This is a genomic window from Hydrogenophaga sp. (assembly GCF_011390835.1).
Lineage (GTDB): Bacteria > Pseudomonadota > Gammaproteobacteria > Burkholderiales > Burkholderiaceae_C > Hydrogenophaga.
Window position 1 is genome coordinate 56,131 of sequence record NZ_JAABRQ010000014.1, and the last position, 48,169, is coordinate 104,299.

At 63.9% G+C, this 48,169-nt stretch carries 48 protein-coding genes and 4 tRNA genes (1 of these 52 cut by a window edge); 20 read left to right on the forward strand and 32 right to left on the reverse strand.

Features of this window, described 5'->3' with window-relative positions:
* The 5 genes from neuC to GPT34_RS10080 all read right to left on the reverse strand — a co-directional run.
* A protein-coding gene (neuC, locus tag GPT34_RS10060) for a UDP-N-acetylglucosamine 2-epimerase (protein ID WP_291011759.1) crosses the window boundary here: on the reverse strand, positions 1 to 146 show its 5' portion. 1,012 nt of this gene lie to the left of the window's left edge; 146 of the gene's 1,158 nt are visible here — the first part of the coding sequence; its start codon is at positions 144 to 146; its stop codon lies beyond the left edge, outside the window.
* Positions 139 to 1,191: an N-acetylneuraminate synthase family protein gene (locus GPT34_RS10065; protein WP_291011762.1), complete on the reverse strand. Its 1,053-nt coding sequence runs from the start codon at positions 1,189 to 1,191 to the stop codon at positions 139 to 141. The genes neuC and GPT34_RS10065 overlap by 8 nt, the downstream gene beginning before the upstream one ends.
* A gap of 162 nt (positions 1,192 to 1,353) precedes the next feature.
* Positions 1,354 to 2,157, reverse strand: coding sequence for an SDR family oxidoreductase (locus GPT34_RS10070; RefSeq protein WP_291011764.1), 804 nt, complete (start codon positions 2,155 to 2,157; stop codon positions 1,354 to 1,356).
* A 20-nt stretch (positions 2,158 to 2,177) separates the two neighbouring features.
* Positions 2,178 to 2,888 (reverse strand): acylneuraminate cytidylyltransferase family protein, encoded by a 711-nt coding sequence (locus tag GPT34_RS10075; RefSeq protein ID WP_291011767.1) that lies wholly within the window; start codon positions 2,886 to 2,888, stop codon positions 2,178 to 2,180.
* Between the two features lie 13 nt (positions 2,889 to 2,901).
* Positions 2,902 to 3,918, reverse strand: a complete 1,017-nt coding sequence (locus GPT34_RS10080; protein ID WP_291011770.1) for a Gfo/Idh/MocA family oxidoreductase — start codon at positions 3,916 to 3,918, stop codon at positions 2,902 to 2,904.
* A gap of 91 nt (positions 3,919 to 4,009) precedes the next feature.
* Between GPT34_RS10080 and GPT34_RS10085 the strand changes: the two genes are divergently transcribed.
* Both GPT34_RS10085 and GPT34_RS10090 read left to right on the forward strand, forming a co-directional pair.
* Positions 4,010 to 5,416 carry a glycosyltransferase N-terminal domain-containing protein gene (locus tag GPT34_RS10085; protein ID WP_291011772.1) on the forward strand — a complete coding sequence of 469 codons (1,407 nt, stop codon included), beginning with the start codon at positions 4,010 to 4,012 and terminating at the stop codon, positions 5,414 to 5,416.
* On the forward strand, positions 5,413 to 6,663 hold the full coding sequence (locus tag GPT34_RS10090; protein ID WP_291011774.1) for a glycosyltransferase N-terminal domain-containing protein: 1,251 nt from the start codon (positions 5,413 to 5,415) through the stop codon (positions 6,661 to 6,663). Before GPT34_RS10085 ends, GPT34_RS10090 begins: the two co-directional genes overlap by 4 nt.
* Before the next feature lie 138 nt (positions 6,664 to 6,801).
* On the opposite strand, the gene GPT34_RS10095 is transcribed toward GPT34_RS10090, so the two are convergent.
* Positions 6,802 to 8,196, reverse strand: coding sequence for a phosphomannomutase/phosphoglucomutase (locus GPT34_RS10095; RefSeq protein WP_291011776.1), 1,395 nt, complete (start codon positions 8,194 to 8,196; stop codon positions 6,802 to 6,804).
* Positions 8,197 to 8,318: 122 nt separating this feature from the next.
* Here GPT34_RS10095 and GPT34_RS10100 point away from each other — a divergent pair, with 122 nt between their 5' ends.
* Genes GPT34_RS10100 through GPT34_RS10110 form a run of 3 tightly spaced genes read left to right on the forward strand, consistent with a single transcriptional unit; the run spans position 8,319 to position 11,341 of the window.
* The gene (locus GPT34_RS10100; RefSeq protein WP_291011779.1) at positions 8,319 to 9,863 is read left to right on the forward strand and encodes an AlkA N-terminal domain-containing protein; all 1,545 of its coding nucleotides are present in this window, start codon (positions 8,319 to 8,321) and stop codon (positions 9,861 to 9,863) included.
* Positions 9,860 to 10,381, forward strand: coding sequence for a methylated-DNA--[protein]-cysteine S-methyltransferase (locus GPT34_RS10105; protein ID WP_291011782.1), 522 nt, complete (start codon positions 9,860 to 9,862; stop codon positions 10,379 to 10,381). The genes GPT34_RS10100 and GPT34_RS10105 overlap by 4 nt, the downstream gene beginning before the upstream one ends.
* 48 nt (positions 10,382 to 10,429) lie before the next feature.
* On the forward strand, positions 10,430 to 11,341 hold the full coding sequence (locus tag GPT34_RS10110) for a DMT family transporter (protein WP_291011785.1): 912 nt from the start codon (positions 10,430 to 10,432) through the stop codon (positions 11,339 to 11,341).
* Positions 11,342 to 11,437: 96 nt separating this feature from the next.
* Here GPT34_RS10110 and GPT34_RS10115 read toward each other — a convergent pair.
* From GPT34_RS10115 to folC, 9 genes are all read right to left on the reverse strand, one after another.
* Positions 11,438 to 11,514: transfer RNA gene (locus tag GPT34_RS10115), tRNA-Asp, on the reverse strand.
* A gap of 56 nt (positions 11,515 to 11,570) precedes the next feature.
* Positions 11,571 to 11,646: transfer RNA gene (locus tag GPT34_RS10120), tRNA-Glu, on the reverse strand.
* Between the two features lie 75 nt (positions 11,647 to 11,721).
* Positions 11,722 to 11,797: transfer RNA gene (locus GPT34_RS10125), tRNA-Ala, on the reverse strand.
* Positions 11,798 to 11,873: 76 nt separating this feature from the next.
* On the reverse strand, positions 11,874 to 13,283 hold the full coding sequence (gene gltX / locus GPT34_RS10130) for a glutamate--tRNA ligase (RefSeq protein ID WP_291011787.1): 1,410 nt from the start codon (positions 13,281 to 13,283) through the stop codon (positions 11,874 to 11,876).
* A 2-nt stretch (positions 13,284 to 13,285) separates the two neighbouring features.
* Complete coding sequence (locus tag GPT34_RS10135) at positions 13,286 to 14,509, reverse strand: O-succinylhomoserine sulfhydrylase (protein ID WP_291011788.1); 1,224 nt, start codon at positions 14,507 to 14,509, stop codon at positions 13,286 to 13,288.
* A gap of 18 nt (positions 14,510 to 14,527) precedes the next feature.
* A complete protein-coding gene (gene purF, locus GPT34_RS10140; RefSeq protein WP_291011790.1) occupies positions 14,528 to 16,030 on the reverse strand; it encodes an amidophosphoribosyltransferase in 1,503 nt (500 codons plus the stop codon).
* Between the two features lie 10 nt (positions 16,031 to 16,040).
* The gene (locus tag GPT34_RS10145; RefSeq protein ID WP_363356715.1) at positions 16,041 to 16,547 is read right to left on the reverse strand and encodes a CvpA family protein; all 507 of its coding nucleotides are present in this window, start codon (positions 16,545 to 16,547) and stop codon (positions 16,041 to 16,043) included.
* A 31-nt stretch (positions 16,548 to 16,578) separates the two neighbouring features.
* A complete protein-coding gene (locus GPT34_RS10150) occupies positions 16,579 to 17,310 on the reverse strand; it encodes an SPOR domain-containing protein (RefSeq protein ID WP_291011792.1) in 732 nt (243 codons plus the stop codon).
* A gap of 61 nt (positions 17,311 to 17,371) precedes the next feature.
* The gene (folC, locus tag GPT34_RS10155) at positions 17,372 to 18,730 is read right to left on the reverse strand and encodes a bifunctional tetrahydrofolate synthase/dihydrofolate synthase (protein WP_291011794.1); all 1,359 of its coding nucleotides are present in this window, start codon (positions 18,728 to 18,730) and stop codon (positions 17,372 to 17,374) included.
* Positions 18,731 to 18,786: 56 nt separating this feature from the next.
* Between folC and GPT34_RS10160 the strand changes: the two genes are divergently transcribed.
* From GPT34_RS10160 to argG, 3 genes are all read left to right on the forward strand, one after another.
* A complete protein-coding gene (locus GPT34_RS10160; protein ID WP_291011796.1) occupies positions 18,787 to 19,131 on the forward strand; it encodes an ArsC family reductase in 345 nt (114 codons plus the stop codon).
* Positions 19,132 to 19,214: 83 nt separating this feature from the next.
* Positions 19,215 to 19,535 carry a pyrimidine/purine nucleoside phosphorylase gene (locus tag GPT34_RS10165; RefSeq protein ID WP_291011798.1) on the forward strand — a complete coding sequence of 107 codons (321 nt, stop codon included), beginning with the start codon at positions 19,215 to 19,217 and terminating at the stop codon, positions 19,533 to 19,535.
* Between the two features lie 37 nt (positions 19,536 to 19,572).
* The gene (gene argG, locus GPT34_RS10170; protein WP_291011801.1) at positions 19,573 to 20,910 is read left to right on the forward strand and encodes an argininosuccinate synthase; all 1,338 of its coding nucleotides are present in this window, start codon (positions 19,573 to 19,575) and stop codon (positions 20,908 to 20,910) included.
* A gap of 57 nt (positions 20,911 to 20,967) precedes the next feature.
* Here argG and murB read toward each other — a convergent pair whose 3' ends face one another.
* Entirely contained in the window at positions 20,968 to 22,032 is a 1,065-nt protein-coding gene (gene murB, locus GPT34_RS10175) for a UDP-N-acetylmuramate dehydrogenase (protein ID WP_291011803.1), read from the reverse strand.
* A gap of 39 nt (positions 22,033 to 22,071) precedes the next feature.
* Between murB and GPT34_RS10180 the strand changes: the two genes are divergently transcribed.
* Together GPT34_RS10180 and GPT34_RS10185 are read left to right on the forward strand one after the other, a co-directional pair.
* The gene (locus tag GPT34_RS10180; RefSeq protein WP_291011806.1) at positions 22,072 to 22,557 is read left to right on the forward strand and encodes a YajQ family cyclic di-GMP-binding protein; all 486 of its coding nucleotides are present in this window, start codon (positions 22,072 to 22,074) and stop codon (positions 22,555 to 22,557) included.
* A 100-nt stretch (positions 22,558 to 22,657) separates the two neighbouring features.
* Positions 22,658 to 23,299, forward strand: a complete 642-nt coding sequence (locus GPT34_RS10185) for a retropepsin-like aspartic protease (protein WP_291011809.1) — start codon at positions 22,658 to 22,660, stop codon at positions 23,297 to 23,299.
* A gap of 112 nt (positions 23,300 to 23,411) precedes the next feature.
* On the opposite strand, the gene GPT34_RS10190 is transcribed toward GPT34_RS10185, so the two are convergent.
* The 4 genes from GPT34_RS10190 to GPT34_RS10205 form a co-directional block, all read right to left on the reverse strand.
* Positions 23,412 to 23,765, reverse strand: a complete 354-nt coding sequence (locus tag GPT34_RS10190; RefSeq protein WP_291011811.1) for a RidA family protein — start codon at positions 23,763 to 23,765, stop codon at positions 23,412 to 23,414.
* On the reverse strand, positions 23,762 to 24,391 hold the full coding sequence (gene plsY / locus GPT34_RS10195) for a glycerol-3-phosphate 1-O-acyltransferase PlsY (protein WP_291011813.1): 630 nt from the start codon (positions 24,389 to 24,391) through the stop codon (positions 23,762 to 23,764). The genes GPT34_RS10190 and plsY overlap by 4 nt, the downstream gene beginning before the upstream one ends.
* A 55-nt stretch (positions 24,392 to 24,446) precedes the next feature.
* On the reverse strand, positions 24,447 to 24,938 hold the full coding sequence (locus GPT34_RS10200) for an aminoacyl-tRNA deacylase (RefSeq protein ID WP_291011815.1): 492 nt from the start codon (positions 24,936 to 24,938) through the stop codon (positions 24,447 to 24,449).
* Positions 24,939 to 25,055: 117 nt separating this feature from the next.
* Positions 25,056 to 26,108, reverse strand: a complete 1,053-nt coding sequence (locus GPT34_RS10205) for an aldo/keto reductase (protein ID WP_291011817.1) — start codon at positions 26,106 to 26,108, stop codon at positions 25,056 to 25,058.
* Positions 26,109 to 26,271: 163 nt separating this feature from the next.
* Here GPT34_RS10205 and GPT34_RS10210 point away from each other — a divergent pair, with 163 nt between their 5' ends.
* A complete protein-coding gene (locus GPT34_RS10210; protein WP_291011818.1) occupies positions 26,272 to 26,946 on the forward strand; it encodes an OmpA family protein in 675 nt (224 codons plus the stop codon).
* A 53-nt stretch (positions 26,947 to 26,999) separates the two neighbouring features.
* Here the strand turns inward: GPT34_RS10210 and GPT34_RS10215 are convergent, their stop codons facing one another.
* Positions 27,000 to 28,814: an AMP-binding protein gene (locus tag GPT34_RS10215; RefSeq protein ID WP_291011821.1), complete on the reverse strand. Its 1,815-nt coding sequence runs from the start codon at positions 28,812 to 28,814 to the stop codon at positions 27,000 to 27,002.
* A gap of 35 nt (positions 28,815 to 28,849) precedes the next feature.
* On the opposite strand from GPT34_RS10215, the gene GPT34_RS10220 reads away from it, so the two are divergent.
* Positions 28,850 to 29,767 carry an alpha/beta hydrolase gene (locus GPT34_RS10220; protein WP_291011823.1) on the forward strand — a complete coding sequence of 306 codons (918 nt, stop codon included), beginning with the start codon at positions 28,850 to 28,852 and terminating at the stop codon, positions 29,765 to 29,767.
* Between the two features lie 25 nt (positions 29,768 to 29,792).
* Here GPT34_RS10220 and GPT34_RS10225 read toward each other — a convergent pair whose 3' ends face one another.
* Positions 29,793 to 30,614, reverse strand: coding sequence for an alpha/beta fold hydrolase (locus tag GPT34_RS10225; RefSeq protein WP_291011826.1), 822 nt, complete (start codon positions 30,612 to 30,614; stop codon positions 29,793 to 29,795).
* Between the two features lie 132 nt (positions 30,615 to 30,746).
* On the opposite strand from GPT34_RS10225, the gene GPT34_RS10230 reads away from it, so the two are divergent.
* From GPT34_RS10230 to GPT34_RS10250, 5 genes are all read left to right on the forward strand, one after another.
* On the forward strand, positions 30,747 to 31,301 hold the full coding sequence (locus GPT34_RS10230) for a hypothetical protein (protein ID WP_291011828.1): 555 nt from the start codon (positions 30,747 to 30,749) through the stop codon (positions 31,299 to 31,301).
* A gap of 150 nt (positions 31,302 to 31,451) precedes the next feature.
* Positions 31,452 to 32,556 (forward strand): peptide chain release factor 2 gene (prfB, locus tag GPT34_RS10235; RefSeq protein ID WP_291011831.1). Its coding sequence is split into 2 segments (ribosomal slippage): positions 31,452 to 31,532 and positions 31,534 to 32,556, totalling 1,104 coding nucleotides; the frame shifts between segments, so codons are not numbered across the junction.
* A 105-nt stretch (positions 32,557 to 32,661) separates the two neighbouring features.
* On the forward strand, positions 32,662 to 35,358 hold the full coding sequence (gene pepN, locus GPT34_RS10240) for an aminopeptidase N (RefSeq protein WP_291011833.1): 2,697 nt from the start codon (positions 32,662 to 32,664) through the stop codon (positions 35,356 to 35,358).
* A gap of 118 nt (positions 35,359 to 35,476) precedes the next feature.
* Positions 35,477 to 36,484: a class 1 fructose-bisphosphatase gene (locus GPT34_RS10245; RefSeq protein ID WP_291011835.1), complete on the forward strand. Its 1,008-nt coding sequence runs from the start codon at positions 35,477 to 35,479 to the stop codon at positions 36,482 to 36,484.
* A gap of 11 nt (positions 36,485 to 36,495) precedes the next feature.
* A tRNA-Thr gene (locus tag GPT34_RS10250) sits at positions 36,496 to 36,571 on the forward strand.
* 64 nt (positions 36,572 to 36,635) lie between these two features.
* Here the strand turns inward: GPT34_RS10250 and soxB are convergent.
* The 9 genes from soxB to GPT34_RS10295 form a co-directional block, all read right to left on the reverse strand.
* Complete coding sequence (gene soxB / locus GPT34_RS10255; protein WP_291011838.1) at positions 36,636 to 38,360, reverse strand: thiosulfohydrolase SoxB; 1,725 nt, start codon at positions 38,358 to 38,360, stop codon at positions 36,636 to 36,638.
* Between the two features lie 92 nt (positions 38,361 to 38,452).
* Entirely contained in the window at positions 38,453 to 39,103 is a 651-nt protein-coding gene (soxX, locus tag GPT34_RS10260; RefSeq protein ID WP_291011840.1) for a sulfur oxidation c-type cytochrome SoxX, read from the reverse strand.
* 15 nt (positions 39,104 to 39,118) lie between these two features.
* Positions 39,119 to 39,937 (reverse strand): sulfur oxidation c-type cytochrome SoxA, encoded by an 819-nt coding sequence (soxA, locus tag GPT34_RS10265; RefSeq protein WP_291011843.1) that lies wholly within the window; start codon positions 39,935 to 39,937, stop codon positions 39,119 to 39,121.
* 80 nt (positions 39,938 to 40,017) lie between these two features.
* Complete coding sequence (gene soxZ, locus GPT34_RS10270) at positions 40,018 to 40,329, reverse strand: thiosulfate oxidation carrier complex protein SoxZ (RefSeq protein WP_291011845.1); 312 nt, start codon at positions 40,327 to 40,329, stop codon at positions 40,018 to 40,020.
* A gap of 61 nt (positions 40,330 to 40,390) precedes the next feature.
* A complete protein-coding gene (gene soxY, locus GPT34_RS10275; RefSeq protein WP_291011848.1) occupies positions 40,391 to 40,846 on the reverse strand; it encodes a thiosulfate oxidation carrier protein SoxY in 456 nt (151 codons plus the stop codon).
* 31 nt (positions 40,847 to 40,877) lie between these two features.
* The gene (locus tag GPT34_RS10280; RefSeq protein WP_291011869.1) at positions 40,878 to 41,204 is read right to left on the reverse strand and encodes a c-type cytochrome; all 327 of its coding nucleotides are present in this window, start codon (positions 41,202 to 41,204) and stop codon (positions 40,878 to 40,880) included.
* 99 nt (positions 41,205 to 41,303) lie between these two features.
* The gene (locus tag GPT34_RS10285; RefSeq protein ID WP_291011850.1) at positions 41,304 to 42,401 is read right to left on the reverse strand and encodes a c-type cytochrome; all 1,098 of its coding nucleotides are present in this window, start codon (positions 42,399 to 42,401) and stop codon (positions 41,304 to 41,306) included.
* Between the two features lies 1 nt (position 42,402).
* Positions 42,403 to 43,746, reverse strand: coding sequence for a sulfite dehydrogenase (gene soxC, locus GPT34_RS10290; protein WP_291011852.1), 1,344 nt, complete (start codon positions 43,744 to 43,746; stop codon positions 42,403 to 42,405).
* Complete coding sequence (locus GPT34_RS10295) at positions 43,739 to 44,149, reverse strand: metalloregulator ArsR/SmtB family transcription factor (RefSeq protein ID WP_291011872.1); 411 nt, start codon at positions 44,147 to 44,149, stop codon at positions 43,739 to 43,741. Before GPT34_RS10295 ends, soxC begins: the two co-directional genes overlap by 8 nt.
* Positions 44,150 to 44,510: 361 nt before the next feature.
* On the opposite strand from GPT34_RS10295, the gene GPT34_RS10300 reads away from it, so the two are divergent.
* The 3 genes from GPT34_RS10300 to GPT34_RS10310 all read left to right on the forward strand — a co-directional run bounded on the left by GPT34_RS10300 (position 44,511) and on the right by GPT34_RS10310 (position 46,792).
* Positions 44,511 to 44,813 carry a c-type cytochrome gene (locus GPT34_RS10300; protein WP_291011855.1) on the forward strand — a complete coding sequence of 101 codons (303 nt, stop codon included), beginning with the start codon at positions 44,511 to 44,513 and terminating at the stop codon, positions 44,811 to 44,813.
* A gap of 11 nt (positions 44,814 to 44,824) precedes the next feature.
* A complete protein-coding gene (locus GPT34_RS10305) occupies positions 44,825 to 46,108 on the forward strand; it encodes an NAD(P)/FAD-dependent oxidoreductase (RefSeq protein ID WP_291011858.1) in 1,284 nt (427 codons plus the stop codon).
* Between the two features lie 93 nt (positions 46,109 to 46,201).
* Positions 46,202 to 46,792, forward strand: coding sequence for a c-type cytochrome (locus tag GPT34_RS10310; protein ID WP_291011860.1), 591 nt, complete (start codon positions 46,202 to 46,204; stop codon positions 46,790 to 46,792).
* Positions 46,793 to 46,949: 157 nt separating this feature from the next.
* Here GPT34_RS10310 and fba read toward each other — a convergent pair whose 3' ends face one another.
* Positions 46,950 to 48,017 carry a class II fructose-bisphosphate aldolase gene (gene fba, locus GPT34_RS10315; protein ID WP_291011861.1) on the reverse strand — a complete coding sequence of 356 codons (1,068 nt, stop codon included), beginning with the start codon at positions 48,015 to 48,017 and terminating at the stop codon, positions 46,950 to 46,952.
* Between the last annotated feature and the right edge of the window lie 152 nt (positions 48,018 to 48,169).

Consider the following 48,169-nt stretch of genomic DNA (forward strand, 5'->3'; position numbering starts at 1 on the left):
ATGAAGAAGCTGATGGCGAAACCCGCCGATGCTGCAGCGGTGGCCAGAGGTTCGAGCTTGCCGAAGTCGGCTCGCGTGCCGGTGACGAACAGCAGCCGCTTGCCGGTGACGCGCTCCTTGTTGCTCTCGCCTTGCACTTCAGGCATTCGCCAGCGGCGTCACGCCGTCCAGATCGCTCCACAGCAACTGCTGGTTGCGCTTGACCGCGCGGGTCAGGCGCGCGCCCACCAGCCGGTCGAAATGTTGCACCGAAATCTCGCCCGAGCCGGGACGGCGCGCCCAGATATCGGTGGCGCCAACCACATGACCGGCGGGCAGATCCTTGTCGGCGACCATGGAGCCACGTGCGAAGCGGTAAACGTCTTCTTCGGGCCCGGTGCGCTGCTTGGGGTTGTGCAGCGCGGTGTGGATTTCGCGCGACCGGTCGATCAGGAACTTGAGTTCGGCGGGGTCCATGGAGCAGGAGATGTCCGGCCCCTTGCGGTAGCGCGTGTCGGTGAAATGGCGCTCCAGAATGCAGGCGCCCAGCGCCACCGAGGCCAGCGCCATCGACGGGCCAATGCTGTGGTCGGAGAAACCGATCACAGCGAGCGGGAAGGCTGCCCGCAGCTCGTTAATGCCTTGCAGGCTCACGATCTCGGGCGGCGAAGGGTAGAGATTGGTGCACTCCAGCAGCGCGTATTCGACACCCGCTTCGTCCAGCGCCTGCACCGAAGGCCGCATAGTCTCCACCGTCTGCATGCCGGTACTCATGATGATGGGCTTGCCAAATCCGGCGATGTGGCGGATCAGCGGCAGGTGGTTGCATTCGCCCGAACCGATCTTGTAGCCGGCCACGCCAATGTCATTCAGAAAATCGGCGGCAGCGCGTGAAAAAGGTGTGGAGATATAGATCATGCCGAGCGACTCGGCGTGCTTCTTGAGCGCGATCTCGTCGTCCTTGGACAGGGCGCAGCGCTCCATCACCTCCCAAATGGACACGTCCGCATTGGGCGGAAAGATCTGCTTGGCCTCGTCGGTCATTTCGTCGTCGACGAAATGCGTCTGGTGCTTGACCATTTCGCAGCCAGCGCTGTGCGCCGCACTGACCATGCCCTTGGCCACGTCCAGGCTACCGCCGTGGTTGATGCCGATCTCGGCGATCACCAGCGGCGGGTGCTGAGGACCAATTTCTCGGTGAGCGATTTTCATGGAAGCGTCCTAGGGAAAGAAATTTTCAGATCGACGTGTCTTCGTCCAGCGCACGCCGCAGAACCGGCTCCGCCGGGCTGCTGGCGTGGCCCCCCCATCGAGGGGAAGGCGCGAAGCGACGCAGAGGGGCATCTCAGGTACACGGCGTAGGGGTAGTCATCGCTACACAGCGGTCCAGCCGCCCTCGACAAAAAACTGCTGCCCCGTCGAGTACGCCGAAGCATCGGACACCAAGTAGATCATCATGCCCACCATGTCCTCTGGCTTGGCCATGCGGCCCAGCGGGGTGCGCGCGACGTAGCGGCGAACAAACTCTGGGTCGTGGTTGTTTTGCACTCCACCAGGCACCAGCGTGTTGACCCGGATGCCTTTCTCTCCCCAGTAGGTGGCGAGCCAGCGCGTGAGGCCGTGCACGCCGGCCTTGGCCGCCGCGTAGCTGGGCAGGGAATTGAATTTCATGCCTTCGTATATACGGTGGTCGGGTCCGACCACGCCATAGGTGCTCGACACGTTGACCAGGCTACCGCCTCCACCCTGGAGCATGGCCTTGCCGCCTTCGCGGGCCACCAGATAGACACCGGTGAGGTTGACGCGGATCGCCTGCTCCCACACCGCCAGGGTGGAGTCTTCAAACGACGTGAACACAGCGCCCTGGCGCATCAGGTGTTCGCCAGTGGCCGCCGCGTTGTTGAGCACCGCATCAACACGTCCGAATTTCTTCAGCACGGTCTGGAACAGCTCCACCACATCGGCCTCCACGCCCACGTCGCAGACGATGCCCCACGCGCCTGGGCCTTGAGGCGACTTGACCGCCCGGGCCTTGGCCACCGGATCGGCGGCGGCCAGATCGGCCATCACCACCTGGGCGCCATGTTCGGCCAGCCCCTGGCAATAGGCCGAGCCCAGCAGACCAGTACCACCGGTCACCACCACCACCTTGCCGGTCAGATCAAATCGTTGTGTCATGTCGTGTCCTGAGTTGGGTTTCAGGTGGGCAGGCCAAGGCGCTTGCGCATCAGGTACTCCACCAGCTCAAAGTCGAATTCGCTGTCGATATCCAGGCTCTTGGCCGAACCGATGTCGTAACCCTGCGTGCGGCCCGAGAGCAAGCCGGTGCCGCGCCGCAGGTAGTCGGGCGAGAGCACATAGATGGAGGCCACATGCTCCACCACCTTGGGCGCGTCCTGCCGCCGCACGATGGGCTTGGGTAGTTGCTTGCAGATGCGAAGGCTGCCGCCTTCGTCCACCTCCAGCATGTTGAAGTAAGGATTCTTGCGCGCCTCGCAGACGGTGAAGACGGCGTCCACATCGGCGGTTTGAAACTGCGCAATGGCCCTAGAAATGTCGGCCACCTCGCGCAGCGGTGAGGTGCAATCCAGGTCCACAAAGAGGTCAATCGGGTCGCCAGCAAAGTGAGCGTCGGTGGCGGCCAGCGCGTGCTGCCACACCTCCCACTTGCCCGCGGTGTCGTTGGCGAGCTCGGCGGGGCGCATGAAAGGCACGTGAGCTCCGGCCTGGCGCGACACCTCGGCAATCGCTTCGCTGTCGGTGGACACCACCACGCGCTTGATTTCCGGGCAGGCCAGTGCTTGCTCGATGCTCCAGGCGATCAGGGGTTTGCCCAGCAAGGGGCGGAAGTTTTTGCCGGCAACGCCTTTGGAGCCGCCTCGCGCACCGATGAAGCAGGTGATGTTCATGTCAGTCGATCTTTCAAGGGGTCACATCTTCGGGGCGAACACAGCGCCGCTCTCGGTCGGACTGGTGAGCCGCGAGCGCGATGCGCAGCACCGACACCGCGTCGGCCAACGAGGACGACGCAGGTAAGCTCGGCTTTTCAATGCGCTGCAGAAAATGCGCCATGTGGTCGCGAAACAAGGTGTTGCGCTCAAAACCTTCAGGCACGCGGTGCACCACCTCGGGCGCTGCGCCGGCGCGGGTGAGCGACACCGTACCGGCCGCGTAATCCCAGGTCAGCACGCCGTGGCGACCCACCAGCTCCATCTCACGCCCATAGCCTGGACGCACATAGTCCAGATGCACCTGAGCCAGCACGCCAGAGGCCATGCGCAAGCCGATCTGGGCGATGCCTTCTGTCTCGATCTCCAGCGCCGGCACGACGCGGGTCATGGCACTCGCATCGACTACCGGGCCGACCAGCCAGTGAACCAGATCGAGCTCGTGCACCAGATCAAAAATCACACCGCCACCCTGTGCGCGAAAGGCGCCATAGCCCTGGCGGTGGTCGGTACCAGGCCGCCAGTCGGGTAGCCACTGGCCTACCGCCGCGCGCACATGCATCAGCTCACCCAAGGCACCGCTGGCCAGGTGCGTCTGCATCCAGCGCAGATTGGGGTGATGCCGCAGCATGAAGCCAGCTTCCACCACTGTGCCCCGCTCGGCCACGGCATCCACCAGATGCTGAACCTGAGCCAGCGAAGCGGCCAGCGGCTTTTCGATGAAGAGGTGTTTGCCGTGGCGAGCGGCCTGCAACGCAACGGGCAGGTGCTGATCGGTGCGGTTGGCGACGACGACAGCCTGCACGTCCGAGGCCAGCGCCTGGTTCAGGTCGAGCACGCGTTGCACGCGTGCATCGTCAAACACCGATCCGCTCTGCGCTGCACCCGAGGCCAGCCGGTAGCTGTACGCTCGGACCTGCACCCCCAAAGCCAGCAGATTGGCGATGTGTCGCTTGCCGATGGAGCCGGTGCCGACAACCAGAATGTTCATGCAGGGGAGGTGATTTCAGAGCGAGGATCGGTGGGACAACGGCGGCGTCGAACCCAGGGCCTTACTATACTGGCCCGAGCCCCCCGCCCGCATGCCAGACACCCCGCACGATCCACGCCCGCCCTTGCGGCGATTTCCCCCCAGCCGGCGCATGGCGGGGCTCATTGCGCTCTACCAGCTGCTGTGGCATTCGCTGCTGCCCGTGGTCTTTCTGTTCCTCTGGCGCCGCGGGCGGCGCGAGCCGCTCTACCGGCAATTCTGGGGCGAGCGGTTTGGCAACACCCACACCCCGCTGCACCGTCCGCTGTGGGTCCACTCGGCGTCCATGGGCGAGCTGCGAGGCGCTGCCCCGCTGGTGCGCGCGCTGCTAGCCGAAGGCCTGTCCATCGTGATCACCACACTTACGCCGGCGGGCCGCACGGCGGCACAGCAGCTGTTCGACGAACCCATTGCACAAGGCCGGCTGGCCGTGGCGTATCTGCCGCTGGAGCTGGGCTGGGCGGTGCGCCGCTTCATCCGCCAGGTGAATCCGCGCGCGGCGGTCATGACCGAGATCGACACCTGGCCGGTGCTGCTCGCCACGCTGCGCACCCAAGGTGTGCCCTTGGCCATGGCCAATGCGCAGTACCCGAAAGAAAGCTTCATCCGAGACAGGAAGCGCTGGTGGGGGTTTCGCGCCGCGCTATTCCAGGCCTACGAGCTGGTGCTGTGCAAGTCGGACACCCATGCCCAGAGGTTTCGTCAGCTGGGTTGTGAGCGTGTGGTGATCGCCGGGGAAACGCGCTTTGATCTGCCTGCCTCGCCACAGCAACTCCATGCTGCCAGCGAACTCTCGCGACAGTGGGGGCTGGCCACCCACACGCCAAGTGGGCGACCCGTCGTGTGTTTTGCCAGTGTGGTGGTGGGCGAGGACGCCACTTTTGTCAGCACCATGCAGACCATCCGCCAAGCACTGGCCAAGCAGTCAGCGACTCCGCCGCTGTTCGTCTGCGTGCCGCGCAGCCCACAGCGTTTTGACGAGAGCGAGCGGTTGCTGGCAGAAGCGGGCTTGCGTGTGGTTCGGCGCAGCGCCTGTCTCGATGCAGCGTTTCAGCCAGACGAGAACCTGAAGATGGCGGATGTCGATGTCTTGCTCGGCGACTCGCTGGGCGAGATGTACTTTTACCTCGCGCTGTCGCAGGTGGTGGTGGTCGGCGGGTCCTTTGTGGACACCGGCGCACACAACGTGATCGAACCGCTGGCGCTCAAGAAGCCGGTGATGGTGGGGCCCAGCATCTGGGGCATTGAGTATCCTGGCGCTGAAGCATTGGCTGCTGGGGTGTTGCAGCAGCACGCCGACGCGAACCGCCTGGCGCAGGCGCTGTTGTCGCTACTGACTTCACCGCAGGCCTATGCACAGGCGACGGCCGGTGCAGCGGCATTTTTTGCCGAACACGGCGGCGCCACCGACAAGCACATGGCCACGTTGATGCCCTGGCTGCAGGAGCGCGCACCATGAGCCGTCGACCCCTGGCCTTGCGCGCCTATCTGCGCCTGGCACGGGCACTGGCGCCGGTCTGGCACCGGGGCCTGCAGCACCGCCTATTGCGCGGCAAGGAAACAGCGGCCAGCATCCAGCAAAAACTGGCGCTGCAGATGCCTCCACGCCCCGACGGTCCGCTGGTCTGGGGCCATGCGGTGGGCGTGGGCGAGTCCATGGCACTCGCCGGCCTGTTCCACCGTCTCGGTATAGAGCGCCCCGATCTCCATTTTCTCATCACCACCACCGCGCGCACCTCGGGCGACGCCTTGCAACGGCAGGGGCTTCCGCCGCGCTGTCAGCACCAGTTCGCCCCGGTGGACACGCCCGAGGCCACGGCGCGCTTCATGGCGCACTGGCACCCCCGCCTTGCGCTGTGGTGCGAGATGGACCTATGGCCCGCGCTGATTGCAGCCGCTGACGATGCCGGAGTGCCTCGCGTGCTGGTGAATGCACGCTTGTCAGAGAAGTCGCTGGCCAAACGGCGCTGGGGCCGGTGGGTTTACCAGGCGCTGCTGCCCGGGTTCACCGACGTGTTTGTGCAAAACAGCGAATCGGCGCGTGGCCTGCAAGCACTCGGGGCTCAGCCCGAGTCCATCACCGTGAGCGGCACCATCAAGACGATGTCGCCACCGCTTACCTGCAACGCGGCCGAGCTGGCGCGCTGGCAACGTGCGTTGGGCCAGCGTCCGCGGTGGCTACTCGCCTCCAGCCACCCAGGCGAAGAAGCACTGGCGCTGGCGGCCCACGCCCAGCTGCGCGAGCTTGCACCCGACGCCCTGCTCATCATCGTCCCGCGCGTGCCTATCCGCGGCACCGAGGTGGCTGCCCTGTGTCCGCCCGGCTCGCCGCAACGCAGCCAGGGCGCCAGCCTGGCAAACGAAACGCCGGTGTACATCGCCGACACCATCGGCGAACTCGGCCTGTGGTATCGGCTGGCGCCTGTGGCGCTGGTCGGCGGATCGCTGGCGGCAGTCGGCGGCCACAACCCCCACGAACCTCTGGCGCTGGGCTGCGCCGTGTTGCACGGCCCCCAGGTGTGGAACTTCAGCGAGAGCTACACCGCGCTGGACGAACAAGGCCTGAGCCAACGCGTGGGCGATGTCGCCGAGATCGCGAAAGCCGTGCAAGCCGCTTGGCTCTCACCGCGACAGCGCGAGGATAGACGCCCGAAAGACGAGCAGGCAGAGGCATTGCTGACTCGCTTGTTGTCGCATCTCTCTTAGCGCTTCAGCTTGACCCAGACAGAAGGTTCAGAAGAAAGGGGGGGAGTTAGCCCAGGGCACCGCGGAAGCGGCTTTGCCGAGCGGCCAATGCCCCCCCTTTAGAGGGTCGTGCGAAACGCGGCGGAGGTGGGCCTAATCTCAGTGCGCGGCGCTGCCCACCACTGCGTCGGGCTTGACCTGCAACAGCAGCGCCAGCATCACCGCCTCGATGCGGTGCAGGGCCTCGGGCGTGTGCCCTTCGAAGCGCAGCACCAGCACCGGTGTGGTGTTGGATGCGCGGATCAGACCGAAGCCATCCGGCCAGTCCACACGCACGCCGTCGATGGTGGACACCTTGGCGGGTAAAGCGAACGCCGGATAAGTGGCCGACAGTTCAACCAGCTTTTCGACCACGGCGTGCGGTTCGCCCTCCGCGCAGGCCACATTGAGTTCGGGTGTGCTGTGGCTGGTGGGAAGGGCGTTGAGCACGGCATTGGCGTCGGGGCTGCGGCTCAGGATTTCCAGCAGGCGCGCGCCGGCGTAGCTGCCATCGTCGAAGCCGTACCAGCGTTCCTTGAAAAAGATGTGGCCACTCATCTCGCCGCCGAGCGGGCTGTCCAGTTCCTTCATGCGCGCCTTGATCAGCGAGTGGCCGGTCTTGTACACATGCGCGACACCACCCGCTGCCTCGATCGCCGGCGCCAGGCGCTGCGAACACTTCACATCGAAGAGGATGTTGCCGCCGGGCACGCGCGACAGCACGTCTTGAGCAAACAGAATCATCTGCCGGTCAGGGTAGATGTTCTGACCGTCGCGCGTGACGATGCCCAGGCGGTCGCCGTCGCCATCAAAGGCCAGACCCAGCTCGGCGTCAGTCTCACGCAACATGCGAATGAGGTCTTGCAGGTTTTCGGGTTTGCTCGGGTCCGGATGGTGATTCGGGAACTCCCCGTCGACTTCGCTGAAGAGCTCGATCACTTCACAACCCAGGGCCCGGAACAGCGCAGGCGCAGACGCGCCTGCCACGCCGTTGCCGCAGTCCATCACGATCTTCATGGGCCGGCTCAGCTTGACGTCGCCCGTGATTCGGTCGCGGTACTCGTCTGACACATCCACGTGCCGGACCTGGCCGCCCTCGGCGCGCTGATGCGATTCGGTCTCCATCGTGCGGCGCAGCGCCTGAATGTCGTCACCGTAGATGGCGCGACCAGCCAGCACCATCTTGAAGCCGTTGTAGTCCTTGGGGTTGTGGCTACCGGTGACCTGGATACCGCTCTGGCAGAGGGTATTGGCAGCAAAGTACAGCATGGGCGTGGTCGCCATACCGATATCGATTACATCGATGCCTGCGGCCACCAGCCCGCGGATCAAGGCCGCGGAGAGCGCCGGTCCGCTGAGCCGGCCATCGCGGCCGACCGCTACGGCCTGCTCACCCAGGCGCCGGGCCTCGGTGCCAAACGCCAGGCCCAGTGCTTCGGCCACGTCCTCGTTCACGGTGCTAGGGACAACACCCCGGATGTCATAGGCCTTGAAGATCGAAGCGGCAACTTGCATGAAACGGTTTCCCTGAAGAACATAGGTGACAAACATTGTAGGGATGACCCTGCGCTCAGCGAGTGAGGCAAAAGTCCGGAAACGGCCAGTCAGATCGCGGCCTTCCACGTAACATGCACGCCATGGATCACGCCGCACGACACGCTGACGAAGTCCGCTACCGGGCGCTGGCGGCGCATGACGCGCGTTTTGATGGTCGGTTTTTTGTGGGTGTCACCTCCACCGGCATCTACTGCCGACCAGTCTGCCGGGTGCGCTTGCCGCGGCGCGAGAACTGCCGTTTCTTTGACCACGCGGCGCAGGCCGAAGGCGCCGGATTCCGCCCCTGTCTGCGCTGCCGGCCCGAACTGGCCCCGCTGGACCGTCACTGGTCCAACCAGGACGCCTGCAGCATCCTGGTGCGCGAGGCCACGAAGCTGCTGGACGCACCCGCCAGCTGGGCCCTCCCAGACTGCGGCTCTCCCTTGCTTGCGCTGGCTCAGCGCCTGGGGGTGAGCGACCGGCATCTGCGCCGCGCCTTCGAGCATGACCTCGGCGTGTCGCCGCTGCAATACCTGCAGACGCGCCGGTTGCTGGCCGCCAAGCAGCTGCTGGCTGACACCCGCCTGTCGGTGCATCAGGTGGCTCAGATGAGCGGTTTCGGCAGCGTGCGCCGCTTCAATGCCGCGTTCCAGGCCCGCTACGGGCTGAGCCCGAGGCAATTGCGGCCGACCCCGCGCAGCAAGGCATTGGCCCCGACCGACCGCACCACCTGCACCGCCCGTCTCGGTTGGCGCCCGCCCTACGATGAGGGCGCCATGCTGGCCTTTCTGGCGACGCGGCAATTGCCCGGCGTGGAGCGGGTCGACAGCGTTGCGCGCCTGTATGCCCGCACCTTCTCTCTCAGCATCGACGGGGCATCTCACACCGGCTGGCTGCAAGCGCACTTCAAGCCCGAGGCGAACGAAGTGACGCTGGAACTCAGTGCTGGCTTGCAGGCCGCAATACCCCACGTGCTGTGGCGCGTGCGCGCCATGTTCGACCTTGACGCCGATCCACAGGCCATCAACGCCAGCTTACACCGTGATTTCCCCGCCTGTGATGGCCTGCGCGTGCCGGGCTGCATGGACGGCTTCGAGCTCGCGGTGCGCGCCGTGCTCGGCCAGCAGATCACGGTCGCCGCTGCGCGTACCCTCGCAGCCCGCCTTATCGAGCGCTTCGGTGAAGCGCTGATCACGCCTGTTCCGCAATTGACCCGCCTCTTCCCCGCCCCACAGGCCCTGGCGCAAGCCGATCCCGCCGAAATGGGCGCGCTCGGCATCGTGCGCCAGCGTCAGGCGGCCATCCAGGCGCTAGCGCGTGCGGTCTGCGACGGCTCGCTCGACCTGAGCGATCAGGCCGACATCCCGGCGTCCGTGCAAGCCTTGCAGCAGTTGCCTGGCATTGGCCCGTGGACCGCGCAGTACATCGCCCTGCGCGCGCTGCGCTGGCCCGATGCATGGCCTCCGGGCGATGTGGCGGTGCACGCCGCGCTGGGCCTGTCGCCGCTGCGCGGTCGCTTGGCCGAGCAGGCCGCCGCGCTCCAAGCCGCCGCCTGGCAACCGTGGCGCGGCTATGCCGTCATCCGCGCGTGGGCAGGTTGCCACCGATCTGCCCACGCCCCCTCTTCCGAAAGCGAGTCGCCATGAAACTGCCTCATACCCTGGCCTGCACCACCGTGGCTTCGCCACTGGGCCCGCTGCTGCTGGCCGGCAGCGAACAAGGCCTGGCGGGTCTGTGGTTTGACGATCAGCAACACCAGCCTGATGCCCAGATCGTCGCCAACTGGACCATCGATGCAGACCACCCACTGTTGCGCCGGGCAGCGCTGCAGCTCAGCGCCTATTTCAACGGTGAGGCCAACACCTTCGACCTGCCGCTGGACCTGTCAGCCGGTACGGCGTTTCAGCAAGCCGTGTGGCGCGCGCTGTTGACCATTCCCTACGGCCAGACCGCCAGCTACGGTCAGATCGCGCAAGCCTGCGGGCGCGCCAGCGCGGTGCGGGCGGTGGGCGCCGCCATTGGACGCAACCCGGTCGGCATCGTGGTGCCCTGCCACCGCGTGCTGGGCGCTGACGGCCAGCTCAACGGCTACGCCGGTGGCTTGCCACGCAAATCGGCCTTGTTGACCCTGGAGGGCGGGCGCATCAATGCGCTGGCTCAATAGCATCAGTGAGTCGTCTCTGACGAGCACCCGACCCCGCATACTCTGCGCATGTCACCCACCCTGATCGCCGAATTCTGTCTGCTCGCCGCCCTTTGGGGCGCCTCCTTCATGTTCATGCGGCTGGGAGCTGCCGAGTTTGGTGCACTACCCACCGCCGGCCTGCGCGTGGGACTGGCTGCGATGTTCCTGCTCCCGGTGTTCCTGGTGCGTGGCGTGTGGACCGACTTCCGCCGCCGTGCCCGGCCCATCCTGCTGGTCGGCCTGCTCAATTCGGCGTTGCCGTTCGCGTTCTTCTCGTTTGCGGTGCTGCACATCAACACGGGCCTCACCGCCATCCTCAACGCCACCGTGCCGCTTTCCGGTGCCGTGGTGGCCTGGTTGTGGCTGAAAGACCGGCCGGGTGGCTCGCGCGCGCTGGGCCTGGGAATCGGGTTTCTGGGCGTAACGCTGCTGGTGTTGGGCAAGTCGGGCGTGGCCCCGGTCGGGTCACTGGCGGGTGGCAACACGACCATCAGCCTGCTGGCCATGGGGGCCTGCCTGCTCGCCACGCTTTGCTACGGCGTGGCCGCGAGCTTCACCAAACGCCACTTGGCCGGCGCTCATCCGCTGGCCACCGCTGCGGGCAGCCAGCTCGGGGCTACCCTCGGGCTGGCCCTGCCCACGCTGTGGCTGTGGCCGACCCAAGGCGTGAGCTCCACAGCCTGGCTAGCTGTGTCCGCGGTGGCGCTGTTCTGCACCGCGGTGGCCTACATCCTGTTCTTTCACATCATCGAACAGGCCGGCCCGTCCAAGGCCTTGACGGTGACGTTTCTGGTGCCAGTGTTTGCGCTGATCTACGGCGTGTGGTTTCTGGACGAGAGCATCACCGGCTGGACCCTGCTTTGCGGTGCGGTGATCATTGTCGGCACGGCGCTATCGACCGGGCTGGTGAACATCCGCACAGTGGTTCGTGCTCGCTGATACAGCAGTCTCGCGAGAATCCCTTGGCCAACGATCCCATCGCGAACGCGCAACAAAAAACCGCCCAATCTTGCGACGGGGCGGCTTCTGCATGCTTGGCGGAGTGGACGGGGCTCGAACCCGCGACCCCCGGCGTGACAGGCCGGTATTCTAACCAACTGAACTACCACTCCGCAGTGGTGAGGCTTTCGCCTGATGCCTTTCGGCGCCAGACCAAGTGCCACAAACTTGGCGACCCTACGGGGATTCGAACCCCGGTACTCACCGTGAAAGGGTGATGTCCTAGGCCTCTAGACGATAGGGTCAAAACCTTGGAACTTCCGAGTCGAGCATTGTAGCAGTGCGGTATGCAGTTGCTTCTCGGCCCGGCTGTCAAATTGTGGTGGAGGTAAGCGGGATCGAACCGCTGACCTCTTGCATGCCATGCAAGCGCTCTCCCAGCTGAGCTATACCCCCACAGGGATTGCTGATCGGCGCCGGATCGTCACCAATCCGCTGCATTTCAGCAAGCCTCAAATTATAGGACATTTTTTCAGGCGATCCGCAGCCGTTGCAAAACAGTTTCGCGATTGTGCAACGCCAGCACCGCATCCAGCGAGGGCGTCTGCGCGGTGCCCATGAGCAGCACGCGCACCGGCATCGCCAGTTGTGGCATCTTGAGCCCATGCGCAGTGATCGCGGCCTTGATGGCGGCAGACAGACTGGCTTTGTCCCAGGCACAGTCACCGAGCTGAGTCGCTAGCGCCTGTATCGCTGGCTTCACTGCATCGGTCACGTGTTGGGTGAGCTCATCGGCGTTCGGGGTGACCGGCGCGTAAAAAGCACTCGCCCAAAGCGCCAGCGCCACCGTGGTGTCGCAGCGGTCCTTGAACAGGCCACAGATGGCGGGCAAGCGGTCATCGGCTTTGATGCCTGCTTTGGCCAGTTGCTCGGCCACCAGGGTGCTGAGCGCACCATCGTCCATGGCCTTGAGGTGCTGGGCGTTGACCCAGCGCAGCTTGGCTTCGTCGAACTGCGCCGCACTGCGGCCCAGGTGGTCGAGGTTGAACCAGTCGAGAAACTGCGCGCGGCTGAAGATTTCGTCGTCACCATGACTCCAACCCAGGCGCGCCAGGTAGTTCACCATGGCATCGGGCAAGTAACCTTCGTCGCGGTACTGCGTCACAGGTTTGGCGCCGTTGCGCTTGGACATCTTGGACACGTGCTTTTCGCCCTGCTCGTCCACGGTCTCGGTCATCACCGTGGGCAGGTGCGCGTAGATGGGTGGCTCTTGGCCCAGCGCGCGAAAGATGTTGATTTGGCGCGGCGTGTTGTTCACGTGGTCGTCGCCGCGGATGACGTGGGTGATGGCCATGTCGATGTCGTCCACCACCACGCAGAAGTTGTAGGTCGGCGTGCCGTCGGGCCGCGCGATCACCAGATCGTCGAGCTCGTCGTTGCGGATCTCGATCAGGCCCTTGACCTTGTCTTCCCAGGCCACCACACCGCCCTGCGGATTCTTGAAGCGCAGCACGGGCTTCACGCCTTCAGGTACAGGGGGCAGGACCTTGTCCGGCTCGGGTCGCCAGGCACCGTCGTAGCGCGGCTTTTCCTTGGCAGCCATCTGGCGCTCGCGCAGAGCGTCAAGCTCAGCCATGCTCATGTAGCAGGGGTAGACGTGACCGGCTGCGACCATTTCCGCCAGCACGGCCTTGTAACGATCCATGCGCTGCATCTGGTAGAACGGCCCCTCGTCATGGTCCAACCCCAGCCAGCGCATGCCTTCGATGATCACGTCCACCGCCGCCTGAGACGAGCGCTCCAGATCGGTGTCTTCGATGCGCAGGATGAACACGCCGCCATTGGCGCGGGCAAACGCCCAGGGGTACAGCGCCGAGCGGATGTTGCCCAGGTGAATGAAGCCAGTTGGAGATGGTGCGAAGCGGGTGCGGACGGTGGACATGTTCAAAGCAATGAGAGACCGCGATCGAGGTCGGCCGTGATGTCGTCGAGGTGTTCCAGGCCAACGGCCACCCGGATAAGGCCCTGGTTCAAACCTGCGGCCTGGCGCTGCTGTTCCGTCAGGCGGCCATGGGAGGTGCTGGCCGGGTGCGCCACCAGGGTCTTGGTGTCACCGAGGTTGGTGGACAACGACAGCAGCTGCATCGAATCGAGCACCTGAAATGCACAAGCGCGAGCCTGTTGAGGATCGCCCGCCTTGATCTCGAACGACAGCACCGCACCGCCACTACCCGATTGCTGGGCCATGGCCAGCGCATGCTGCGAATGGCTAGCGAGACCGGGGTAAAACACACGCGCCACTTTCGGGTGATCCTGCAACCAGTTCGCGAGGCTGAGCGCACGGGCCGACTGGGCCCGCATGCGGATGTCCAGCGTCTCCAGACCCTTGAGCACCACCCAGGCATTGAAGGGGGAGAGCGTCATGCCGGCGCTTTTGAGCACCGGCAGAAAGGTCTTGGTGACCAGCGCTTCGCTGGCGCACAGCGCACCGGCCATGACGCGGCCTTGGCCGTCGAGGTACTTGGTGCCGGAGTGCATCACAAGGTCGGCACCGTGGTCCATGGGCCGCTGCAAGGCAGGTGTGGCAAAGCAGTTGTCCACGCACAGCAGCGCGCTGGCGTTGTGCGCAATGTCAGCCAAGGCCTGGATGTCGCACACCTCGGTGAGCGGGTTGGTGGGGGTCTCGGCAAACAGCAGCCGGGTACTGGGCTGGACGGCGGCACGCCAGGCGGCCACGTCGGTCTGCGACACGAAACTGGACGACACGCCAAATTTCGCCAAATCGGTGCCAATCAGCTTGATGGTGGAGCCAAACATGGACTGCGAGCAAACCACATGGTCGCCCGCCTTGAGCAGGCCCATGCACATCATCAGGATGGCCGACATGCCCGAGGCGGTGGAGATGCAGGCCTCGCTGCCTTCCAAGGCTGCCAGGCGCCGCTCGAAGCTGGCCACCGTGGGATTGCCGTAGCGGCCATAGGTGTAGCCGTCCTCATCGCCAGCAAAACGGCGCGCCGCCGCTTCGGCCGAAGGCTGCACGTACCCGCTGGTGAGGAACAAGGCCTCAGAGTTTTCGCCGTACTGGCTGCGCTCCGAAGCTTCGCGCACTGCCAGAGTGTCGCGATGAAGCGAGGGTGTCGGGCTGCGCCCGCTGGACTGGTCGCTCATGACAGACACTGCCCTCGGTCAGGCCGACGCCGCATTGGGCAGGGCTAGGCGCGAGCTGTCTTCTTCGCCCTCCTCAGCCTGATCACGGCCGTGATTCAGGCTGGCGATGTGCTCGGGCGTGATATCACCGGTGACATAGACGCCATCGAAACAGGAGGCATCAAAGCCGGACAGCGCGGGATTCAGCGAGCCGATGGCCTGCTTCATGCCGGCCACATCCTGGTAGATCAGCGCGTCGCAGCCGATGACGGCGCGCACCTCTTCCACCGTGCGGTCATGCGCCACCAGCTCGTTGGGCGTGGGCATGTCGATACCGTAAACGTTGGGAAAGCGAACCGGTGGCGCCGCACTCGCGAGGAACACCTTGCGCGCACCAGCGTCGCGCGCCATCTGCACGATCTCGCGGCTGGTCGTGCCGCGCACGATGGAGTCGTCCACCAGCAGCACATTGCGACCCTTGAACTCGCTGACGATCACGTTGAGCTTCTGGCGCACCGACTTCTTGCGCACACCCTGGCCCGGCATGATGAAGGTACGGCCCACGTAGCGATTCTTGACGAAGCCCTCTCGGTACGGCAGGCCCAGCAGCTTGGCGAGCTCCATGGCGCTGGGGCGCGAGGACTCGGGGATGGGGATGACGACGTCGATCTCGTTGGGTGGCAACGTCGATACCACGCGTTTGGCCAGGGTCTTGCCCAGGTTCAGGCGTGCCTGGTAGACCGAAATGCCATCGAGCACCGAGTCGGGACGCGCCAGGTACACGTACTCAAATATGCAGGGGTTGTGGCTGACCTTGTCGGCACATTGCTGGAACAGCATCTGGCCATCGTTGGCGACAAATACCGCCTCACCCGGCAACACATCGCGCAGCAAGTCAAAGCCCGTGCCCTCCAGCGCCACCGACTCGCTGGCCACCATCACGCCAGCCTCACCCTGACCGACACACAGAGGTCGGATGCCGTACGGGTCGCGGAAGGCGAGCAAGCCATGGCCAGCGATGAGCGCGATCACGGCGTAAGAGCCCCGCACACGCTGGTGCACATTGCGCACCGCGGCAAACACCTCGGCTGGCTTGAGCACCATGCCGCGCGAGACTTTCTCCAGCTCGTGCGCCAGCACATTGAGCAGCACCTCGGAGTCGCTGTCGGTGTTGATGTGCCGGTGGTCAGCCTGGAACAGCTCCTGCTTGAGTGCGTGGGCGTTGGTCAGGTTGCCGTTGTGCACCAGCACGATGCCAAACGGCGCATTCACATAGAACGGCTGCGCCTCTTCCTCGCTGTAGGCGTTGCCCGCCGTGGGGTAGCGCACCTGGCCGAGCCCACTCGCACCCGGCAGGGCACGCATGTTGCGGGTGCGGAACACGTCGCGCACCATGCCCTTGGCCTTGTGCATGAAAAACTTGCGGTCCAGCTCGGTCACGATGCCCGCTGCGTCCTGCCCGCGATGCTGCAGCAGCAGCAAGGCGTCGTAAATCAACTGATTGACCGGCGCCTGGCTGACCACGCCCACGATTCCACACATGTTCAGATCCTCAAAGAGAAAAGCCAGGGTTCAAGGCAGATGACGCGACACCGCGTCGGGCAACAGGGGCTTCAAGGTATGCAGCGAAGCGTTCAGCGTTTGCGCCACCGGTGAAGCTCGCCAACCCGCTTGCGCGCTGGGCGGCAGCATGCTCATCACCAGCGTGACGCCGAGCAGGATCACCAACCCGCGCAACACGCCAAACACCCCCCCCCAGCACCCGATCGACCGGCCGCAAGCCCACCGACTCGACCATTTTTTTGATCAGCCACGACAGCAGACCGGCCGCAAACGCCACTGCGATGAACACCGCGGCAAAGCCTGCCGCCAGACGCAGCGGCGGCGCTGCACCGTCCATCGGCAGCAACATCCCGACCGGTTCGGCCCAGGCCTGCGCCAGCACGAAGGCCAGCACCCATCCTGCGACCGACAGCACTTCGTACACCAATCCGCGCCACAGCCCCACCAGGGCAGAGACCAGCAGCACCGCGAGCAAGGCCCAGTCGACCCAGCTCATGCGACACGCTTTCGTCCATGTGCTGCACTCATCACAGCGTGAGAATGGCTGCGGGCAACCCCAGCGCTTTGACGCGGGCAGCCACCTTCTCGGCCTCGGCACGGCTGGCAAACGGGCCAACGCGAACCCGGATGCGCTGGCCGTCGGCCGTGTTGGCGACATGGGTGTAAGTCTTGAGGCCAGCGCGCTCCAGCTTTTGGCGCACTTCTCGCGCGCCCGACGCTTCAGCAAACGCCCCCACCTGCACCACCAGGCGCTCGCCGGTGGCCGCAGGCATATCGGGTATCTTGCCTTCCAGCAAGGCCCTGGCCCGATCGGCATCGGCGCTCGGCGCCGACTTGGCCGCGGGCTTGGGTGCCGCTGGCGCCTCGGCTTTCGGCGTCGGCTCATCTGCTTTTTTCGCCTCGATCTTGGGCTCGACCTTGGCGGCTGGCTTGGGTTCAGGCGGGGTCGGATCCACCACCTCTTCTCGCGCGCCCAGACTTTCATTGGCACTCAGACTGGGTGCTGCCGGTGGCGCCTCGGCGGCTTTCTTGGCAGCGGCCAGCGCAGGTGGCGCGTTCTTGGCGGGAATCTCGATCGGAATATCGACCGAAATCGGCCGCGGCTCGGTGTCGAACAGCAGGGGAAAACCGATCACGCCGATCAACACGAGGACCGCAGCACCAATGAGGCGATGCCGGGCACGTCGGCGGACGGCCTCGACGCTCTGGGGCTGAGGCTGAGCGGCTTTACCGGATGCGCTGGAGCGGGGAGCAAACATGGGGACGATTGAGTTGCCGCGCGAGCGGGTCGCGGCCGGCAGCGCTGAGGCGAAAAGGCGATCAGGAGGACAGGTGTTTGGCCTGGAGCCGGGGCACGCCGTCCTGCAAAACACCCCCCACCGTGTGGAACGATCCAAAGACTACGATTCTATCAGCGGGGTCCGCGCCGGACACGGCTGCCTGCAGGGCGTCCTGGGGGTTGCTGTACAGGCCGGCCACGGTGCTGCAGCGGGCCAGACCCGGCGCTGGGCTGGCCTCGACGATGGGCGCCAGCGCCGCGGCTTTGGCGGCCCGCGCCAACGGCAGGTCGGTGAGGTGCCAGCGGTCGATCAGCGGGCTGATGCGCGCCAGCATGGCTGGCAAGTCCTTGTCGGCCATGGCGCCGAACACGGCGTGGGTGGTCGGGTAAAAGCCCATCGCATCCAGGTTTTCGGCCAGCGCGGCCACCGAATGCGGGTTGTGCGCCACATCCAGCACCAGGGTCGGCGTGCCTGGCACGATCTGAAAGCGACCCGGCAACTCCACCATGGCCAGCCCGTTTCGCACCGCCTGGGCGGTCACCGGCAGGTGGCCGCGAAGGGCCTCGATCGCGGCCAGCGCGCCAGCCGCATTGACCAGCTGGTTGGCGCCTCGCAGCGCCGGATAGGCCAGTCCGCTGTAGCGGCGGGCGCCGTGCGACGGGTGCATGGCCCAGCCCCATTGCTGCTGGTCGCCCGCAAAATGGAAGTCTTGGCCGATGCGCCAGAGCTGCGCACCCACCTCCAGCGCCCGGTCCAGCACGCTTTGCGGCGGAACCGGGTCGCTCACCACGACCGGACGGCCGGTGCGCATGATGCCCGCCTTCTCGTAGCCGATGGCCTCGCGGTCAGGCCCCAGGTACTCCATGTGGTCCAGCGCAATGCAGGTGATGACAGCGCAATCGGTGTCGATCACGTTGACTGCGTCCAGCCGCCCGCCCAGGCCCACCTCCAGGATCGCCACGTCCAGCACGCTGCGCGACAGGGTGCGCAGAATGGCCAGCGTGGTGAACTCGAAGTAGGTCAGGCTGACCTCGGCCTCGTCCGCCCCCCCCAGGCGCGCCGCGTCCACCTCGGCAAACGCCGGCAGCAGCTCGCTGGCAGCCACCGCCTCGCCACCAATCCGGCAGCGCTCCTCGAAGTGCACCAGGTGCGGCGAGGTGTAGACCCCGGTGCGAAAGCCCGCCTCACCGTACACCGCCTCCAGCATCGCGCAGGTCGAGCCTTTGCCGTTGGTGCCAGCCACCGTGATCACCGGGCAGCCCATCCCCAGCCCCATGCGGCGGGCCACCAGTTGCACCCGCTCCAGCCCCATGTCGATCTGCTTGGGATGCAGCTGCTCGCAGCGAGCAAGCCATTCGGGCAGGGTGGTGGGGTGGGTCGGCAGCGGGATGTTGAGCATGCATCGATTCTCCCATTGCGCTCGAAGCTCGCGCGGGCTTGGGAGACAATTGCCCCATGATTCACGTCTACGGCATCCCCAACTGCGACACTGTCAAGAAGGCACGCGCATGGCTGAATGAACAGGGCGCCGCGCACAGCTTTCACGACTTCAAGAAACAAGGTGTGCCCGAAGCGGCGCTCGACCGCTGGCTGGCCGAGGTGGGCTGGGAGACATTGGTCAACCGCAAGGGAACGACCTGGCGCAAACTGGATGAATCCGAACGCCAGGCCGTGGTGGACGCCGCCAGCGCCCGCGCCCTCATGCTCGGTCATGGCAGCGTGATCAAGCGCCCGGTGGTGGAATGGGGCCCGGCGGTGACCGTGGGCTTTGACGCGGCAGACTGGCAGCGCCGGGTGTGAGCTCAGGCGAGCGGCCCGACCGAAGAGCCTGCGCGCCGGCGCCGCCTAAAATGGGCGGTTAGCCCTGTTTGCCCCCCCCACACATGACCATCACCTCCCAGATCGACGGGGTTTCCGTCACCACCCAGGCCAGCATCTATTTCGACGGCAAGTGCGTCAGCCACGGCATCACGCTGGCGGATGGCAGCAAAAAGTCCGTCGGCGTGGTGCTGCCCGCTGCGCTCACCTTTGGCACCACCGCGCCCGAAATCATGGAGTGTGTGGCGGGTGGCTGTGAATACAAACTGGCTGGCAGCAACACCTGGCACCGCATCGGCCCCGGTGACCGCTTCAGCGTGCCCGGCCAATCGAGCTTCGACATCCGCGTGAGCGAGGCTTTTCACTACATCTGCCACTACGGCTGACCCTCAGCCGCTGCGGCGGTTGCTTCCCTGCACTCTTATGGCCACCATTCTTCAAAACCTGCCTCTGAATCAAAAAGTCGGTATCGCCTTCTCCGGCGGTCTGGACACCAGCGCCGCCCTGCTCTGGATGAAACAGAAAGGCGCTATCCCCTACGCCTACACCGCCAACCTGGGCCAGCCCGACGAGCCGGACTACGATGAAATCCCGCGCAAAGCCCTGCAATACGGCGCCGAAAAAGCGCGCTTGATCGACTGCCGCACCCAGCTCGCGCACGAAGGCATTGCAGCGCTGCAATGTGGCGCCTTCCACATCACCACCGCCGGCGTGACCTACTTCAACACCACGCCGCTGGGCCGCGCCGTGACCGGCACCATGCTGGTCTCGGCCATGAAAGAAGACGACGTCAACATCTGGGGCGATGGCAGCACCTACAAGGGCAACGACATAGAGCGCTTCTACCGCTACGGACTGCTGACCAATCCGAGCCTGCAAATCTACAAGCCCTGGCTCGACCAGCTGTTCATCGACGAGCTCGGTGGCCGCGCCGAGATGAGCGCCTTCATGACCGCCAACGGATTTGGCTACAAGATGAGCGCCGAAAAGGCCTACAGCACCGACAGCAACATGCTGGGTGCCACGCACGAAGCCAAGGACCTGGAACACCTGAACACCGGCATCGGCATCGTCAACCCCATCATGGGCGTGGCGTTCTGGAAAGACGAGGTTGAGGTCAAGCGCGAAACCGTCACCGTGCGCTTCGAAGAAGGCCAACCCGTGGCCTTGAATGGCAAAACCTTCGACTCACCGGTGGAGCTGATCCTGGAGGCCAATCGCATCGGCGGGCGCCATGGCCTGGGCATGAGCGACCAGATCGAGAACCGCATCATCGAAGCCAAGAGCCGAGGCATCTACGAAGCGCCCGGCCTGGCCCTGCTGTTCATCGCCTACGAGCGCCTGGTCACTGGCATCCACAACGAAGACACCATCGAGCAGTACCGCATCAACGGCCTGCGCCTGGGCCGCCTGCTTTACCAGGGCCGCTGGTTCGACCCGCAGGCCATCATGCTGCGCGAAACCGCGCAGCGCTGGGTGGCGCGCGCCGTCACCGGTGAGGTCACGATCGAACTGCGCCGAGGCAACGACTACTCGCTGCTCAACACCGACAGCCCCAACCTGACCTACCACCCCGAGCGGCTGAGCATGGAAAAGGTCGCTGGCAGCTTCACGCCGCAGGACCGCATCGGCCAGCTCACCATGCGCAACCTCGACATTGTGGACACCCGCGCCAAGCTGGGCATTTATGCCAAGAGCGGTCTGTTGTCGCTGGGCGAAGGCGCCGAGATGCTGCGCCTGGAAGGCGAGCAAAAGAGCTGAACGGCTGAACGGCCTGACACCTGAAAAAGGCCGCTGATTCCAGCGGCCTTTTTCGCTTCACACCACGACCGGCTCGGGCTCCAGCAGGATGCCGAAGCGCTCGTACACACTGGTCTGGATGGCCTTGGCCAGTGTCATCACCTCGCCGCCGGTACATGGCTGCTCAGGCCCGCCCTTGTTCACCAGAACAAGCGCCTGTTTTTCGTACACCGCCGCGTTGCCCACGCTCTTGCCTTTCCAGCCGCAGGCGTCGATCAGCCAGCCCGCCGCCAGCTTGATGCTGCCGTCAGGCATGGGGTAGTGCACCACCTTGGGATCGCGCGCGATGATGTCGGCGCACTGCTCAAGTGTCACGGTCGGGTTCTTGAAGAAGCTGCCGGCATTGCCGATGAAGGCCGGGTCGGGCAGCTTGGCGCGACGGATGGCGACCACCCAGTCGAAGATCTGCTGCGCGCTGGGCGAGTGGTTCCCAGTCTCTGCCATCTTGCGCTCAAGGTCCATGTAACCGAGCACCGGTTTCCACGGCTTGGGCAACAGAAAACGCACCCGCGTGATCAGCGCCCGACCCGCCAGACCGAAGCTGCGCTCGTCCGATGGGGCATGTTTGAACACCGAGTCGCGGTACCCAAAGCCGCATTGCGCAGCGTCCAGCGTGAAAGCCTGCCCGGTCTGCAGATCCACCGCGTCTAGCGAGTGAAAACGGTCTTGCAGCTCGACACCATAGGCACCGATGTTCTGCACCGGCGATGCGCCGACCGAGCCCGGGATCAGCGCCAGGTTTTCCAGCCCTGGCCAGCCCTGGTCCAGCGTCCAGGTCACGAAGTCATGCCAGTTTTCGCCCGCGCCGCCCTCCACTACCCAGGCTTTGTCGGTTTCTTCCACAAGACGTCGACCGGCAATTTCTACCTTGAGCACCAGAGCCTTGATGTCGCCCGTGATCACCAGGTTGCTGCCGCCGCCCAGCACAAACGGCGGAGCTTCTGAGCGCGCCTGTGCCCAGACTTCACTCGCCATAAGCGCAGTCAGGTCGTCAGTCTGACGGATGCGCGTGAGCTTTTTGGCGCGCGCCGCGATGCCAAAGCTGTTGTATCGCTGAAGGGCGACCTGGTTCTCGACTAACATGTTTCCATTGTCTCACTCAGCCTATCGGGAAACCTGACCATGCCCTCTTTTGACACCGTTCTCGAAGCCGATTTTGTCGAAGTGAAAAACGCCGTTGACCAGGTGACCCGCGAGGTGGGCACGCGCTTCGATTTCAAGGGCACCAGCGCTGGCATCGAACTCAAGGACAAGGAAATCACCCTGTTCGGTGATGCCGATTTCCAACTCCAGCAGGTGGAAGAAGTGTTGCGCAACAAGCTTACCAAGCGCGGCGTGGACGCGCGCTTTCTCGATGTGGGCAAGGTCGAGAAAATCGGTGGCGACAAAGTCAAGCAGGTGGTGAAGGTCAAGAACGGCATCAGCACCGAAGACGGCAAGAAGATCCAGCAAGCGCTCAAGGCAAGCAAGCTCAAGGTGCAGGGCGCCATCCAGGGCGACGCGGTGCGCGTCACCGGTGCCAAACGGGACGACCTGCAGGCGGCGATGGCGCTGATCCGCAGCGAACTCAAGGACCTTCCACTGTCGTTCGACAACTTCAGGGATTAGATGACTCCCCCTGCGCCGCCTGCGGCGTCACCCCCCGGGGGGGGCGGCGCTGGCGGGTCGGTGAAGCCGGACCTGCGGCGCCGTGGGAATGAAACACTTCATGAGCAAACGGATCCTTCTTGCGGCTCTATTCGCACTCACCCTGATGGGTGCGCAGGCTCAATCGGTCGCGCTGTCGGGCGTGGCGGGTGGCAAAGCCTTGTTGACGGTGGATGCGTCGGCGCCACGTTTTCTGAGCCCTGGGCAGACGCATCAAGGTGTGAAGCTGCTGGCCACTCAGGGTGAGTCGGCCACCGTGGAAGTAAACGGTCAGAAACAGACGTTGCGGGTGGGTGACGCGCCGGTCAGCGTCGGGCGCAGCGGCTCAGCGGCTGGCGCCCAGCGCGTGGTGCTCACAGCAGACGGGCTGGGCCACTTCCTGCCGCCGGGCCAGATCAATGGCCGCGCCGTGCAGTTCATGGTCGACACCGGGGCCTCGCAGGTCATCCTGAGCGAGTCGGATGCGCGGCGCATCGATCTCAAGTTTGAACAAGGCCAGCTGGTGCGAGTGAGTACTGCCAACGGCAACACCACGGGCTACAGCGTGCGGCTGTCCAGCGTGAAGGTGGGCGACGTGCTGGCCTACGACGTGGCTGCCATCGTGTTGCCCCTGGCCATGCCGTATGTGTTGCTGGGCAACAGTTTTCTCACGCGTTTCCAGATGCAGCGCACCAACGATCAGCTGACCCTCGAAAAACGCTAGCGCAGGTGGCCCGAGCGAGAAGGGCCTTCATCTCAGGGCGCCGCGAGTCCGGCTCTGCCGACCCGCCAGCACTGCCCTCCCCCCGGTGGTGACGCGAAGCGGCGTGGGGAGGTCAAACCGCAGCAGTCACCACGATCTCGATCCGCCACGTCGGGTCGGCCAGTGCCGCCTGCACGGTGGCGCGCGGGGGAGCTGCCCCCGGCACTACCCAGGCATCCCAGACTTCGTTCATTGCCGCGATGTCCCGGATGTCGGTCAGGTAGATTTCGGCCCGCAGGATGCGCGACTTGTCGCAGCCCGCTTCCTTCAGGCGCTGCGCCACCTGAGCCAGAACGTCCTGTGTCTGCCCCCGGATATCGGTGTCGCCCCGCTCGGGCACCATGCCCGCGAGGAAAACCATGCCATTGAACACCGCGGCCTCGCTGTAGCGGGCGGCCATGCCGTGGCGGGTGATGTCCTGGGTCATGATTTTTTAGCTCCCAGGCGGCTTTCTTTGCCGGCCAGCAGCCGGTTTATGTTGTCGGCGTGGCGCCAGACCAGCAGTACGCCCATTGCCGCCAGGCTAACCACCATGGCACTGGGTGCGTCCCAGGCGACGCGGTGTCCAAACAAATAAAACGCAGGTGCAAACAGCGCGGTCACGATGGATGCCAGCGACGAATAGCGGAAAAAGAACGCGACGATGGCCCAGGTGGCCAGCGCGGCCAGCCCAAGCCAGGGCTCGAAGCCGACAATGACGCCTGCCGCGGTGGCCACACCTTTGCCGCCTTGAAAGCGGAAGAACACCGGATACAGATGACCCAGAAACGCGGCCAGCCCGACCAGCGCCACCGTACCATCCCCCAGTCCCCAGGCCTCGCCCCACCACTTCACCGCCACCACCGGCAGCCAGCCCTTGAGCGCATCGAGCAGCAGCGTGATGACCGCCGCCGGCTTGCTGCCCGAGCGCAGCACGTTGGTGGCGCCGGGATTCTTGCTGCCATAGGTTCGCGGATCGTTCAGACCCATGACACGGCTCACCAGCACCGCAAACGACAGCGATCCAATCAGGTAGGCGACCAGGGTGGCGACCAGCGGGGCAAGAAATTCCAACTCAGACTCCTCTTGTCGTGATGATGTGGCGACGCAGCTCTCGCGTCACGCCACCCTATTCTGCCAGCGCACACTGCACAGGCCGAGCGCCCAGCGCGCCGCTCAGCACGGCCGGATCAAGCCCCACCAGGAAGCCGCGTCGCCCGCCATTGATCCAGATGCGCGGCAATGCCAGCACCGACGATTCAACCCAGACCGGCATCTCGCGCTTGAGACCAAAGGGCGACGTGCCGCCGACTAGGTAACCGCTGTGCCGGTTGGCCACGTCGGGCTTGCAGGGTTCGATGGACTTGACCCCGGTCTGGCGCGCGAGGTTCTTGGTCGACACGCTGCGGTTGCCATGCATCAGAATCACCAGCGGCCTCCCGGACTCGTCCTGCATCACCAGCGTCTTGACCACCGCAAACGGGTCCAGCCCCAGCACCTGCGCGCTGTGCTGCGCGCCGCCGTGCTCCAGGTACTCGTAGGGATGCTCGGTGAACACCACGCCCTGCACCTTGAGCCAGGCGGTGGCGGGCGTTTCACTCACATGGGCTTTCTTGGCCAACTAGATGCTCCGCGAACCTTGCCTTCTTTCAGAACGCCGATGATCCGGCTCCGCCGGTCGGCCAGCGTCACCCCCCCCGGGGGGTGACGGCGAAGCCGGCACGGGGGGGACTTTTGCTCACTGTGCGGGATCGCGGAGCTCCCACCGAACCTGATCGATCTCGGTGAGCATCTCAGGTGACAAAGGGGTGTCCCAGGCGTCCAGGCAGTCGTCCAGCTGCTCCATAGAGGTCACGCCGATGATCGTGCTGGCCACGCGCCAGTTGCTGTAGCAGAAAGCCAGTGCGAGTCGTGTAGGCGTCATGCCGTGGTCGCGAGCCAGCACGTTGTAGCGGCGGGAAGCGACCAGCGCCTCCGGGCGGCCCCAGCGCTGCTTTCGCATGGACTCGTACAAAGCCAGTCGCCCCACATCGCCCACCAGCCCTGACTCGTCGTACTTGCCAGTGAGCAAACCAAAGCCCAGCGGCGAATAGGCCAGCAGCGACACACCGAGCCGGTGACAGGTTTCGTCCAGACCGTTTTCATAGCTGCGGTTGATCAGGCAATAGGGGTTTTGGATCGTGTCCACCCGCGGCAGGCCATGCTGCTCGGCCAGCCGCACGAACTCGTGCACGCCATAAGACGATTCGTTGGACAGGCCAATGGCGCGCACCTTGCCCGCTTTCACGAGCTTGTGCATGGCTTCAAGCTGCTCGTGCACCGAGGCACACGGCTTGTCTTTGCTGGGGTCAAAACTGAGCTGGCCGAACGCCGGCACGTTGCGCGCCGGCCAATGAATCTGATAGAGGTCGATCACGTCGGTCTGCAAACGCCGAAGGCTGGCGTCGCAGGCGTTGACGATCTCGGCCTCGGTGAGGCCAGAGGTCTCGCCGCGAATCCACGGCATACCCCGCGACGGGCCCGCGACCTTGGTGGCAAGCACCAGCTTCTGGCGGGCGCTCGGCGTCTTCTTGAACCAGTTGCCCAGGATGGTTTCCGTGGCACCACAGGTCTCCGCCCGCGCCGGCACCGCATACATCTCGGCAGTGTCGAGGAAATTCACGCCTCGCTCCAGCGCGCGGTCGAGGATCTGGTGAGCCAGGGTTTCGTTCACTTGTTCGCCAAAGGTCATGGTGCCCAGGCAAATGGGGGTGACACGCAGGGCTGAGGCGCCAAGAGCTATGGTTTTCATGAAAGTCTTTGTAACAAATGGGGATGGATGCGGTACGGCTTCACGATTGATCGCCAGTTTAGGCTTCAATGAGGAACGTCGGCGTCGCGTTCGTGTCCTAATAAAGTATGCAAAGTGCCAAGCGCTGCATGTTCCCGTCACAACATTTCTTGAGGAGTCTTCCATGAAAACACGCTTCACTTCTACCCTTACCCTGTCGGCGGTGGCCGTTGCCCTGACGCTCGGCGGCTGCGCCAACATGAGCCAAACACAGCAGGACTCCGCCAAGGGGGCGGGGATCGGCGCCCTGGCGGGCGTCCTGCTCGGCGGCGCCACTGGCGGCTCCAAGGGCGCGGCCCAGGGCGCGGTGCTGGGCGCTGGCGCCGGCGCTTTGGGCGGCTACATCTGGTCGCAGAAGATGCAGGAGCAGAAAGCCGCGATGGAAGCAGCTACCGCTGGCACCGGCGTGGGCGTGAGTCAGACCGCCGACAACCGCCTCAAACTCGACATCCCGAGCGACATCTCGTTCGACGTCGGTCGTTCGGCCATCAAGTCCAACCTTGCGGGCGTACTCAACCAGTTCGCCACCACGCTCAACAGCAACCCCGGGACGCAGATCACCATCATCGGCCACACCGACAGTAGCGGGAGCGATGCCATCAACAATCCGCTGTCGCTGGACCGCGCCAACAGCGCGCGCGACTATTTGATCGCCCGTGGCGTGGCGGTGACCCGCTTCACCACCCAAGGTCGTGGTTCGAGTGAGCCGGTCGCCGACAACAGCACCTCGGATGGGCGCGCCAAGAACCGTCGTGTGGAGATCTACGTGGCCGAGCCGGTGTCGACCGCACAGCGGTAATTTCGAGCGGGAGGCGCGCAACGCTTCCCAACCGCGATCGCAGGGACGTGGCCTTAGGCCCGTCCCTGTTGTGCTTTCTGGAAGCGCTCCACTTCCTGCAACCTCAGCAGGCGGCGCTGCACCTTGCCAGTGGTGGTCATGGGCAGTGCGTCCACGAACTCAATGTCCTTGGGGTATTCGTAAGGCGCCAGCTTGCCTTTGACATGGGCCTGCAGCTCGGCCACCAGGGCCTGCGCAAAGACGGTATTCAGCAGCGACTGCTCGGGTCGCGCGGCCAGGTACTCCTGTGCCACCACCACATAAGCCTTGACCACGGCGCCCCGCTCGGCATCGGGCTTGGGCACCACGGCCGCATTGGCGACCGCCGGGTGCTTGACCAGGCAGTTCTCGATCTCGCTCGGTCCAATCCGATAGCCCGCGGCTTTGAACACATCGTCTGAACGCCCCTGGTACCAGAGGTAACCATCGGCATCGCGAACCGCCACATCGCCGGTGCGGCACCAGCTGTCGCGAGGCTCGCCGGTGAACTTGGCCCGCGTGGAGGCATCGTTTTTCCAATAGCCCAGAAAGAAAATCGGGTCTGGTTCACCATGCACGTCCAACCGGTGAACCGCCACATCCCCGGGTACGCCTACGGGGCACTCGTGGCCGGCGTCATCGATCACCGCCACCCGGTGACCCGGATAGGCCTTGCCCATGCTGCCGGGTTTGGCGGGGTACAGGCGTGTGCAGTTGCCCACGATGTAGTTGATCTCGGTCTGTCCAAACATCTCGTTGACCGTCACGCCCAGCTGCTGCTCGCAGTACGCGAACACCGCGTCTCCCACCGCCTCGCCAGCGCTCATGATGGCCTCCAGGCACAGATCGAAGTCGGCGCGCGGCTGGGGATAGGCCTTCATCATCGCCTTGAGCGCGGTTGGAAAAAGAAAGGTGTGTGTCACCCGCTGGCGCTGCATCAGCTCCAGCGCCATCTGGGGGCTGAAGCGGCCGTTGTAGGCCACGATGGGCCGACCGAAATACAGAGTGGGCAACAGCGCGTCCATCAGGCCGCCGGTCCATGCCCAGTCGGCGGGTGACCAGAACACCGCCTGTGATACCACGCTCGCATCGTCGGGGTCAAAACCGAACCAGTTCTGGCTGCACACGAAGCCACTGAGATTGCCAATCAGCGCGCGATGTGGAATGAGCGCGCCCTTGGGGTTGCCGGTGGTGCCGCTGGTGTAGATCAGCACCGCAGGCTCTTCGGCCAACGTGCTGACCGGCTCGAAATCTGCCGGCTCCTGCGCCAGCACCGCGGCCCAGTCCAGCGCAGCCGCTCCGCGCGCCTTCGCGTCGATGCCGATCACCGTGTGCAGCAGTGGGCAGGTCGCGCTGATGGCCTGCACCGCGTCGAGCGTGCTGCCATCGCACAAGGCCACCACCGCCTCGCTGTCGTGGAGCCGGTATTCCAGTGCCTCGGGCCCAAACAACTGCGAAAGCGGCATACCGACTGCGCCCAGCTGCAACACCGCCATGTACGCCACCGCGGTTTCAAAACGCTGGGGCATGACGATCGCCACACGGTCTCCGCGCTGCACCCCGAGCAACTGCAAGGCGTTGGACAGCCGGTTGGCCTGCGACTGCAATTCAGCATAGGTGTGCACACGATCCACCTCACCGGGTGCACACGCGATCACCGCCGGGCTGCTGGCGGTGGCGGAGTGCTGTGCCCAGCGCTGCGCGCAGACCTGTGCCATGTTGAACTGCTCCGGTACGCTCCAGCGGAACTGCTGGTGCAGGGTGGCATGGGCATCCGGCTGCGGTGGGCTGACTGGTTGAACCGGGGAGCGTCGAACCGCCGCACTGTCGCTACTTTGACTCTGACGCATGCTCGGTCTCCGTTCCGTTCCTTATGATGAATTGAATGTACCAAGTCCGGCACGCCTCCCGCAGCACGTTTGTCCCGATACGCCAGCTCGATTACCACGTTCGCGAATGGGGTGATCCGGTGGGCGGCCAGCCGCCGCTGGTGCTGGTACATGGCTGGATGGACGTATCTGCATCGTGGCAGTTCATGGTGGATGCGCTGGACACCCAGCGCCACATCGTCGCCCCCGACTGGCGCGGCTTTGGTCTGACGCAACACAAGCCGCCTTCACCCGACAGCTACTGGTTTCCCGACTACCTGGCCGATCTGGACTGCCTGCTGGACCAGGTGGCAGGCGATCAGCCGGTTGATCTGGTGGGCCACAGCATGGGCGGCAACGTGGCCATGATGTACGGCGGGGTGCGTCCCGAGCGCATTCGCCGCCTGATCAATCTGGAAGGTTTCGGCCTGCCCGCCACACGGCCTGCTCAGGCGCCTGAGCGATACAGCAAGTGGATCGACCAGATCAAGGCCTTGCAGCGTGGTGAGGTCGATCTCAAGAGCTACGACAGCGCCAATGGCGTGGCGCGCCGACTCATGAAAACCAACCCCCGGCTACCGGCGGACAAGGCCGCCTGGCTGGCCCAGCACTGGGCAGCGCCCGACGCGCAGGGTCGTTGGGTCATTCTGGGTGAGCCCGCGCACAAGATCATCAGCGCCCACCTCTACCAGCTTGACGAAGCGCTTGCCATCTACGGGCGCATCAGCGCTCCGGTGCTCAGCATCACCGCCAGCGACGACAGCCTGGGCCAGTGGTGGAAAGGCCAGTACAACCTGACGCAATACCAGGACCGACTGCGCGCCGTGCCCAGGCTGCAGCAGGCGGTGGTGCAGGACGCGGGCCACATGATGCACCACGATCAGCCCAACGAACTCGCGCGCCTGATCGAAGACTTTCTGGCGCAGCCAGACTGACCTTGGCAGGAGACCTCGCGCTGCATCAGCGCCCTGGCGCTCTTCGACAGCTCGACTGGATCTCGCGCCACGCGGCGTCGTAGCGCCCCGTGGGATCGGTCTGCAGGTTGCTGTGTCCCAGCGGCCACTGCAGCCAATGCTTGGGCTGACGCGCACCTTCAAACAGCTGCCGGCCCAGCTCGATGGGAATCGTTTCGTCTTTGCTGCCATGGAAAAACCACAGCGGCGGGTCCACCTGCTCAATGCGGTTGATCGAGGCCATGCGCTCTCGGTTGAGCAACACCAGCGCACTGCCCAGCCAGCCGGCTGCGGCGCGGGCCACGTCGGGAAAACTGGTGAACGCACTCTCCAGCACCACGCCACAGTAAGCGCTCTGACCCGCGAGCTGCTCGGCCAGCTTCACCGCCACGCCCGAGCCCATGGAGTGGCCATAGATGACCCAGCCACCCGAACCCTCGCGCGCCTGCAAGGCCTGCCAGGCCGCCCATGCGTCTTCGTGAATGCTCTTCTCGTCGGGCACGCGCGGCGACGAAGCTCCCCAGCCGCGGTAGTCGAGCAGGTAGACGTCCATTCCGGCGCGCTGCATGGGCGCGGCCTTGGCCAGATTCTGGAAGGCATGACGGAAGGTGCCGTGCAGGAACAGCACCCGCGCCGCGCTGGTGCGCCCAGCCTGTGCCGGCCAGCGAAGCACCTGCACCTGCTCGTCCGCCTGCCCCACTGGCAAGGTCATGGATTGCATCTCGGGGCGCTGGGCCAGCATCTGCTGCCAAGTCTCGCCGGCCACTGACGTTGGCCGATACAGCTTCTCGCGCTGCCAGGTGTCCAGCGAGGAACAGGCTCCCAGCAAGCCCGTCAGGCACAGTAACCCAAGACAGGCGGCGCGACGCAAGCCCCCTGCCATGGCCTTCCGCCCAACTGGGCAGGTCAGCAATGTCACAATCGCTCCCTGATACTTTTTACTGAGTTGCAAGATATGGTGATGTCGCCCCATCCGCACATACTGCGAGCGCTGGTCTTGGGGTTGGCCCTTTGTGGACTGTCTCCCCTGGTGCAGGCCAGCATGTGGCCCGACAGCCTCTGGCCAGACAGCTTTGAAGTATGCCCGGGCAGCGACCAGCCTTCCGACAATGGCAGCCGGTACGAGGTGTTTTTCTCGCCCCACACCCACCACTGGACCCGGTCGCCCGAGCACAAGCAGGTGATCGCGGTCAGTGTGAGCCGCCAGCTGCCGAACGACCGGTTTTGCGGCTTCAGCCTGTTCACCAACTCGTTCGGTCAGCCCTCGGCCTACGCCTTCACCGGCAAGCTCTGGCCCAGTCCGTTCGCCTCCATGCCGAATGTCTACGCCACCCTGAGCGGCGGCATCATGTATGGCTATGTCGGGCGGTTCAAGAACAAGGTGCCCCTGAACCTGGGCGGCTTTTCACCCGTGATCATTCCCGCTCTGGGTTACCGGATCAGCCCTCGAGTGGCGGCAGAAGTCCAGTTGCTAGGCACCGCAGCGGTGATGTTTGGCGTGACCTGGCGCTATTGAGCCAACCTCCCTGGCCCAGGTGTTGGCGGGCCAGCAATCGGTGCCTGAAGGCCGCGGTGTGTAACGTGAGAAAATGCGGGGTTTCGGCAGGTGCTCACGCGTTGCGTCGCCACCGGCTCGACCCATCATCGAATCCTACAGAGGCACCCCATGGAAGCAGAACGCATCAACACCATCCGCACCCAGCTTGACGACCTCAGCACCCGCGTCGTCGAGCTCCGGAGGTATCTTTGACTACGATGCCAAAGCATCAAAACTGAAAGAAGTCGAAGCCGCACTGGAAGAGCCCACGGTGTGGGACAACCCCAAGCGCGCGCAAGAGCTGGGACGCGAGAAAAAATCGCTCGAAGACGTGGTGCTCGTGCTGGACCGCCTGACCAACGAGCTGAGCGACAACACCGAGCTGTTCGAGATGTCCGAGGCCGATGGCGATGACGCTGGTCTGGCCACCATCGAGACCGAGGCGGGCAAGTTGGCCAGCGAGGTGGAGAAACTTGAGTTCCGCCGCATGTTCAACAACCCGGCAGACCCGCTCAACTGTTTTTTGGACATCCAGGCCGGCGCCGGTGGCACCGAAGCCTGCGACTGGGCCAGCATGCTGCTGCGCCAGTACCTGCGCTACGCCGAACGCAAGGGCTTCAAGACCACGATCGAGGACGAGTCAGCCGGTGACACCGCCGGCATCAAGGGCGCCACGATAAAAATCGAGGGCGACTACGCGTTTGGCCTGCTGCGCACCGAGACCGGTGTGCATCGCCTGGTGCGCAAGAGTCCGTTCGACTCGTCGGGCGGTCGTCATACCTCGTTCGCCTCGGTATTCGTCTACCCCGAGATCGACGACTCCATCGAGATCGAGATCAACCCGGCCGATGTGCGCACCGACACTTACCGCGCCAGCGGTGCAGGTGGTCAGCACATCAACAAAACCGACTCGGCGGTGCGTCTCACGCACATCCCCACTGGGATCGTCGTGCAATGCCAGGACGGTCGAAGCCAGCACAGCAACCGAGACGTGGCCTGGAAACGACTGCGCTCCAAGCTCTATGACCACGAGCTGCGCAAACAACAGGAAGAACAGCAGAAGCTGGAAGACACCAAAACCGACGTCGGCTGGGGTCACCAGATCCGCAGCTACGTGCTGGACAACAGCCGCATCAAAGACCTGCGCACCAACGTCGAAATTTCCGCCACCCAGAAAGTCCTGGACGGTGATCTCGACCCATTCATCGAAGCCTCGCTCAAGCAAGGCGTTTGAATTTGACATCTTCACCACTTGCCGCCTGTGCCACAGAATCCCGAGGGAGTCGCTTCCTCAGGAGAGCCCAGATGGCAAGCAGGCCAAACGATTGAGGACCATGACATGAGCTCCCTGCGAGAAGGATCCAGCACCGTGGTGCGCCGCGAGGACTACGCCGCCCCCGCCTACTGGATCGACACGGTGGACCTCACGTTCGACCTTGATCCGGGCAAGACGCGCGTGCTCAACCGTATGCGGCTGCGCCGCAACCCCGATGTACCGACCCAGTCTTTGCGCCTGGACGGTGATGAGCTGAACCTGGCGCGTGTGCTCGTCAACGGCGCGGGTTGTTCGTTCAAGATGGATGGCTCCACCCTGGTGCTCGAGAGCCTGCCAGAGGGCTCCGAGCCGTTCGATCTCGAAATCTTCACCACCTGCGCCCCGGAGAAGAACACCCAGCTCATGGGCCTGTACGTGAGCCAGGGCACTTTCTTCACCCAGTGCGAGGCCGAAGGTTTCCGGCGCATCACCTATTTCCTGGACCGCCCCGATGTGATGGCCAGCTACACGGTGACACTGCGCGCAGACAAGGCCGACTACCCGGTGCTGCTCTCCAACGGCAACCTGGTGGACGAAGGCGAGCTTCCCGACGGGCGTCACTTCGCCAAGTGGGTTGATCCGCACAAGAAGCCCTGCTACCTTTTCGCGCTGGTGGCTGGGCCGCTGGTCGCGCGTGAGCAGCGCATCGTGTCGCGATCCGGTAGCCACCACCTGCTGCAGGTGTATGTGCGCCCGGGCGACATGGACAAGACCGAACACGCGATGAACTCGCTGATCGCCAGCGTGGTGTGGGACGAAGCCCGCTTTGGCCTGCCACTTGATCTGGAGCGATTCATGATCGTGGCAACCGCCGACTTCAACATGGGTGCGATGGAGAACAAGGGCCTCAACATCTTCAACACCAAGTACGTGCTGGCCAACAGCACCACCGGGACCGACACCGACTTTGCCAACATCGAGTCGGTCGTGGGCCACGAGTACTTCCACAACTGGACCGGCAACCGCGTCACCTGCCGCGACTGGTTCCAGCTCTCGCTCAAGGAGGGCCTCACCGTCTTCCGCGATCAGGAGTTCAGCATGGACCTGTGCGCCGAGCCTTCGGCACGCGCGGTCAAACGCATCGAAGACGTGCGGGTGCTGCGCACCGCGCAGTTCCCGGAAGATGCCGGTCCGATGTCGCACCCGGTGCGGCCGGACAGCTATGTCGAAATCAACAACTTCTATACCGTCACGGTGTACGAAAAAGGCGCTGAGGTCGTGCGCATGATGCAGACCCTCGTGGGTCGCGCCGGCTTTGCCGCTGGCATGAAGGAATATTTCGCGCGCCATGATGGGCAAGCGGTCACCTGCGATGACTTCGCCCAAGCCATGGCCGATGCCAACCCCGACAGCGAGCTGGCCCGTCTGCTGCCCCAGTTCAAGCGCTGGTACAGTCAGGCCGGCACACCGCGCCTACAAGCCCAGGGCATGTTCGACACGGCTTCACGCAGCTACCGTCTCACCCTGAACCAGCGCTGCGCGCCCACGCCGGGGCAGCCTGACAAGGCGCCGGTGGTGATTCCGGTGGCGCTGGGCCTGCTGGATGCCATGGGCCGTGAACTGCCTACCCAGCTCGCGCATGAGTCGAGCTCGCAGCCTGGCACCCGCCTGCTGGTGCTCAGCGAAACCAGCACCACGGTTGAGTTCGTCAACCTCGACGCCGAACCCGTGCCCTCGCTGCTGCGCGGCTTCTCCGCGCCGGTGGTGCTGGAGCTGGAACAGGCTGATGCCCATTGGCTGACCTTGCTCGCCCACGACACCGATCCGTTCAACCGCTGGGAAGCCGGTCAGCGGCTGGCGCTGCAGCGAGCCCTTTCGGCCATCCGTGCCGAAGGTCCGGTGTCAAAGCGGCCCTTGGACGCGGCCTATGTGGAGGCCATGCGCAGCGTGCTGCGCCACCCGCAGCTCGACGCCGCCTTCAAGGAACTCACCCTCACACTGCCCAGTGAAACCTACATCGCCGAGCAGCTCGACGAGGTGGATCCGCAACGCGTGCATGCGGTGCGCGAGGCCATGCGCGAGCAACTCGCCCACGACCTGCACGACGACTGGGCACAGGCCTTCGAAGCCCATCAGGACAATGGCGCCTACCGCCCCGATCCGCTGAGCAGCGGGCGCCGCGCGCTCAGCGGCATGGCGCTCACCATGCTGTGCCTGGCCTCGCGCGAGAACGGCAACCCGGTCTGGCCAGGCAAGGCGCTGCAACGCTTCAAGGATGCGTCCAACATGACCGACCGCTTCAATGCGCTGTCTGCGTTGGTCGTCAGCGGTCAGCCCTTGGCACAGGACGCGCTTTCGCGCTTTCATGCCCTGTTCCGCCACGAGGCTCTGGTGCTGGACAAATGGTTTGCCCTGCAGGCGGGTGCGCCCGATCGTGGAGGTCAGATCCTGCCGGCCGTGCGCCAGCTGATGGCCCACCCGGACTTCAACCTGCGCAACCCCAACCGGGCGCGCAGCGTGATCTTCAGCTTCTGCAGCGCCAACCCGGGCGCCTTCCACCGCCGCGACGCATCGGGCTATGTGTTCTGGAGCGAGCGGGTGATGGAACTCGACGGCTTCAACGCGCAGGTGGCTGCCCGGCTGGCGCGCGCGCTGGACCGCTGGAGGCACCTGGCCGAACCCTACCGCAGCGCAGCCCGCGAAGCCATCGTGCGCGTCGCGGGCAAGCCTGGCCTGAGCAACGACGTGCGCGAGGTGGTCACCCGCGCGCTGGCTGAATGATTGCCCCACGCTCCACTGCTGCGCGGGTCGGGCCTTGCAGGGCACGCCACGGCCAGAGGCCGTGCCTCTTAGGGGTGGCCCGGCGCGGCGGCCTGTTCTTGTCTTTGACGGATTTCACATGAGCAAAAAGATCTCTCTCACCCGCTACCTGGTCGAGCAACAGCGCGTCGACGGTCACATTCCTTCCCAGCTTCGGTTACTGCTGGAAGTGGTGGCGCGCGCCTGCAAGAACATCAGCCAGGCGGTCAACAAGGGCGCACTCGGCGGCGTGCTGGGCACGGCCCACAGTGAAAATGTGCAGGGTGAAATTCAGAAAAAGCTCGACATCATCGCCAACGAGGTCCTGATCGAAGCCAACGAATGGGGTGGTCACCTGGCCGCCATGGCCTCGGAGGAGATGGACGCCATCTACGTGGTGCCCAACCGCTATCCCAAGGGCGAATACCTGCTGCTGTTCGATCCGCTGGACGGCTCGTCGAACATCGATGTGAACGTCAGCATCGGCACCATCTTCAGCGTACTCAAGATGCCCGAGGACGATCGCGGCGTGGACGAAGGCGACTTCCTGCAGCCTGGCCGCCAGCAGGTGGCAGCTGGCTACTGCGTCTACGGCCCGCAGACCACACTTGTGCTCACGGTGGGCGATGGGGTTGCCATGTTCACCCTCGATCGTGAGCAAGGGTCATTCGTTCTGACGCAGGAGAACATCCGGATTCCGGAAGACACCCAGGAATTCGCCATCAACATGAGCAACATGCGGCACTGGGACGCACCGGTGAAGCGCTACATTGACGAATGCCTCGCTGGACGCGAAGGCCCTCGCGGCAAGGACTTCAACATGCGCTGGATCGCCAGCATGGTCGCCGACGTGCACCGCATCCTCACGCGCGGCGGCGTGTTCATGTACCCGTGGGACGCCCGGGAGCCCAACAAACCCGGCAAGCTGCGTCTGATGTACGAGGCGAACCCTATGGCCTGGCTGATCGAACAAGCCGGCGGTGCCGCCACCAATGGCCGCCAGCGCATCCTCGATATCCAACCCAGCAGCTTGCACGAACGGGTGAGCGTCATCCTTGGCTCAAAAAACGAAGTCGACCGCGCGACCAGTTACCATGCCCCGCTATAATTTAAGGCTAAGCCGGTGTAGCTCAGTCGGTAGAGCAGCTCATTCGTAATGAGAAGGTCGGGTGTTCGATTCATCTCTCCGGCACCAAATGGAAGAAGCCCCGCGTTGATTGCTCAGCGCGGGGCTTTTTTTCCTGCGTACCGCTGCAGGATCAGCCGACCATGCCCGGGTTGCCGCTCATGCCCACCAGCTTGGGCGTGTTGAGCTTGCGAGGGGTGATCGTCTTGTTGTTCTTGAAGAAGGCCTCCATCACGTCCCAGATCGGCTCACCCTTGGCGCCTTCGGCCACTGGCGCCCAGCCCGCCACCTTGTAGGTCTTGCCAGCCTCAATGGCTTTGCCTTTGAGCATCATGTTGCTGATGCGCTTGCCGGCACCGGCATTGGGATCACAGGTGTAGGCCAGGCCGCCCACGCGCACCATGTCACCGCCTTGCTGGTAGTAGGGGTCGGGATTGAAGAGGTTGTCGCACACGTCTTCAAGCACGGTCTTGATGGTCTCGCCGCTCATTTCGGTGAGCGTGCTGGTGGGGTACGTGATGGCCACCTGATCCATCATCAGCTCGCGCGTGATGGACTGACCCGGCAGGATGGTGGTGCCCCAGCGGAAGCCTGGCGAAAACGCCATGTCGGCCCCCTTGACTTCCATCAGCGCATCGACGATGAGCTGGTCCCATGAGCCGTTGAAGTTGCCGCGACGGTACAGCAGGCCTTCGGTCACGGCCAGCTTTTCATCGAGCTTGTCCTTGAACGGCGCACGCATCTTGTCGATGTAGGTCTGCATTTCCACATCGGCCGGGAGCAGGTTGGCGAACACGGGCAGCAGCTTGTAGCGGAAGTCCTGCACCTTGCCACCACGCACGTCGAAGTCGAGCACGCCGAGGAATTTGCTGTTGGAGCCGGCATTGGTGACCAGGGTCTGGCCGCTGGCGTTCTTGACAATCGTGGGCGCGGGCATGCCGTCATGGGTGTGGCCGCCCAGGATGGCGTCGATGCCGGTCACGCGCGAGGCCATCTTGATGTCCACGTCCATGCCATTGTGCGAGATCACCACCACCGCCTGCGCACCCTTGGCGCGCACCTCGTCGACCATCTTCTGCATGTTGTCGTCCTGGATACCGAAGGTCCAGTTGGGCACCATGTAGCCGGGGTTGGCGATCGGGGTGTAGGGAAAAGCCTGGCCGATCACCGCCACGGGCACGCCGTTCATTTGCTTGATGACGTATGGCTTGAACACGGGGTCGCCGAAGTCGTTGGTCTTGACGTTCTGCGCCAGGAAGTCGAGGTTGCCAGCGAAGTCCTTTTCGATGATTTCCTGCACCCGCTTCTCGCCCAGGGTGAACTCCCAGTGAGGGCTCATGGCGTTGACGCCGAGCAGCTTGCAGGCATCCACCATGTCCTGACCGTTGGTCCAGAGCGCGGTCGCGCTCCCCTGCCAGGTGTCGCCACCATCCAGCAGCATGGCATGGGGGCGGCTGGCGCGCATCATCTTCACCAGGGTGGCCAGGTGCGCAAAGCCGCCGACCTTGCCGTAGGTCTTGGCCGCCTGCTCGAAGTTAAGGTAGGTGAAGGCATGCGCTTCTGGTGTGCCCGGGCGGATCTTGAAATGCTTGAGCAGCGCCTCACCCACAATGTGTGGTGGCTGGCCAAGCGCACCAGCCACGCCGAGGTTGACGTTGGGCTCGCGGAAATAAATCGGCATCAACTGCGCGTGGCAGTCGGTGAAGTGCAGGAAGCTGACATTGCCAAAAGTGGGCAGTTCGTACATCGCCTGCCCCGCACCGGGCTTGCCGGCCAGCACATCCTTGTGATTCAAGGCCATGCCACCGGCGCTGGCAACGGCCAGGACCTGCATGAATTCACGACGGCTGAAGCTCATAAACATTCCTTATCAATTGATCGCTGATATTTGCGGCAAATTTTTTTTCAACCCAAGCCCGCGTCGGCTCATGCCGACACGGGCCAGGGGACTCACTGATTGACCGGCGACTTGGGGTCCAGCAGCAAAGCCATGACGTGCTGCAACTGCTGTTCGGTCAAGATGCCGTTGTGCCCTGCGCGTGGCATTTGCGAGCAGGCGTTGTAGGCCCGGGAATTCCACAGCTTGCCCCAGGTGTACTCGACGATGGCCTTGGATGCAGGCGCATTCGGATCGGTCACACCTCGAAGCTTGCCGTAGTTGTACAGGCTAGGACCAAGGTTGCCGAAGGAGATCTCCTTCTTGTCCATCTGGTGGCAGTTGTAGCAGTTGCCACCGTTGGCAGCACCTGCCTTGTCACGCCATGTCAGGCCTCGACCACTCTGGGCAATCTTCTCGCCCTCGTTCCAGTCACCCAGGAACTTGCCGTCGCTCGGCATCTTGACGGTTTTGAGTTCCGCAGCCTCGATGGCCTTGGCGGTTTTTTCGTCCAGCGGCTTGCCGGCCACGTCAGCCGCACTGCACAGCCGGTTGGCTTCGTCCTGCTGCAAGCGGTCCATGGTGGCAATGCCCTTGGCCTGGAACGAGTTCTGTTTCACCTGCAAGGCGATCTTGTCGTAGTCGGCCCCCGAGGGCGACGAGGAGCATGCCGCCAGCAACAAGGCAGTGGCGGGAATCAGCGCAATCTTCATGGTCTTGTTCATCTTGGGGTCTCCTGATCAGCGCTTGATGGCGGGCACGATGGACTCGGCACCCTGAGCGTTGACGCCCATGTACACACCCAGTGCAATGGTGACGTCACTGCCGAATTTGGGTTCGGGAAAGCGCTGCTGGCGGTAGCAGTCGTTCAGGCGCTTCTGCATGGTCCACATCTGCGCGTTGGAAACGCGATAAGCCGGCCAGGCGGCAAAGCCCACGCCGTCACCCGGGTTCTTGGTCAGGTTGGGCAGGTCCTGCAGGCGAATGCGACCACCGTCTACACCATGGCAGGAGGCACAAGAAAAATCATGTGGCCCACCGCGTGCGAAAAACGCGCGCTTGCCCACTTCGTACATGACTTTTTCCTTCTCATGGGATTGAGAGAGATTGAAGCGCATGCCCTTGGACTGCGTGGCCACATAGGTCGTGATCGCGACCAGGTTGGCCCCATCGCCTTTTCCAATGGTGGGAGCAGCCTTGTACAGGTCGGCTTCGTTGAAGCCCTGCAGGGTCACCATGCAATGGATCAGGCGGGTTTCCAGATCCATGACTTTGCCAGTGTCCTTGAAGAATCGTGGCAGCTCTGTGAACGCGCCCTTGAGCACACCAGGGCCCTTGCCCAAGTCGCACTGCTCCAGGGAAGCATTCTTGGGACCCCGCTTCTGCTTCCACAGCTCCTCGCCTTTCATTTCGAAAAGCTCGGCCGGGTTGCCATCCTGAAGCATTTCACGGTACTTGGCGATGCCATCGGCAGCAGAGCCCTGCGCATGCGCAACGCTCAGTCCGGCGGACATCGCAATGGCCAGCAAGAGCGGGCGGTGGGACAACGATTTTTTCATCTGAAAGTCTCCTCTTTTTTCACCTAAAAAAACAAACGGCCAGCAACGTGTGTGGCTGGCCGTGTCGATCACCGAGCCAATCAGGCGATGGTCGCTTCGTCGGAACGGGACTCGCCCTTGTTGTCGGACCACTTGACGGTGACTTTGTCGCCCTTGGCAGCACCCTTGAACTTGAACGACAGGAAAGGGTTCTGCGACACCGAGCCCGACCACATGGCCTTGAGCACCGACTTGCCGTTGTGGGTCGCCTCCACATCCTGGATGAAGTGGGCGGGGATGAGGGCGCCGGAGGCGTCTTTGCGGGTTCCGGGCTCCATGGGGTGGGACATGAGCACGCGGACGGTGGTTTCTTCGCCGGCAAGGGCGGCACGGATGCGCATCGGATCAGCCATGATGGACTCCTAAATCGAATTAAATGGGTTGAATGGTCAAACGTTGGAGTGGTCGGGGCGATCAGCCGCCGCAACCACCCAAGGTCACCTTGGTTTCTTTGATGGCAGAGAACAGCTTGCCATCGGCCTTGACCACCGCATAGACGTTGGTGCTCTGGCCCATCTTCAGCCGGGTCTGCACGTCAGCTACGGTGCCTGTGGGGATCATGAAGCCGCACGACAGAGGGGTCGGGTTTTTCTCGACGATGAGGTACATCTCGGTCGTGTTGGGCAGCTTGGAAACGGCACCCACGGGCACCACGGCGCCGTTCTCGGCGATGTCAGGAGACACCACGGACACCTGGTCGCTGGTGGCGGGGGTGCCACCGATGGCCTTGAGCGCGTCGTCCAGCGTCTTGACGGCGAAGCTGGCGCGGTCCACGGCGGCTTGAGCCTGGCTCTGGGTCACGATGCCGAGGGATACCAGGGTGGCAAAAGCACCGGTGGTCTTGATGGCGGTGCGGCGGGAATTATTCATGTCGAACTCCTTTGAATGGGATGGATACAGTTTACTTGTCGGGTGCGCCGGCGAGCACCCAGGCAGCGAGCAACTTCAGCTCGTCGTCTTTCAGATTCGGTTGCGCCGGCATGGGCACAGGCCCATACACGCCAGAGCCGCCGGACTTGATGCGCGCAGCCACTTTTTCCAGCGCACCGGCCTGACCTTGGTGCTTGGCGGCCACGTCCTTGTATGACGGACCCACCAGCTTCTTGTCGACCGCATGGCAGGCCAGGCAGGCGCTCTTGCTTGCCAGCGCCTTGGCGGCAGCAGCGTCGAACGCATGCGCCCCAGCGGACATCAGCAGCGCCGAACTGGCCAGCGTGATCGATCTCAACAACATGTTCATAGCTTACGGTCTCCTTGGAAAAGGTCGGTTGGGGTTTACGAGTAAATCCGAATATTTAAGCTTGTCACTGGTCTGACGAAGCGCTGCTCACTTCGCACCTGCCGAGATCCACTGGGCAATGGTCTTGGCGTCGGCATCGCTGAGCTGAGGCTGGGCCGGCATCGGGATGGAACCGAAAACCCCCACACCACCGCCCTTGATCTTGCCGGTCAGGTAGGCCTCCAGATCGGCACGGCCCTTGTGCTTGGCGACCACCTCGTTGAAGCCGGGACCGACGATTTTGTTGTTGAGACCGTGGCAAGCCAGACAGGCGTTGGCGCCCAGCAGGCCTTTCACATCCGCAGCCCCGCCGCTGGCTGCGGCCACCACCACCGCCTTGGGCAGCGGCACTGAGCCGACCGGCCCCTTGGGCGCCGGCTGCGTGGTGTCGGCGCCGCGCACCGGACCGACCACGCGGTTCTGCTCGGCGATGTTGCCGTGCGCGTCGCGGGCAAAGTCAGGCAGGAAGGAGCGCACCTTGGGGTCGGTTTCGCAGTTTTTCATGCAGGCCACGTTCTTCACGTCACCCTTGCCGTCGACTCTCCACAGTGGCTCATAGAACACCATGCCGTTGCGGTTGGGCATGAGCTTCTGCACCTCGGCAATGTTCTTGTCCGACAGAGTGAAGTCGGCAGGAACGACGTTGGCCAGATTCAGGATGTAGGCGGTGACGCCAAAGACTTCGTCAGGCGTGAGGGTCTTGGGGTTGTTCCAAGGCATGGCCCGGTTGATGTAATCCCAGAGCGTCGAGAGCGTCGCGACCTTCATCATGGTCGTCTTCTGCGGCACGGTGGCTGCAGCGCCCTCCACCAAGGCAGCCACGCGACCGGACTTGATGTCCTCTTGGGTGGTCCCACCGACGATGGGTGTGAACACCTCGTTGGACTCTCCAAAGACGCCGTGGCAGGACGCGCACTTGGATTCCCAGACCTGGGTACCCAGATCCACCGACCCCGCGCCCTTAGGCAAGCCCTTGAAGTCGGGTCGCACGTCAATGTCCCAGGCCTTGACTTCCGCTGGCGTCGCATCGCGGCCAATGGTGTGCCAGGGCTTGTCTTGGGCAACAGCGGTCAGAGAAGCGCAAGCTAGGGCGAGCGCCGCCAGGCCCCGGGCGGGGCTGATCAGGTTCTTGTCGAGGATCGTCATTTCAATACACCTGCACGTTGGAGACTTCACCGTTTTCGGACACCAGCCAGCTCTGGATGGCGTTCTGGTGATACACAGAGCGCGTACCGCGCACGGCACGCAGCTGGTTGATCTTGGGCTGCACATAACCTGTGCTGTCGATCGCGCGGGCTTGCAGGATGGCAGGCTTGCCATCCCAGACCCAGTCGATGTTGAAGCGCGAGAAAGCCTTCGATAACACAGGTCCTTCCAGGCGCGCGGTGCGCCAGTTGCGACCGCCGTCGGTGCTCACATCCACGCGCTTGATCGAACCGCGCCCCGACCAGGCCAGGCCGGTCACGTTGTAGAAGCCCTTGTCCAGCAGCGTCTGACCCGCCGACGGCGTGGTGATGACGGACTTGCACTCCTGGATGCCGGTGTATTGGCGGTGCGTGCCGTCGGGCATGTGGTCGATGTAGTGGACCGCTTCGTCCTTGGCAGCGTACTTCTGGTCACCGACCTCGATGCGGCGCAGGTACTTCACCCAGCTAACGCCCTGCACACCTGGCACCACCAGACGCAGTGGGTAGCCATTTTCCGGACGCAGCATTTCGCCATTCATGGCCCAGGCGACGATGCAGTCGTCCATGGCCTGATCGAGCGCAATGGTGCGGGTCATGGACGATCCGTCGGCCCCTTCGGCGAGCACAAACTTGCCGTTCTTCTTGTCGACACCGCACATCTCTAGCAAGGTCGAGAGCAGCACACCCGTGAACTCGGAGCAACTCACCATGCCGTGCGAGTACTGCACGGTCGGCACCGCCACGTTGCCCCACTCGGTCGCGGAGTTGGCGCCGCATTCGATGAAGTGGATGCGCGAGACGCTGGGCAGGCGCATCAGGTCGTCCATGGTGAAGACGCGCTGGCGCTTGACCAGACCGTTGATCATCAGGCGGTGCTTGGAAGGGTCGATGTCCCACCAGCCCTGGTGGTGGCGCTCGAAATGCAGACCGCTGGGCGTGATGATGCCGAACAGGCCCTGCAAGGGCGTGAAGCTCACCGACGCCTGGTTCACACGCGTGAGCCCCGGACTCTGGCGGCGCTGCAGATTGGCCTCCCACTTGCTGGGCTTGCCATAGCCGTCGGTCACCACCGGCAGGCCCAGGCCTGTGGTGTGCTCGGGCAGCTTGAGGATGGCGTCTTCGCCATCGGCAGCCAGCGCCCGCGTGGCGGTGCCCGCCGAGGCGGCCACACCGGCACCCATCGCCAGGGCGGTACCCATGAAGCGACGGCGGGCCTTTCGAGCATCTTCAATCTGCTCGGGACTTAAAAAGTTTTCAGGTGCGGGCAGGACGCGCCCGATCACGTCGCTCAGATCTTTAGACACTGGCTTCTTCCTTGTGGTTGGCAGAGGGAACATGGCGCGTCGAGCCCCTGGCTTCTTTGCGCGCGAAAAGGGTTTGGGCAGCAGACTCAGCGCCCGTGGTTGCAGACCGGGCGGCACCGTCGGCCCGGCTGTTGATCTGCAAGATGACGCTGCGACACAGCTCGACGTACATGGGATCGGCCACCTTGTAGAAGACCTGGGTACCCTCCCGGCGACGCGACAGCAGACCAGCCTGGTACATGAGGCCCAAGTGGCGCGAACCGTTGGCCTGGGCCAGGCCGGCAACCTTGATGATGTCGTTCACGCAGCGCTCCCCCTGGCAAAGCGCATGCAGGATGCGCAGGCGCGTCGGCTCGCCGAGCACGCTGAAGTAGCGCGCCACCGACTCAAAAACCTCGTGCATGTCATCCAAGAGCCTGTCTCCGACGGGTTGGAGCACCTGTCTAGGCGCCCTGACCTTCACTATATGATTGATTGCGAATATACAGATCAGTGTAAACCCCAATTCCGACAAAAGGCTGACATGCGTCCAGGCTGACCGCCCAGGCCTTAGCAGAGACCAGCCCGCTTTCTTGCAACTGACGCCGGCCTGACAAACTTCGGGACAGGCTGCAAAAACCCACTAGGGTTTTTGCGCTCCCAGGGGCCGAAAACCCGCAATAGCATCAATCATCTAAATATGCGGAAGTACGGATGAATTGCACGAACTCGGTGCCCGCCGTGAATTTGGATTTCCTTGCTCAACTTCTCAAGCGGAGACAACAATGAAGACACGAACGAAATGGCTGGTTGCAGGCACCCTGTGTGTTTCAGCCCTGGGGGTTCAGGCGCAGGTCAACCAGGTGCGCATCTGGGCAGCGGCCTGTGCCAATTGCCACGGCACCGAGGGTCGCGCACTCGAGGGCAACGAAACCCTCGCTGGCAAGGACAAGGACGAAATGGTCCAGAAACTGATGGACTTCAAGTCAGGTCGCAAACCCGCGACCATCATGCATCAGATCTCCAAGGGCTACAGCGACGAGCAGCTCATGCAGATCTCCGCCTATTTCGCCGCCCAGAAGAAGTGAGGAGACACACCATGCAACGTCGTCAATTTGTACAAACGCTGGGCGCCGGTTCTGCCGTCGCAGGTCTGGGCTTGATCAGCGGCTGCGCCACTTCAGGTGGTGGCAGCGGCGCCAAGGTGGTGGTGGTCGGAGGCGGCTATGCCGGCGCCACCGCTGCCAAATACCTGCGCATGTTCTCGGACAACAGCATCCAGGTCACCCTGATCGAGCCCAACGCCGACTTCATTTCCTGCCCCATTTCCAACCTGGTGCTGGGCGGTCACAAAACCATGGCCGACATCACCACGCCCTACTCCAACCTAGAGAAGCGCCACGGCGTGAAGCTGGTGCGCGACATGGTGGCGAGCGTCGATCCTGACAAGCGCATGGTCAAGCTGGCCAGCGGCGGAGAACTTCCCTACGACCGCCTCATCGTGTCCCCTGGCATCGACTTCATGTGGGAGAGCCTGCCCGGCATGGCCAAAGACGGCGCCAAGGACAAGGTGCTGCACGCCTGGAAGGCAGGCCCGCAAACGGTGGCGCTGCGCAAGCAGCTTGAAGCCATGCCCGACGGCGGCGTCTACGCGCTTTCGATCCCGCTGGCTCCCTACCGCTGCCCGCCCGGTCCATACGAGCGCGCCTGCATGGTGGCGAGCTACTTCAAGACCGCCAAGCCCAAGAGCAAGGTCGTGGTGTTCGACGCCAACGATGACATTCAGTCGAAGAAGGGCCTGTTCATGAAGGCCTGGAAGGACCATTACGACGGCATGATCGACTACCGACCCAAGCACCGAGCGGTCGATGTGGACGCTGCAACCAACACCCTGAAGTTCGACTTCAACGAAGACTTCAAGGCCGCGGTGCTCAACGTCGTGCCCAGCATGCGCGCTGGCGAGATCGCCCGCAAGACCGGGCTGGACACCGCCAACAAGCGCTGGTGCGAGGTCGACTTCCTGACCTTCGAGTCCAAGGCGGTGAAGAACGTGCACGTGCTTGGCGATTCCATCCAGACCGCACCGGGCATGCCCAAGTCGGGTCACATGGCCAACCAGCACGGCAAGAACTGCGCCGCGGCGGTGGTCGCCCTGCTGGCCGGACAGGAGTTGCAGGCACTGCCGATCTACGCCAACACCTGCTACAGCTTCGTGACAGCCGACGAAGCCGTTCACGTGGCCAGCATCCACCGCTACGATGCCGAGAAAAAGACCATGCTGACGGTACCCGGCTCGGGAGGCATCTCCAAGGCCGCCAGTGAGCTCGAAGGCAAGTACGCCATGGGGTGGGCGCGCAACATCTGGGCCGACACCCTCGCCTGAAGAACTCTCAAAGCGCATCGGTGTCTCACTGGTGCGCTTTTTTCTCGTCAACAGATATCAGTCGAAGGTGATGCAATGAACACGGTGCGATTCATGGTCCCCGTCCTAGCGGCTTTCAGCCTTCTGGGGACCGGCTCTGTCTGGGCCCAGGCGGACGAAGCCCGCGCCAAGAAGATCGCTGGTGGCTCTTGCTTTCTGTGCCACGGCGAACGCGGCGAATCCACCAGCGAAATCTTCCCGCGCCTGGCCGGACAGCACGCCGAATACGTGGCCAAGCAGCTGGCGGCGTTCAAGAGCGGGCAGCGCAAGAGCACGGCAATGGCCGAGATGGTGGCCAAGCTCACGCCCGACGAGATGCTGGCTCTGGGCAAGTACTACGAGAAGATGAACCTGCCCCGCGAGGAAGCCAAGGACCCGCAGCTTGCCGCCATGGGTCGCTACATTTATCACAACGGCAACAAGTTCAGCGGCGTTCCCGCCTGCGCGAGTTGCCACGGAACAGCGGCCGAGGGCACAGCCAACCTGCCTCGCCTGGCCACCCAGTTCTCGGGCTACATCCACACACAGCTCAAGTCGTTCAACAAGCGCGAACGCACCAACGACAACACGGTGATGCACGTGGTCGCGGAGAAGATGACCGAGCTGGAGATGGCGGCGGTGGCGGAGTATGTGAGCAGCAAGTAAAGGCTCCCCCCCCCCCCCCCCCCCCCCCCCGCGCCGCTCCTGCGGCGCGTCACCCCCCTAGGGGTCGGTGGGAGTGGCCCGGCGAAGCGGGTTCCACCGCATCCTGGGTTGGGGCAGTCCGCGCCGGAGGGTCTGCCGCTGCCCCCTTGCGTCTTGCTCAGGCCACCTTGGCCGCGAGTTCGCCCTTGTCGTACCGCTTCTGCATCGTCTCCAGACTGTGCACCTTCGTGATCTTTGAAGCCATGCCAGCTGCGCCAAACGCTTCATAGCGCGCCGCGCAGATCGTCTGCATCGCCTTGGTGGCTTCCTTGTAGAACTTGCGCGGATCGAAGTTCTTCCGGTCTTCCGCCAGGAACTTGCGGATCGCGCCCGTGCTGGCCATGCGCAGATCGGTGTCGATGTTCACCTTGCGCACACCGTTCTTGATGCCTTCGACGATCTCCTCCACCGGTACACCGTAGGTCTGGCCCATGTCGCCACCGTACTGATTGATGATGGCCAGCCAGTCTTCGGGCACGCTGCTGGAGCCGTGCATCACCAGGTGCACGTTGGGAATGCGCTGGTGAATTTCCTTCACCCGGTCGATGCGCAACACCTTGCCGCTGGGTTTGCTGGAAAACTTGTAGGCACCGTGGCTGGTGCCGATGGCGATCGCGAGCGCGTCCACCTGGGTCTTGGTCACGAAGTCAGCGGCCTCGTCGGGATCGGTCAGCAACATGGAGTGGTCCATCTCACCTTCGGCCCCGTGGCCGTCTTCTTCGCCGGCCTTGCCGGTTTCCAGCGATCCCAGGCAACCCAGTTCCCCCTCAACCGACACGCCGCAGGCGTGGGCCAGGTCCACCACCTGCCGGGTGGTCGCCACGTTGTACTCGTAGCTCGATGGTGTCTTGCCATCAGCCAGCAGGCTGCCGTCCATCATCACCGAACTGAAGCCCGACTGGATGGAGCGAAAACAGATCGCCGGGGCTGCACCGTGGTCCTGGTGCATGCAGACCGGGATGTGCGGATACATCTCGATGGCTGCGGCGATCAGGTGGCGCAAGAACGGTTCACCCGCGTAGGAACGCGCGCCAGCAGAACCCTGCAGAATCACCGGGCTGTTCACCGCATCAGCCGCTTGCATGATGGCCTGCACCTGCTCCATGTTGTTGACGTTGAAAGCCGGCAGACCGTAGCCGTGCTCGGCCGCGTGATCCAGCAGTTGGCGAAGGGTGATGAGTGCCATGTGAACTCCTTGGTTGATTGAAATTAAAAACAGGTCGCCGGGCGTGATCAGTCGCCAGCTCTTCGCGCCAGCACTTCAAACGCTGGCAAGGTCTTGCCCTCCAGCACTTCGAGAAACGCGCCGCCGCCGGTGGAGATGTAGCCCACCTGCTT

Coding starts and splice junctions, on each gene's coding strand:
- GPT34_RS10100 (WP_291011779.1), top strand. CDS start 8,319: ATGGATCACGCCGCACGACACGCTGACGAAGTCCGCTACCGGGCGCTG.
- soxY (WP_291011848.1), bottom strand. CDS start 40,846: ATGAATAATTCCCGCCGCACCGCCATCAAGACCACCGGTGCTTTTGCC.
- GPT34_RS10090 (WP_291011774.1), top strand. CDS start 5,413: ATGAGCCGTCGACCCCTGGCCTTGCGCGCCTATCTGCGCCTGGCACGG.
- GPT34_RS10285 (WP_291011850.1), bottom strand. CDS start 42,401: ATGACGATCCTCGACAAGAACCTGATCAGCCCCGCCCGGGGCCTGGCG.
- GPT34_RS10145 (WP_363356715.1), bottom strand. CDS start 16,547: ATGAGCTGGGTCGACTGGGCCTTGCTCGCGGTGCTGCTGGTCTCTGCC.
- soxZ (WP_291011845.1), bottom strand. CDS start 40,329: ATGGCTGATCCGATGCGCATCCGTGCCGCCCTTGCCGGCGAAGAAACC.
- GPT34_RS10310 (WP_291011860.1), top strand. CDS start 46,202: ATGGTCCCCGTCCTAGCGGCTTTCAGCCTTCTGGGGACCGGCTCTGTC.
- GPT34_RS10185 (WP_291011809.1), top strand. CDS start 22,658: ATGAGCAAACGGATCCTTCTTGCGGCTCTATTCGCACTCACCCTGATG.
- murB (WP_291011803.1), bottom strand. CDS start 22,032: ATGTTAGTCGAGAACCAGGTCGCCCTTCAGCGATACAACAGCTTTGGC.
- GPT34_RS10215 (WP_291011821.1), bottom strand. CDS start 28,814: ATGCGTCAGAGTCAAAGTAGCGACAGTGCGGCGGTTCGACGCTCCCCG.
- GPT34_RS10245 (WP_291011835.1), top strand. CDS start 35,477: ATGAGCAAAAAGATCTCTCTCACCCGCTACCTGGTCGAGCAACAGCGC.
- GPT34_RS10095 (WP_291011776.1), bottom strand. CDS start 8,196: ATGCAAGTTGCCGCTTCGATCTTCAAGGCCTATGACATCCGGGGTGTT.
- GPT34_RS10205 (WP_291011817.1), bottom strand. CDS start 26,108: ATGAAAACCATAGCTCTTGGCGCCTCAGCCCTGCGTGTCACCCCCATT.
- soxX (WP_291011840.1), bottom strand. CDS start 39,103: ATGAACAAGACCATGAAGATTGCGCTGATTCCCGCCACTGCCTTGTTG.
- GPT34_RS10135 (WP_291011788.1), bottom strand. CDS start 14,509: ATGAGCGACCAGTCCAGCGGGCGCAGCCCGACACCCTCGCTTCATCGC.
- GPT34_RS10160 (WP_291011796.1), top strand. CDS start 18,787: ATGATTCACGTCTACGGCATCCCCAACTGCGACACTGTCAAGAAGGCA.
- GPT34_RS10220 (WP_291011823.1), top strand. CDS start 28,850: ATGTACCAAGTCCGGCACGCCTCCCGCAGCACGTTTGTCCCGATACGC.
- GPT34_RS10080 (WP_291011770.1), bottom strand. CDS start 3,918: ATGAACATTCTGGTTGTCGGCACCGGCTCCATCGGCAAGCGACACATC.
- GPT34_RS10110 (WP_291011785.1), top strand. CDS start 10,430: ATGTCACCCACCCTGATCGCCGAATTCTGTCTGCTCGCCGCCCTTTGG.
- GPT34_RS10210 (WP_291011818.1), top strand. CDS start 26,272: ATGAAAACACGCTTCACTTCTACCCTTACCCTGTCGGCGGTGGCCGTT.
- gltX (WP_291011787.1), bottom strand. CDS start 13,283: ATGTCCACCGTCCGCACCCGCTTCGCACCATCTCCAACTGGCTTCATT.
- purF (WP_291011790.1), bottom strand. CDS start 16,030: ATGTGTGGAATCGTGGGCGTGGTCAGCCAGGCGCCGGTCAATCAGTTG.
- GPT34_RS10085 (WP_291011772.1), top strand. CDS start 4,010: ATGCCAGACACCCCGCACGATCCACGCCCGCCCTTGCGGCGATTTCCC.
- GPT34_RS10105 (WP_291011782.1), top strand. CDS start 9,860: ATGAAACTGCCTCATACCCTGGCCTGCACCACCGTGGCTTCGCCACTG.
- GPT34_RS10165 (WP_291011798.1), top strand. CDS start 19,215: ATGACCATCACCTCCCAGATCGACGGGGTTTCCGTCACCACCCAGGCC.
- soxB (WP_291011838.1), bottom strand. CDS start 38,360: ATGAGCTTCAGCCGTCGTGAATTCATGCAGGTCCTGGCCGTTGCCAGC.
- folC (WP_291011794.1), bottom strand. CDS start 18,730: ATGCTCAACATCCCGCTGCCGACCCACCCCACCACCCTGCCCGAATGG.
- GPT34_RS10190 (WP_291011811.1), bottom strand. CDS start 23,765: ATGACCCAGGACATCACCCGCCACGGCATGGCCGCCCGCTACAGCGAG.
- pepN (WP_291011833.1), top strand. CDS start 32,662: ATGAGCTCCCTGCGAGAAGGATCCAGCACCGTGGTGCGCCGCGAGGAC.
- soxA (WP_291011843.1), bottom strand. CDS start 39,937: ATGAAAAAATCGTTGTCCCACCGCCCGCTCTTGCTGGCCATTGCGATG.
- GPT34_RS10300 (WP_291011855.1), top strand. CDS start 44,511: ATGAAGACACGAACGAAATGGCTGGTTGCAGGCACCCTGTGTGTTTCA.
- GPT34_RS10230 (WP_291011828.1), top strand. CDS start 30,747: ATGTCGCCCCATCCGCACATACTGCGAGCGCTGGTCTTGGGGTTGGCC.
- GPT34_RS10075 (WP_291011767.1), bottom strand. CDS start 2,888: ATGAACATCACCTGCTTCATCGGTGCGCGAGGCGGCTCCAAAGGCGTT.
- GPT34_RS10180 (WP_291011806.1), top strand. CDS start 22,072: ATGCCCTCTTTTGACACCGTTCTCGAAGCCGATTTTGTCGAAGTGAAA.
- GPT34_RS10305 (WP_291011858.1), top strand. CDS start 44,825: ATGCAACGTCGTCAATTTGTACAAACGCTGGGCGCCGGTTCTGCCGTC.
- argG (WP_291011801.1), top strand. CDS start 19,573: ATGGCCACCATTCTTCAAAACCTGCCTCTGAATCAAAAAGTCGGTATC.
- GPT34_RS10065 (WP_291011762.1), bottom strand. CDS start 1,191: ATGAAAATCGCTCACCGAGAAATTGGTCCTCAGCACCCGCCGCTGGTG.
- GPT34_RS10070 (WP_291011764.1), bottom strand. CDS start 2,157: ATGACACAACGATTTGATCTGACCGGCAAGGTGGTGGTGGTGACCGGT.
- GPT34_RS10150 (WP_291011792.1), bottom strand. CDS start 17,310: ATGTTTGCTCCCCGCTCCAGCGCATCCGGTAAAGCCGCTCAGCCTCAG.
- GPT34_RS10295 (WP_291011872.1), bottom strand. CDS start 44,149: ATGCACGAGGTTTTTGAGTCGGTGGCGCGCTACTTCAGCGTGCTCGGC.
- fba (WP_291011861.1), bottom strand. CDS start 48,017: ATGGCACTCATCACCCTTCGCCAACTGCTGGATCACGCGGCCGAGCAC.